The 49,198-nt window shown below is 60.7% G+C and carries 37 protein-coding genes, 1 tRNA gene, 1 other RNA gene and 2 pseudogenes; 9 read left to right on the top strand and 32 right to left on the bottom strand.

The window, feature by feature from the left end; translation table 11 throughout:
* Positions 1 to 220: 220 nt before the first annotated feature.
* The 4 genes from DW211_RS08700 to DW211_RS08685 all read right to left on the bottom strand — a co-directional run bounded on the left by DW211_RS08700 (position 221) and on the right by DW211_RS08685 (position 3,201).
* Complete coding sequence (locus tag DW211_RS08700) at positions 221 to 1,612, bottom strand: PTS ascorbate transporter subunit IIC (RefSeq protein WP_117635569.1); 1,392 nt, start codon at positions 1,610 to 1,612, stop codon at positions 221 to 223.
* A 71-nt stretch (positions 1,613 to 1,683) separates the two neighbouring features.
* Positions 1,684 to 1,959 carry a PTS sugar transporter subunit IIB gene (locus DW211_RS08695; protein WP_022094539.1) on the bottom strand — a complete coding sequence of 92 codons (276 nt, stop codon included), beginning with the start codon at positions 1,957 to 1,959 and terminating at the stop codon, positions 1,684 to 1,686.
* A 75-nt stretch (positions 1,960 to 2,034) separates the two neighbouring features.
* Positions 2,035 to 2,481, bottom strand: a complete 447-nt coding sequence (locus DW211_RS08690; protein ID WP_117564351.1) for a PTS sugar transporter subunit IIA — start codon at positions 2,479 to 2,481, stop codon at positions 2,035 to 2,037.
* Positions 2,482 to 2,490: 9 nt separating this feature from the next.
* Complete coding sequence (locus DW211_RS08685; protein ID WP_117564350.1) at positions 2,491 to 3,201, bottom strand: transaldolase; 711 nt, start codon at positions 3,199 to 3,201, stop codon at positions 2,491 to 2,493.
* Positions 3,202 to 3,550: 349 nt separating this feature from the next.
* On the opposite strand from DW211_RS08685, the gene DW211_RS08680 reads away from it, so the two are divergent.
* Positions 3,551 to 4,339 carry a DeoR/GlpR family DNA-binding transcription regulator gene (locus DW211_RS08680; protein WP_158568518.1) on the top strand — a complete coding sequence of 263 codons (789 nt, stop codon included), beginning with the start codon at positions 3,551 to 3,553 and terminating at the stop codon, positions 4,337 to 4,339.
* Between the two features lie 48 nt (positions 4,340 to 4,387).
* On the opposite strand, the pseudogene DW211_RS08675 reads toward DW211_RS08680, so the two are convergent.
* The 9 genes and pseudogenes from DW211_RS08675 to DW211_RS08635 all read right to left on the bottom strand — a co-directional run.
* Positions 4,388 to 4,639, bottom strand: a pseudogene (locus DW211_RS08675) (HAD family hydrolase); the annotation flags it as partial.
* Between the two features lie 191 nt (positions 4,640 to 4,830).
* The gene (locus DW211_RS08670) at positions 4,831 to 5,910 is read right to left on the bottom strand and encodes an alpha/beta hydrolase (RefSeq protein ID WP_117635571.1); all 1,080 of its coding nucleotides are present in this window, start codon (positions 5,908 to 5,910) and stop codon (positions 4,831 to 4,833) included.
* A gap of 2 nt (positions 5,911 to 5,912) precedes the next feature.
* Entirely contained in the window at positions 5,913 to 6,857 is a 945-nt protein-coding gene (locus DW211_RS08665; protein WP_117635572.1) for an aldo/keto reductase, read from the bottom strand.
* A gap of 97 nt (positions 6,858 to 6,954) precedes the next feature.
* Positions 6,955 to 7,791 carry a PTS system mannose/fructose/sorbose family transporter subunit IID gene (locus DW211_RS08660; RefSeq protein ID WP_117635573.1) on the bottom strand — a complete coding sequence of 279 codons (837 nt, stop codon included), beginning with the start codon at positions 7,789 to 7,791 and terminating at the stop codon, positions 6,955 to 6,957.
* Positions 7,788 to 8,600, bottom strand: a complete 813-nt coding sequence (locus DW211_RS08655) for a PTS sugar transporter subunit IIC (RefSeq protein WP_118260316.1) — start codon at positions 8,598 to 8,600, stop codon at positions 7,788 to 7,790. Before DW211_RS08655 ends, DW211_RS08660 begins: the two co-directional genes overlap by 4 nt.
* Positions 8,601 to 8,646: 46 nt before the next feature.
* Positions 8,647 to 9,150 (bottom strand): PTS sugar transporter subunit IIB, encoded by a 504-nt coding sequence (locus DW211_RS08650; RefSeq protein ID WP_055251944.1) that lies wholly within the window; start codon positions 9,148 to 9,150, stop codon positions 8,647 to 8,649.
* Between the two features lie 29 nt (positions 9,151 to 9,179).
* Complete coding sequence (locus tag DW211_RS08645; RefSeq protein WP_055251942.1) at positions 9,180 to 9,608, bottom strand: PTS sugar transporter subunit IIA; 429 nt, start codon at positions 9,606 to 9,608, stop codon at positions 9,180 to 9,182.
* Between the two features lie 10 nt (positions 9,609 to 9,618).
* On the bottom strand, positions 9,619 to 10,473 hold the full coding sequence (locus DW211_RS08640) for a class II fructose-bisphosphate aldolase (protein ID WP_118260314.1): 855 nt from the start codon (positions 10,471 to 10,473) through the stop codon (positions 9,619 to 9,621).
* Between the two features lie 114 nt (positions 10,474 to 10,587).
* Positions 10,588 to 11,181 carry an MFS transporter gene (locus tag DW211_RS08635; RefSeq protein ID WP_118260313.1) on the bottom strand — a complete coding sequence of 198 codons (594 nt, stop codon included), beginning with the start codon at positions 11,179 to 11,181 and terminating at the stop codon, positions 10,588 to 10,590.
* Positions 11,182 to 11,309: 128 nt separating this feature from the next.
* Here DW211_RS08635 and DW211_RS08630 point away from each other — a divergent pair, with 128 nt between their 5' ends.
* The gene (locus DW211_RS08630) at positions 11,310 to 12,431 is read left to right on the top strand and encodes an IS110 family transposase (protein ID WP_117641087.1); all 1,122 of its coding nucleotides are present in this window, start codon (positions 11,310 to 11,312) and stop codon (positions 12,429 to 12,431) included.
* Positions 12,432 to 12,704: 273 nt separating this feature from the next.
* On the opposite strand, the gene DW211_RS08625 is transcribed toward DW211_RS08630, so the two are convergent.
* Positions 12,705 to 13,322: an MFS transporter gene (locus DW211_RS08625; protein ID WP_118260310.1), complete on the bottom strand. Its 618-nt coding sequence runs from the start codon at positions 13,320 to 13,322 to the stop codon at positions 12,705 to 12,707.
* Positions 13,323 to 13,622: 300 nt separating this feature from the next.
* Here DW211_RS08625 and DW211_RS08620 point away from each other — a divergent pair, with 300 nt between their 5' ends.
* Together DW211_RS08620 and DW211_RS08615 are read left to right on the top strand one after the other, a co-directional pair.
* On the top strand, positions 13,623 to 14,486 hold the full coding sequence (locus tag DW211_RS08620) for a MurR/RpiR family transcriptional regulator (protein WP_055251936.1): 864 nt from the start codon (positions 13,623 to 13,625) through the stop codon (positions 14,484 to 14,486).
* Between the two features lie 49 nt (positions 14,487 to 14,535).
* Entirely contained in the window at positions 14,536 to 15,363 is an 828-nt protein-coding gene (locus DW211_RS08615; RefSeq protein ID WP_118260308.1) for an HAD hydrolase family protein, read from the top strand.
* 52 nt (positions 15,364 to 15,415) lie between these two features.
* Here the strand turns inward: DW211_RS08615 and DW211_RS10150 are convergent, their stop codons facing one another.
* Positions 15,416 to 15,565, bottom strand: coding sequence for a hypothetical protein (locus DW211_RS10150; RefSeq protein ID WP_158568516.1), 150 nt, complete (start codon positions 15,563 to 15,565; stop codon positions 15,416 to 15,418).
* 251 nt (positions 15,566 to 15,816) lie between these two features.
* On the opposite strand from DW211_RS10150, the gene rlmKL reads away from it, so the two are divergent.
* A complete protein-coding gene (gene rlmKL, locus DW211_RS08610) occupies positions 15,817 to 18,384 on the top strand; it encodes a bifunctional 23S rRNA (guanine(2069)-N(7))-methyltransferase RlmK/23S rRNA (guanine(2445)-N(2))-methyltransferase RlmL (protein ID WP_118260307.1) in 2,568 nt (855 codons plus the stop codon).
* 94 nt (positions 18,385 to 18,478) lie between these two features.
* On the opposite strand, the gene DW211_RS08605 is transcribed toward rlmKL, so the two are convergent.
* The 5 genes from DW211_RS08605 to DW211_RS08585 form a co-directional block, all read right to left on the bottom strand.
* Entirely contained in the window at positions 18,479 to 19,192 is a 714-nt protein-coding gene (locus DW211_RS08605) for a response regulator (protein WP_199407905.1), read from the bottom strand.
* 4 nt (positions 19,193 to 19,196) lie between these two features.
* Positions 19,197 to 20,822 carry an ATP-binding protein gene (locus DW211_RS08600; RefSeq protein WP_118260305.1) on the bottom strand — a complete coding sequence of 542 codons (1,626 nt, stop codon included), beginning with the start codon at positions 20,820 to 20,822 and terminating at the stop codon, positions 19,197 to 19,199.
* 113 nt (positions 20,823 to 20,935) lie between these two features.
* Positions 20,936 to 21,130: a hypothetical protein gene (locus DW211_RS08595; RefSeq protein ID WP_147333367.1), complete on the bottom strand. Its 195-nt coding sequence runs from the start codon at positions 21,128 to 21,130 to the stop codon at positions 20,936 to 20,938.
* Positions 21,131 to 21,190: 60 nt separating this feature from the next.
* Positions 21,191 to 23,218: a KUP/HAK/KT family potassium transporter gene (locus tag DW211_RS08590; protein ID WP_118260303.1), complete on the bottom strand. Its 2,028-nt coding sequence runs from the start codon at positions 23,216 to 23,218 to the stop codon at positions 21,191 to 21,193.
* A 159-nt stretch (positions 23,219 to 23,377) separates the two neighbouring features.
* Positions 23,378 to 24,238, bottom strand: coding sequence for a nitroreductase family protein (locus DW211_RS08585; RefSeq protein ID WP_233540985.1), 861 nt, complete (start codon positions 24,236 to 24,238; stop codon positions 23,378 to 23,380).
* A 214-nt stretch (positions 24,239 to 24,452) separates the two neighbouring features.
* Here DW211_RS08585 and DW211_RS08580 point away from each other — a divergent pair, with 214 nt between their 5' ends.
* Positions 24,453 to 26,753 carry an LTA synthase family protein gene (locus tag DW211_RS08580; protein ID WP_118260302.1) on the top strand — a complete coding sequence of 767 codons (2,301 nt, stop codon included), beginning with the start codon at positions 24,453 to 24,455 and terminating at the stop codon, positions 26,751 to 26,753.
* Between the two features lie 686 nt (positions 26,754 to 27,439).
* Here the strand turns inward: DW211_RS08580 and DW211_RS08575 are convergent.
* From DW211_RS08575 to tadA, 6 genes are all read right to left on the bottom strand, one after another.
* Positions 27,440 to 31,528, bottom strand: a complete 4,089-nt coding sequence (locus DW211_RS08575) for a fibronectin type III domain-containing protein (RefSeq protein WP_118260300.1) — start codon at positions 31,526 to 31,528, stop codon at positions 27,440 to 27,442.
* 801 nt (positions 31,529 to 32,329) lie between these two features.
* Positions 32,330 to 32,881 carry a flavodoxin family protein BilS gene (gene bilS / locus DW211_RS08570; protein ID WP_118260298.1) on the bottom strand — a complete coding sequence of 184 codons (552 nt, stop codon included), beginning with the start codon at positions 32,879 to 32,881 and terminating at the stop codon, positions 32,330 to 32,332.
* 323 nt (positions 32,882 to 33,204) lie between these two features.
* On the bottom strand, positions 33,205 to 35,064 hold the full coding sequence (locus tag DW211_RS08565; protein WP_118260297.1) for an ABC transporter ATP-binding protein: 1,860 nt from the start codon (positions 35,062 to 35,064) through the stop codon (positions 33,205 to 33,207).
* The gene (locus tag DW211_RS08560; protein ID WP_118260295.1) at positions 35,065 to 36,918 is read right to left on the bottom strand and encodes an ABC transporter ATP-binding protein; all 1,854 of its coding nucleotides are present in this window, start codon (positions 36,916 to 36,918) and stop codon (positions 35,065 to 35,067) included.
* Positions 36,919 to 37,397: 479 nt separating this feature from the next.
* An RNA gene (gene ffs / locus DW211_RS08555) (signal recognition particle sRNA small type) lies at positions 37,398 to 37,493 on the bottom strand.
* A 442-nt stretch (positions 37,494 to 37,935) separates the two neighbouring features.
* A complete protein-coding gene (gene tadA / locus DW211_RS08550; RefSeq protein WP_118260293.1) occupies positions 37,936 to 39,717 on the bottom strand; it encodes a tRNA adenosine(34) deaminase TadA in 1,782 nt (593 codons plus the stop codon).
* A gap of 51 nt (positions 39,718 to 39,768) precedes the next feature.
* Between tadA and DW211_RS08545 the strand changes: the two genes are divergently transcribed.
* Positions 39,769 to 39,858, top strand: a tRNA-Ser gene (locus DW211_RS08545).
* A 3-nt stretch (positions 39,859 to 39,861) separates the two neighbouring features.
* Here DW211_RS08545 and DW211_RS08540 read toward each other — a convergent pair.
* Entirely contained in the window at positions 39,862 to 40,446 is a 585-nt protein-coding gene (locus tag DW211_RS08540) for a TetR/AcrR family transcriptional regulator (RefSeq protein ID WP_118260291.1), read from the bottom strand.
* A 212-nt stretch (positions 40,447 to 40,658) separates the two neighbouring features.
* Here DW211_RS08540 and DW211_RS08535 point away from each other — a divergent pair, with 212 nt between their 5' ends.
* Positions 40,659 to 41,210: a LemA family protein gene (locus DW211_RS08535; protein ID WP_089573514.1), complete on the top strand. Its 552-nt coding sequence runs from the start codon at positions 40,659 to 40,661 to the stop codon at positions 41,208 to 41,210.
* Positions 41,211 to 41,685: 475 nt separating this feature from the next.
* Here DW211_RS08535 and DW211_RS08530 read toward each other — a convergent pair whose 3' ends face one another.
* On the bottom strand, positions 41,686 to 42,738 hold the full coding sequence (locus tag DW211_RS08530) for a branched-chain amino acid aminotransferase (RefSeq protein ID WP_117840400.1): 1,053 nt from the start codon (positions 42,736 to 42,738) through the stop codon (positions 41,686 to 41,688).
* A gap of 289 nt (positions 42,739 to 43,027) precedes the next feature.
* Positions 43,028 to 43,675: a DedA family protein gene (locus DW211_RS08525; protein WP_118256262.1), complete on the bottom strand. Its 648-nt coding sequence runs from the start codon at positions 43,673 to 43,675 to the stop codon at positions 43,028 to 43,030.
* Positions 43,676 to 43,899: 224 nt separating this feature from the next.
* On the opposite strand from DW211_RS08525, the gene cysE reads away from it, so the two are divergent.
* Positions 43,900 to 44,604: a serine O-acetyltransferase gene (cysE, locus tag DW211_RS08520; protein WP_117635598.1), complete on the top strand. Its 705-nt coding sequence runs from the start codon at positions 43,900 to 43,902 to the stop codon at positions 44,602 to 44,604.
* Between the two features lie 111 nt (positions 44,605 to 44,715).
* Here the strand turns inward: cysE and DW211_RS08515 are convergent, their stop codons facing one another.
* From DW211_RS08515 to DW211_RS08505, 3 genes and pseudogenes are all read right to left on the bottom strand, one after another.
* Positions 44,716 to 46,719: an ABC transporter ATP-binding protein gene (locus DW211_RS08515; RefSeq protein WP_118260289.1), complete on the bottom strand. Its 2,004-nt coding sequence runs from the start codon at positions 46,717 to 46,719 to the stop codon at positions 44,716 to 44,718.
* 1 nt (position 46,720) lies between these two features.
* Positions 46,721 to 48,457: an ABC transporter ATP-binding protein gene (locus DW211_RS08510; protein ID WP_199576756.1), complete on the bottom strand. Its 1,737-nt coding sequence runs from the start codon at positions 48,455 to 48,457 to the stop codon at positions 46,721 to 46,723.
* Positions 48,458 to 48,594: 137 nt separating this feature from the next.
* Positions 48,595 to 48,687, bottom strand: a pseudogene (locus DW211_RS08505) (GTP-binding protein); the annotation flags it as partial.
* Positions 48,688 to 49,198 lie beyond the last annotated feature (511 nt).

Here is a 49,198-nt window from a genome sequence, read left to right as displayed (position 1 = left end):
GTGGGGACACATGTATGTCAATCCTGGTCTAACAGAGCCAAACGTTTTTGCTGATCATCGCGGTTGATTCCGTTCGCGGCGCAGAGACAGCGCTTCACCGGTGCGTTTTCACAACCAGTCCAAAACAAAAAGCGGTGACGCCTCATTTGAGACGCCACCGCTTCCGTGTAGGAGCCGGTTATCGGAGCTCCGCCCGATTAGGGCTTAACGTATGCCTGGATTACTCTTCCTCAACGTGATTGATCACAGCACCCTTGGTGTGGATGAAGTTGGGGACGAAGGCGACGATCAGAAGGACAGCGAGAATCGCGTAGACACCGGTGGTACCGAAGGCCTCGGCAGCGCGGCCAAGCGTAATACCAATGACGGAGAAATCGAAGTCGCCGAACGTAGTGTTCTTGAAGCCAAAGACGTCAAGAACGGGCAGGAGCAGGGCCGGGGCAAAGGTGATGAGCAGGCCGTTGACGAAAGCGCCAAGAGCTGCGCCCTTGCGACCGCCGGTAGCATTGCCGTAGATGCCCGCGGTAGCACCGCAGAAGAAGTGAGGAACCATGCCCGGGATGATGAAGATGCCCAGGGTAGCGCCCACGATGAACATACCGACCACGCCACCGATGAAGGATGCGACAAAGCCGAGGATGACGGCGGTGGGAGCATAGGGGAAGAAGACGGCGCAGTCGACGGCGGGGATGGCACCGGGGATCAGCTTGTTGGAGATGCCCTGGAAAGCCGGGACCAGGTCGGCAAGGATCATACGAACGCCGTTATAGACGATGGTGACACCAACGGCAAAGGACAGGGCACAGGTCAGGGCATAGACAATCACGTTGTCGCCGCCAGCGGTCTTGGTAACGACCGCAGGATCTGCGATGTAAGCGGCGAAAGCGGTAACCAGGTAGAAGAAGGCCATGGTAAGAGCCGTGGAGATGGTAGTGTCGCGCAGGAAGGCGAACTTCTCGGGAACCTCGATCTTCTCGGTGCTGTTCTCCTCGGCGTCCTTAGCAAAAAGCGTACCGACTGCAGCGGAGATGTAATAGGCGAGTGAACCGAAGTGGCCCATGGCGATTTCATCGCCATCGGTAACCTTCTCGGTGAAACGCTGACCAACGGCGGGAAGCATAGCGCTCACGAGGCCCAGGAACATGCCGCCCACGATGACAAGCTGGACATCCTGGAAGCCAGATGCCTGCAGAACGGCAGACAGCAGGCAGGCCATAAACATGCTGTGATGGCCCGTCAGGAAGATGTACTTAAACTTGGTAAAGCGGGCAATGATAATGTTCACGACATAGCCGAGAATCAGGATCATCATGGTCTGAACGCCGAGGACGCTCTGAGCCATCGAAACGACGACCTCGTTGTTGGGCACGACGCCGGTGATGTGGAAACCGGTCTCGATGAAGGTGCCCAGCGGAGCAAGGTTCTCCTGAACAACAGCGGCGCCGGCGGACAGCATGATGTAACCAAGAATGGGCTTCAGGGTGCCCGTCATCACCTTGTGGGCAGGACGCTTAAGCGCGACAAGGCCCACAAAGGCAAATAGACCCATAATCCACGCTGGCTTGGTCAGAATCGATTGGATAAACTCAAGTATGGGAAGGATGGCTTGCATCTGCGCTTCCTTTCTCTCTAACGTGGGCGCGTTTCCCTCTTCCACAGGGAACCGCCCTTTTTTGTGCCGCTTTAGGCGTTAGCGGCGGCCGCCTTGATTGCCTCGAGGGCGTCTTCGCGGATCTTCTTCTTGTTCACATAGCTGCGAACGATCACAACGTTGCCGTGGAGCTCGGGGGCGAGTTCTTTAACGGTGATGAACAGATCCGGATTTGCGGAAGAAGCACCGTTCAGGTCCATAGACTCAACGTCGGCCTTGATGCCCTCCTCCTCGCAAAGCTCCTCGACTTTGCCAGCGAGCATCAGGCTGGACCCGATGCCGTTTCCGCATACGGTGATGATATGCATGGCAACCTTCCTCTCCTACACGTGACGGTTTTCCGTCTATCCAAAAGCGGCGACGCATCGCCGTGCCATTAAGGCCTAAAAGAATGAACGCATGGTCTCCAAAACCTGCTCGGGCGTATCGCATGCGCTGAGCTTGGCAACGCAGTCCTCGTCCTCGAACATCTGCGAAAGCTCCGCCAAGCAGCCAAGATGAGCCTTGGGGTCGGGTGCGCAAATACCCACGAGCACGTGAACCGGATCGAAATCCTCGTGTCCAAACGCAATGGCAGGGTCAAGCGTGACGATACAGATCCCCGCTTCACTCACATTGCCATCTGCCTGAGCGTGGGGCATGGCGATGCCCTCTTCCAAGACCATATAAGGGCCGAATTTGTGAACCGATGAAATCATGGCGTCAACATAGCTCTGGTCGCATTTGCCAGCGTCTACGAGCAACTTACCGCATGCCTTGATCGCTTCCTCCCAGTCGGAGGCCTCGACGTGGCAGGCAACAAGCTCGGGCTTAAGAAGATCGGTCAGCATGCTCGTCCCCTACTCCTCGGGCAGGATATGAAAACCAAGCGCCTGAATGTCGCGGGCAAAGCCCTTGACCGTATCAAGCGAGTACTCAAGCAAATCTTTCCCGAAATTCTTGCGCTTGGCAAGAAGGGCATTGGGGACCGTAATGATCTGACAGCCAACGGACTCCGCCTGGAAGATATTGAGGACCTCGCGCGTAGACGCCCAGAGAACCTCGGCAGCAGGCTTAACGGCAGCCTTCTTTACGGACTCCGCCATGAGGGGCAGCGGATCGACGCCGGTATCGGCAATGCGACCGGCAAAGATGGACAGAATAGAGGGGGTCTCAGCAGAGACGGCATCGACAAACTCGTCGACCTGCTCGGGCGTGAAGATAGTGGTGACATTCACCTTGATGCCGTCGGCAGAAAGGCGCTTGACCAGCGCGGCAGTGGACTCACCCTTGGTGTTGAGCGCCGGGATCTTAACGTAGACGTTGTCTGCCCAGGTTGCGATCTCGCGAGCCTCGGCTTCCATACCCGCCTCGTCGTCGGCGAATACCTCAAAAGAGACCGACACATCAGTAATGTGCTCAAGAACCGTCTTGGCAAAAGCGCGGTAGTCGGTCACGCCGCCGGCCTTCATAAGGGAAGGATTGGTCGTGAAGCCCTGAACGTTGCCATTGTCATGCATGTCAAGCATACCCTCGAGGTTAGCGCCGTCGGCAAACACCTTGATCGCCATGTTCGGTCCTTTCTCATCTAACACTATTGCTATCGAAAGCCTTCTTCTTTGTTTCAAAAGCTTTTCGGTTTTCTTTTATAAACCATTTCAAAAGCTATCGAAAGCTCAATTGTCAGCTTTCCGTGAACGGTCGAATATCGGGCGTGAACGTACTTCTTTTGGGCGGCACCTTCAGAATGAGACTCTTTATAGCCCGTTTACGTGCGAACTATCTGCTACGCATGCATTTATGACATGCCATTCCGTTCTTTTGATTCATTCGAATTTGCCTTGTTCTTTTCATATCGATACGTTATATTTCGATTACGAAAGGCGCATCTTTTTACCTTTTGTTCAAAAGGAGCGGCATATGGCATCTACTTCAGACCTTTCACCGGCCGAGCGTCAGCGATTTATCATGAATTGGCTGGCCGAAAAGCCAAATATCTCGGTATCCGACATCGTTCGCCGTTTTTCGGTTTCGGAAGTCACCGCACGACACGACCTCATCTCGTTGGAATCCGAAGGCAAGCTGCGTCGCGTACGCGGCGGAGCGGTATCGCTTTCTCGCTCCAACGCAATCTCGTATCCCGAGGAGCGCATCAATGTCCAAGTCGAGGCCAAGGAGGCCATCGCCGCAACCGCAGCAACTCTTGTTGATGATGGCGATGTTCTGGTAATTGATATCGGCACCACAGGCTTTTACTTCGCTAAGGCCCTCATGGACAAGCGTGAGATCACCATTATCACCGGCGATCTTGCAATCGCGAACTACGCCAGCTTCAATCTCCCCAATGCTTCGGTAGTGCTGCTGGGCGGCTCCGTGCGCAAGGGCCACCTCTATCTCGCGGGCGCACTAACGCTCGACTGCATGAGCAAACTACATGCCGACAAGGCGTTTGTCAGTGCCGACGGATTCCACCCCGACCACGGTTTTACCGTCGAGCACGACTTCTCGGCCATGATCAAGCATATGTACCTTACCAACTCAAACCAGGGCTACATGATGGTTGACCAGGGAAAGTTCAACAAAACCAGTTTTTATCAGTCCGCGCAGATCGATGACCTCGACGGCATCATCGTTGATGGAGACGACGAGGGCATCATGACGGCGGCGATCGAGAGCAGTCGCAGTCATCCCAAGCTCTATATTGCATAATAGCTCAAATGGCCGGGTCGCCCCCACTGCGGGCGACCCGGCCATTTATTAAATCAACCCAAAATGCTGCATCGCTGTGACGGTACCGTCGTGTGCGACATCGTCGGTCACGTAGTCGGCGAGCGCCTTGACTTCGGGCATGGCGTTGCCCATGGCGACAGCCGTCTCGACAGCGGCGAGCATACCCAGATCGTTGCCGAAATCGCCAAAGCCAAAGGTGCGCGCGTTGCCGGTGCGACCTAGATACGCCAGCGCCCGCGCCAGGCCCACGCCCTTGTCGATGCCCTTGGGGCTCAACTCGCGATTTGTTTGCTGGGCTCACTTGGAAGAGCGGCGGTAAACGCATCTCCCGGTTAATCCGGCACCGCCGAAGCGAACCCCACACACGCCCTCCGGCAAGCGGCACGCGCCCGTCAACGCAAAGGTCCGGCGGGACGCACCTAGCATCCCGCCGGACCGCCACTCGTCCAGGAGGCCGCCGCGACGAGCCCCTAGATCTTCGCAAGCTCCTCGGAGATGACGCGGCAGACGTCCTCAGCCTGAGGCATCACGCCGTACATCTCGAAGAAGCCGTGGTCGCAGCCGCGATAGCGAATCGCGGTGACGTCAACGCCCGCATCCTGCAGCCTCTTCGCGAATAGCTCGTCCTGATAGCGCAGGTAGTCATACTCGGAAGAGATGATGACCGTGCGGGGGAACGCGCTCACGTCCTCCGCGAACAGGGCAGACACCCTCGGGTCGAGCATCTCCTCCGCATTGCCGTTGGTATACATCACTGGCAGGTCGTCGTTGGCGTTGCGGATGCGATCCACCCTGCTCAGAGCCTCGGCCCTCTGGTCGTTCACGATCTCATAGAGGTCATAGGACCATTCCTCCGGAACAGGGCCGCCGTCGACGAGCGGATACAGCTCGGCCACGAGCTTGATCCTGTCCGCATGGGACCCGTCGAGGACGACGGCGTTGGTCAGGCTTCCGCCCGCGGAGTCGCCAGCCACGGCGACCCGCGTCGCGTCGACACCCAGCTCATCCGCATGCTCGACAAGCCAGTCGAGCGTCTTCACGCAGTCCTCGACACCACCGGGGAACATCGTCTCGGGAGACAAGCGGTACTCCGGGTAGATCGCGACGCAGCCCGTTCGCTCCGCGATGTCGCGCAGGCAGTTCTCGTACTGGCCAATGTTGCCCACCATGAAGCCGCCGCCGTGGATGAACACGAGCGCGGCGGAGCCGCACCCGTGGCCCTCGGGCGTGAAGACGTGCAGGGGAATGCCCCTGTCGCCAAAGTTCATGACGACGGTCTTCTTGGCGACGTTCGAGCCCCTCACGACATGGGTCTCCTTGTTGGGAGCGGAGCGCCACGCGATCACGTCCACCGGCCCCGCCGGCGCCGGGCCGGCGGCGAGCTTCGCATGGGCGCGCGCGTAGACGCGCGGATCGAGCACGCGCTCGCGCTCGTCTCCCGGCACGGGCTTCAGCAGGAGCTTCAGCCCGTTGGGCTCCACGACCTCCCTAGATCCACGCTCAAGCACTTCAAGCTCGGAAGTGGGGTACTTCCTCTCCTCGGTGCCCATGGCTAGCCGATCTTCAGCTCGTCAAGCTTGGCGTCAAGCTTGGCCATCTCATCGGCGGAAAGCTCCCACTCGAACGTCTCGCAGTTCTGAATCGCGTGGGCGTCCGTGCGCACGCCAACGAGCGCGGTGCCCACGTACTCCTTCTGGGTGCTCCAGTTCACGGCGACCTGTGCCACGGGCTTGTCATGAGCCTCGGCGATCTCGTCCATGACCTTGAGCAGCTCCTGGACGCGCGAGAACTTGGGCTCCTGGAAGTAGTCGTAGAAGCCGCCACGAACATCGCCCTCCTCGAACTTCGGCAGCTCGCGGAACTTGCCCGACAGGATGCCCGCGCCAAGGGAGCCATAGGTGAAGGAGTCGATGCCACGCTCGTAGCCCCACTTGATAAGGTCCTCGGAGGAGCGGTCGACCATGGAGTAGGGCGGCTGCTGGACGTCGACCTGAGCGACCTTCTCGCACTCCTCGATCATCTCGGTCGTGAAGTTGGAGACGCCGATGTGGCGAATCTTGCCTTGCTCCTTGAGGAGCTGGAGGGCGCACATCGTCTCGGAGAACGGGGTCTTGGCGTCGGGCCAGTGCACGAAGTAGAAGTCGATGTAGTCGGTGCGGAGATTGCGCAGCGAGCTCTCGACCTCCCTCATGATGTTCTTGAACGAAGAGTCGCGGTCATAGCCGGCGGCGCTGGTGATCAGGCCAACCTTGGTCGAGAGCAGGTAGCTCTCTCGGTCGACGCCCCTGAGCGCGTTGCCGACGACCTTCTCGGACGCGCCGTTGCCATAGCACGGCGCGGTGTCAATGAGGTTGACGCCGTGATCGAGCATGGTGCGGATGGCGGACATGCTGGCGGCGTCATCGTTCTCACCAAAGGAGTCGCCGCCGATCGCCCAGGTGCCCACGGCGAGCTGGGAGACGTCAACGTCGGAGTTCTTGAGGTGCGTGTAGCGCATATTCTCTCCTTCTAATGGGGCGGCACGCGTCGAATGTCCTCGATCGCGTGCCGCCAGGAATTGCCTTGAACAGGCTTCGGATGATCCGGAAACCGCCTTACACGATGCCCACGAGGCCGAGGACGAGCGCCAGAACCATGATGCCGACCAGGATGATGTTGACGTTCACGTTCTTCTTGCGCAGGAGCCAGAGGACGACGAGCGTAAGTCCCAGAGGCACGATGCCCTTGAAGATCGAGTCGAGGTAGGTCTGGATCATGACGGGGTCGGAGTCCTGAACCGGAATGGACAGGATCGTGTTGAATTGGACGTTCGCCGCGGTCATGGCGCCGATCATCACCAGGCCGATCGTGGAGGTCGCCTTGGTGATGAGCTTCATGAGACCACCCTCGTACATCTCGGAGATGAAGTTGGTGCCCATGCTGAAGCCGAGGTAGGTCATGAAGTATCGGCAGAGGATCGACGGGATGTTGTAGATCAGCAGGAACATGATCGCGCCGAGGGGCGAGCCGCTCATGGCGAGGTTAATGCCGATGCCGGCGGCGATAACACGCAGGACGCCCCAGAAGATTGCGTCGCCGATGCCGGACATCGGGCCCATCAGGGAGACCTTGATACCGTCGATGGACTCGGTGTCGAAGTCTTCGTGCTGCGAGTTCTCCCTCTCCATGGAGGCGACGAGGCCCATGGCGAACGTGCCGACGTTCTGGGTAATGTTGTACCAAGTCGTGTGACGCTTCATGGCGTCGGCACGAGCCTCGGGGTCATCGGCGTAGTAGCGGTTAAGCGCGGGCTGGACGGAGTACAGCCAGCCGTCGGCGCCAGCCTTGACGGAACCGCCGGCGCAGGAAGCGAACACGGAGAAGGAGCGCAGGAAAATGCTGTTGAGCATCTTCTTGTCTTCAGGGCTCACATTCTTGGTCAGGTTGCTCATGCGAAGAAATCCTCCTCGTCGCTGGTTACAGAGTCGCCGGAAACGGCCTGGGTGGCCACTCCCTTCTTGGTGAGATCGAAGATCTCCTTGTCGCGGAGGGCGGAGGCAACCGCGATGATGACACCGAGAACTGCGATGGCGATCATCGGGAGGCCGAGGTACTGGTAGAGCGTAAAGCCCAAGAAGAAGTAGATGCTGAGCTCGGTGCTCCACAGCATCTGGAGCAGGAGCGCCATACCAACGGCGGGCAGGAGGGCACCCACGGCGTTGAGGCCGCTCATGACATTGGCCGGAATCTGGTTGACAATGGCGGCAACGGGCTCGGCGCCAAGGTAAACGCCGAGGAAGGCGATGAGGCCAAAGGCGGCGTACTTAACGAACCAGAGAACGAAGTGCTGAAGCGCGAGGCCCTTCTCGTTGCCCTCGGCGGCCATCTTGTCAAAGGTGGCTGCGAAGAACGCGAGGAACACGTTGTTCATGAAGATCGAGAGAAATGCGGTGACGACGCCCACGGGAACGGCCAGTGTGATGGCGGCACCCTGGTCGATACCAGCGCCAACGGTGAAGGCGACGGCGAGGGCGGTCGCGGTAACGGGCTCGGCGGAGATGGCGCCACCGATGTTAACCGCGCCCATGAAGATTGCCTCGAGAGAGGCACCGATGATGACACCGGTCTTGACGTCGCCCATCAGAAGGCCCGCAACGAGGCCGACCACGAGAGGACGCTCGATCATACACTGACCGAGAACCCAGTTGCCGCCGTAGCAAATCAGCACGGTCAACCAGGCCATTACTGCTAACCCAATCATTTGACTTCCTTTCTCTCATTTCATTTGACCGCCTGGCCAAATCCCCTTATTTCTCCGCCGCCTCGATCAGACTCTTGAGAGGAGTCTTGGGATTGGACGGGATAAGCTGATGGAAAACCGGAATACCCTGCTCGCAAAGCTCCTTCGCGGCCTCGAGCTCATCCGGGTTGAGCATGATCGTGGAGTTGAGGGCGACCTTGCTATCCGGATCGGACTTGTCGAAGCGGCCGACATTGGCAACGTTCACGCCCTCGATCTTGCCCGGTGCGCCTTTAACGAGCTCAAGCACGTCACGCACGCAGTTGGTGAGCGCGAAGATGCGCATGGAGTCCGCACGCGGATCGTTCGCGATGCGGCAAGCATCCGGAACATCCTTGACGAGGAGCTTCTGGCCCGCCGGCGTACCCATGGAAAGCGTCATGCGAAGGGCATCGCTCTCCACGGCGTGCTTGTTGGCGACGATGATCCTGGTGGTGTTGAGCTCCTTGGTCCACACCAGGGCGACCTGCCCGTGAATCAGACGGTCATCGACTCGAACCTGAACAATCATTGTTTCCTCTCCTTACTTATTAGTGCTCTCTAATCGAAGAAGTCTCCGTCGGACCCCTCGTTGTCCGCGGCCTTGCTCGGAGGCTCGACGACCTGCATCGTCGCCCTCGCCAGCTCGACGCTCTGCTTGATCGAATCTGCCGTGACCGGCTCAGCGCCGAGGAGCGCCTCGATCACGAGGCCGAGGTTCATACCGGTAACATGGACGATCCCGCGCTTCTCCGGCTCCATGAGGACGACCTTCTGGAAGACGGAGCCACCGTAGATGTCGGTGAAGATGATGGCCTCGTCCTCAGGGCCCACCGAGTCAATAAACGCCTGGATGCGAGGGGTGAAATCGGAGTCGTCCACGTAGCAGTCAACTGCTTCCACCATGTCCGCCATACCGGTCAGGATCTCGATCGAGCTCCTGATTCCGCTTGCGAGGTGACCGTGCGACGCGACAAGAACTTTCTTCATCGAGTCTCTCCTAGAGCGAATAGTGGTTGGGGTTCAGAAGCTGGATCTTGCTTGCGACGAACGCGCGCATGTCGGGGGCGGCGCCCATCAGGAGGCCAACGCCGTTGCCGTCGTTCTTGCCGGAGCTGATGTCCTTCTCGAAGGCGCGGTACATGGAGCGGAAGTACTCCGTGGCGATGTTGAACTTGCTCATGCCGAGGTTCACGGCCTCCTGGAGCTGCTCGTCGGGGATGTCGGAGCATCCGTGCATGACGAGGGGGACGCTGACGGCCTCCCTGCAGGCCTTGATGCGCTCCATGTCGAGGTTCGGGACCTTGACGTAGGGGCCGTGGGCGTTGCCGACGGCGATGGCGAGCGAACCACAGCCGGTGCCCTCGACGAACTCCTCGGCGAGGTTCGGGTCGGTATAGTGGTCGCTGTTCACGAAGTCGTTGGCGTCGGAGCCGTTGCCGACGTGGCCGAGCTCGGCCTCGATGTCAACGTCGAAGATCTTGGCGACCTGGACGACGTCCTTCGTGAGCTGGAAGTTCTCCTCATAGGGAAGCGAGGAGCCGTCGACCATGACGGAGGGGAAACCGGCCTTGACGCCCTTGACGGCGATCTCGTAACCAGCGGAGTGATCCTGGTGGACGGCGACGGGCACGCTCGCGCGCTCGGCGTAATAGCGGGCGGCGAAGGCGATGATGTCGAGGGCACAGTGGTCCTCGAAGCCGGGCCAGTACTGGATGATGATAGGCATGTGCTCATCCTCGGCGGCCTGGATCGCATAACGGATGGTCTCCGTGTTGATGACGTTGATCGCGGGCACGCCATAGTGGTGCTCGGTCGCATGTTGAAGAAGCTCGTTGACCTTGATGAGAGACATCTTTGTCTTCCTTTCACTTGGATAACCATTGGATTGGACAGTTCTCAGCTCGTCAGCTGGTTGAACACGAAGAGAAGCGCGAAGCAGGCAGGCGCTTGCAAAACGCGGTGGAACCTATGCGGCCGACTGGCCCTCAGGCTGTGGCGCTGCGCTTCGACGCCACAGTACGTACGCCACAAAAGCAACGACCGCAGCAATCGTTGAAGCGAGGGCGAAGGCCAGAAAACCCGCGTGCGTGCCGAGCGCGTCGCACGCCCAACCGCCAAACAGGTTCGCAACCACGACGGACAGACCGCTCTGAACCATCGCGAAGGCGCTCTGACCTCGAGCGCGACAATCCTCGTAAGTGTGGTTGGCAATGTAGGTAACGCAGGAGTAGTAGACGGTCATGTAACTCACGCTCTGCAGCAGCTGGCCGCAGATCATGACCGGGACGATGCCGGTGCCCACGAGCACGAGCCTGAGCGCCGCCATGAAGCAGGAAAAGATCAGGAGGTTCATCTCGCCGAAGCGCCTGACCAGCTTGGAGGAAACGAGCAGGATGGGGATCTCGCTCGCAGCGGAGACCCCACTCAGGACGCCCACGAGGTTCTGACCCTCGCCAAGCTCGACCGCGTAGCGGCCCAAGAACGCCCCGATGAAGCCAATCGCGGCCGAACTGATGAAGGCGAAGACCAAGACGAAGGCGATCTCATTGCTGGTAAACAGACACTATGACCCAATCCAGGGGCACGGAAACGACAGGAGCCCCCGCTCGTGACCGCGGGTCGGGGCTGCGACAATGTTGTTGAAGTGCCAGAGGCGCAGCCGCGCCGCAACGAGGTTGGGAGGCTCCCGTGCCTAGATATTCTACCGCCTTCGGAATGGACGTACACCTCAGGTCCACCACCGTCTGCGCGCTCGACGCGGAGACGGGCGAGGCCGTGACGAGGAGGTTCCGCGGCAACCCCTGGGGCGAGGTCGCGGAGTGGATGTCGGGCTTCCCCGGCCCGTCGCTCGCCGCCTACGAGAGCGGCTACCTCGGCTTCGCCCCGCAAAGGGAGCTCTCCGGGCTCGGCGTCGACTGCGTCGTCGCGGCCGTCTCCAAGGTCCCGAGGTCGGCTGCCGACCTCTCGTCCAAGAACGACCGCAACGACGCGGCCAGGATGGCCAAGGCGATACTGTCGCACGACGTCACCCCGGTATGGGTGCCGTCCCCCGAGATCGAGGGGCTCAGGGACCTCGCCGCCGCCCACGACGCGGCGACCGCGAGGCTCGCGGCGGCGAAGCAGCGGCTCCTGGCGTTCCTAGCCCGCCGCGGCTATGTCTACGGCGGCACGACGCCGGCCGGCAACCCCCGGAAGTACTGGACGTACGGCTTCCTCAGGTGGCTCGACGGCATACACCCCGCCGACGACGGAGGCATCCGGGCGCTTGCGGCGCTGAGGAACGAGGTCGAGGCGGCCGACGAGACGAGGGAGGCCCTCCTCGCCGAATACAGGGCCGCCGTCGCGGCGGGCCCCCTCTCGGCCGAGGTCGAGGCGCTCCAGTCGATCAAGGGGTGCGGGTTCGCGCTCGCCGCCGCCTTCGCGTCCGAGGTCGGCGACTTCTCGAGGTTCCGCTCCGGCAGGCAGGTGACGGCCTACTTCGGCCTCGCCCCGAAGCAGAGGTCGAGCGCGGACTCCGTGCGCCTCGGCGGAATCAGCGGGGCCGGCAACGCGCTCGTCAGGAAGCTGGCTGTCGAGGGGTCCTGGTGCTATGCCCAGGCCGGCCACCAGCCGAAGCTGATGCCCAAGGGCTCCGGCGTGCCCCTCGAGATAAGGATGCACGGGAGGAAGGGGTCCGAGAGGCTCCTGCGCCGCCGCGAGGAGATGATCGCCCGCGGGATGCCGCAGGCGAAGGCGAACGCGGCCACCGCGGCCGAGCTCGTGAGGTGGCTGTGGGCCCTCGGCACGATGTGCCGGGAGGGCGCGGAATAGACATAAGCCCCCGTCCCGGCGAGCCGGGCAGCCTTCGGGGACACCCCCGTTCTCGCTGTGCGCGCGGCGGCCGCCGCATGCGCGAAGACAGACTAGGGGAACCCCGCCGAAGGAGAGGATTGCGGGCCGCCGGAGCGGTATCCGCGGATATGAGACTGAGCCGAAGGCGTCGATGACATGCCGGGGGCGGACCGGGACGGGTTTAACGGCAGGCCCCGCCGACCGATTGCAAGCGGTCGGCGGGGCCATTGTGGCCCTTGACAGTGGATTGGGTCATATGAGCGAGAGGAGGCCCTTTCCGTGGGAGACCTTGGGATCGTCCGCGGCATTGGCGCGAATTCCCGCCTCGGGGAGGCGCCACATGTGAGCCGCGAAGACCACCAGCGCGGCAGAGACCACCGCGAACTGGATTTGAGGAGCCATGTCGAGCAGCCGACCGACGATCAGGACGACGATGGCATAGCCGATAGTGCCACCCATGCGAATGCGAGAAAAGTCCAGGCCAGAGCGATCCGCGAGCTCGATGACGAGGGAGTCGCTCAGGGGCAGGAGCCCCGAGAAAAACGCCGAGAACGCAAAGGTTACGAGAAGGACCGGGACGAACGTCGACGCCAGGTAATACAGCGGAGCGAGTACCGCCGCCGCAAGGCAGAGGATCACGATGACCGCGCGGCGGCGCCCGAGCTTGTCGGCGATCGTCGACCAGAGCGGCTGGATGGCGAGCGCACACACCGGGGTCGCCGCGAGGAGGATGCCGGTCTGGGCTGCGCTGAGGCCGAGGCTCGTGTAGTGAGCGGAGAGGAACGGCGAGTACACGCCCGCGCAGACCCAGTAGAGGACGTTCGCGAAGAACAGCGAAGTCATGCTTGCGTTTGTCCTGGCGTTGTGCATCGTGCTTCTCCCTTCTTGCTCGCCGGGTGCCTGTCTGGGCTTCGAAGTGATTCGCCATCTAGCGTGAAACAAAGTTGTGAGGCGTTGGAACAATGTTCTGTTGTTTCATCGTTTTCGTGCCGTTGTTTCACGGCTCATAAGATAGCAGCTCAAGATGAGATTGCGCCGGGGAAGCACCGATTTACCGTGAACGGTAGAAAATCAGCGGTGAAACGCTATTTCACCGCTTATGAAACATTTTGCTTTATTTTCACCTCTCTTGACCTAAGATACGAAGCAAACTAGGGCCAAGGAGTAACCATGGATAAGACAGGGGATGTGCTCAGCCACATCTGCGCGGTCATGAACAGCCTATCCCCCTCGGAGAAGGCAATCGCAACGTATGTGCTCGACCACCCGTCGGACGTCGCAACGATGACCGTCCGCGAACTCGCCGCAGGAACCGGTACGTCACCGGCGTCTGTTTCGAGGTTCGCAAGGACGCTTGACTACCGAACCTATTCGGACATGCGTCTGGCGCTCGGCATATCCATCAGCAGGGCCTCCGGCGAGGAAAAGGCCACGGGCGGCAAGGTTACTCTGGACGACGTCGAGGGCTCCATTAAGTACGTCCTGTCTCACAAGGTCAAGGAGCTCTCCCAAACCGCCTCGCTCATTGACTCCGATGACTTTTCGGCAGTCGTCAATCTGCTCCACAACGCCAACCTCGTCCTGATTGCGGGCGTCGGCAACTCGATTAGCATGGGCGTAAACGCGGCGTTCAAGCTCTCACAGGTTGGAGTCAGGGCGTTTTGCCCCAGTACCACCGATGCCATGGTCTCCGCCGCAACCAGCCTCAAGGAGAATGACATCCTGCTCGTCATTTCGACGTCCGGATACTCGAAGCGCCTCGTCAACATATTCGACTCTGCCGAGGATTCGAACACCCCCATCATCATGATCACAGACAACCCAGATACGCCGCTCGCGAAGCGTGCCACGTATATCATCCGAGCCATCTCGCGAGATCAGGCCATCACCGGAACCGAGGTCGCCTTCTCGCACAGCTCGATCAACTTCGTCATCGAGCTGCTGTTCCTCTTCCTGACCTCTTGCTGGGATGACCCGGTAGAGTTTAACAGGATCATCTCGAAGAATCTCTTGGGAGACAGGCAATACAGCTAGGACGACGCACACCGGCGCACCGACGCCCAGACCGAAACGGGAGGACCCCTTGATAAAGCTCATCCTCGCAGACATGGACGGGACCCTGCTGCCGTTTGGCTCAAGGGTCGTATCGGAGCGCACGCACAGCGCGATTCTTTCGGCGCTTGATGCGGGCATCGCGTTCGGCCCCGCAAGCGGCCGCGACTACGCCGACCTGGCCGATGCCTTTGACGGCGACGCGCGCTGTTTCTCGACCGGCATCATGGCCAACGGAAAGAAGGTCTTCTCCAGCGGCGAACTCGTGTTCAAAAAGACGCTCTCGACGGAGGCCCTCGTCAAGCTCAATAGCGCCGTACGCCCCTACGCGGGGACGTCACTCTGGCTAGTCGCCGATGTCGATGAGACAGGCAAACGCTGCGAGCAGTTCCTCTGCGCCGTCGAGCCTGGCGACGAATTCGCCCTGGAAATCGTTAAGGACTCCGGAAGAGACATGGCGCTCGGAGACGTGCCCACGAACCGTGACGTCATCACCGCCGGCATCTTCGTCAACGTCAGCTCCGCCCCGACGGAAGTCGTTCGGAGTCGATGCAAGGAAGCCTGCCCAGAGCTTGATTTCCCCTCGCCCGTCCCATTCTTCCTCGATGTTGTTCCGGCTGGCTGGAGCAAGGTAAACGGACTCGACGCGCTTCTCGGCAGCCTTGGGGTCACGCTGGACGAGGTCGCTTTTATCGGAGACTCGGAAAACGACGTGACGCTCCTCGAAAAGGTGCCGAACTCCTACGCAGTCGCGGGCGCGATGCCAGAGGCGAAGGCCGCGGCCCATCACCTGATCGGGGACGCAGCCGAGGACTCCGTCGCGAAGCTCATCGAACAGATTGTCCAGCAGCGAGGCTAGGGTTCCGCCAGCGTGGCATGCGCCGCGTGCCTCGTCATCCGTTCGTGGCGCGCTACCTCGTGACGATCCAGAGCGTAGGCATCGTCGCGACGCCGATGCCTACGATGAGCGCGACCCACAGGACGCGGACCACAAGGTTCATGTCGCCCGCCACCACCATGTCGTTCGCGTGCCAGAACCAGCTCTCGTTTCCCTCGCACATGATGCCCTCCCTTGGCCTCGATTACGCCATCTATGGCCGAGCAATCGCAGGTCACGTGCCATGGATTTGCCCTACGCCCAGCTTTCAGTTCTGTAAGGCGGCGGGAGCCTGTGCGAGGCCCCGAGTCCTGAGGCTGTTGCAATGAAAATGGGAATCAAGGAGCACGCATCAATCATATGGGTTCCTTTCGAGGATAAGGGCAAACGAAGCATCCATCATATAATGGAGCGACGCAACCAGAGAGGTCACCCATGGAATTTTACGCAAGCTGCCCCGAGGGCTTTGAGTCCGCACTCGCCGATGAGCTTAAACGCCTCGGGCTTTCGCATGTCCGCCGCCTGAAAGGCCGCGCTACGTTTGAGGGCGAGCTCGAAGAAGGCTACCGCGCCTGCCTGTGGTCGCGCCTGGCCAGCCGCGTGTTTGTGGTGCTCGGGCGCTTTGGGGCGCAGGATGCCGATGAACTGTACGATAGCGTTTACGACATCGCCTGGGAGAGCATCGTCCGCCCCGGCGCCACCATCGCCATCACCGCCCGCGGCGTGACCGAGCAGTTGCGCAACACGCGCTTCTCGGCCCTGCGCGCCAAGGACGCGCTGTGCGACCGTCTGGCCGAGACCACGGGCCGTCGCGCCGATGTCGACGCCGCCGATCCCGATGTTCACCTGCTGCTTTCGCTGCGTCAGCGCCGCGCGAGCATCAGCCTGGACCTTTCGGGCGACCCGCTGTTCAAACGCCTACCGCCCGCAGCGACCCGCGCCGGCGAGGGCGCGCACGTGCTGCGCCCCGACTACGCCGCCCTGGTGCTGGCGCAGGTCGGCTGGACCGCACTATGCGAGCGCGAGCTGACGGCCGACGATTACGAGAACGAAGCCCTTCCCACGCTGATCGATGCCTCGTGCGCCGGCGGCGGTCTGCTGCTGGAGGCCGTGAACATTCTGACCGACCGCGCCCCGGGCGCCGCACGCGAGCGCTGGGGCTTTGAGGGCTGGCAGCTGCACGATGCCGCCCTGTGGGAGCAGCTGCTTGCCGAGGCGCGCGAGCGCGAGGCGGCAGCGCGCGAGCGCCAGGCGCGCATCGTGGCCGTGGATGTTGACCCCGCCGCCCGCAAGACCGCTGAGCGCATGGTTAAATGTGCCGGCTACAAGCGCTTTGTCGATTTTTGCGCCGCCAAGTCCGCCACCGTACTGGACCACGCGGGCGCTGTCGCCGGCGCCGCCGTGGTCGCGGATACGACCGAGACACCGCTTTCGCTCATGCATGACACCATGACGCTCATCGGCGAGTTGCGCCGCGCGCCCGAGCTTGCCGCGGCGCCGGTCGCCGCGCTCACCCGCGACGGATTGCTGGCCCGCGCGCTCCACACCGAGCCCGAGCGCTCGATCGCCGTCATGCCCAACAACGAAGAGGCGACCGTCGAAGTCTGGCCTTCGCTCGACCACGCCGCCGCAGCGTTTGAGGCTGCGACCAGTGCGGATGCCGAGGCCGAGGCTGCGGATGCCAACGAAGTCAACGATGAAGCCGCCGCTTCCGCCATGCCCGAGCCTGCCGCCATGCTCGACCTGGGCGACGGCAAGCCGCTGCCCGTGCTCATCCCCGAGTCCGAGCAGTTCGCCAACCGCCTGCGCAAGAATGCCCGTCTGCGCCGCAAGTGGGCCAGGCGCGAGGGCGTGAGCTGCTACCGCGTCTACGATGCCGACCTGCCCGACTACTCCGCCGCTATCGACCTGTACGAGGGTTGCCCGCAGACGCCGGGCCGCTGGCTCGTCATCGCCGAATACGCCGCGCCCAAGACCATCGACCCCGCACTGGCCCAGGCCCGTATGCTCGACATTCTGGCCATCGCGCCGCGCATCCTAGATGTTCCCGCCGAGCATGTGCACGCCAAGGCCCGCATGCGTTCGCGCGGCGGCTCGCAGTACGGCAAGCAGGGCGCCGGCAAGGGCGGCTCGGGCGAGCGCGGCAATATCGCGCGTCGTCGCCTGCCGCTCATCGAAGAGGGCGGCCTCACCTTTGCCGTCAACTTTGACGACTACCTGGACGTCGGCATCTTCTTGGACCACCGCGTCACCCGCAACCTGGTGCGCGAGCACGCCAAGCAGGCGCGCCGCTTCCTCAACCTGTTCGCCTACACCGGCACCGCCACCTGCTACGCGGCCGATGGCGGCGTCGAGGAGACCGTGACGGTCGACCTCTCCAACACCTATCTGGACTGGGCCGAGCGCAACATGCGCCAGAACGGCTTTGTGGGGCCTCAGCATCATTTTGTGCGCGACGACGTGCTCGCCTGGATTCGCGACCAGCGCCAGACGCGCAACCGCTGGGACCTGATCTTTGTCGACCCGCCCACGTTTTCGAACTCGTCCAAGATGGGCCGTCGCACCTGGGATGTCCAGCGCGACCATGTTGAGCTTTTGGCCGGCGTATCGCGCCTGCTCGCGCAGGGCGGCCATGCCATCTTTAGCTGCAACCTGCGCGGCTTCCGCCCCGAAACGCGCAAGCTCGCCCGCGCGGGCGTGGTGCTGGAGGACATTACGGCGCAGACCATCCCCGAGGACTTCGCGCGCAACCAGAAGGTGCACCACTGCTACATCGTGCGCCGCCTGCCCATCGAGGACGCCATGGCCGAGGTCGGCTTTAGCGCCGAGGAAATTGCCGAGCGCGTCGAGGAACTGCGCAACCCCGAGGCCCGCAAGACACGTGCGGCAGTACCCGCGCACGCGCAGGCCGGCAACGGCAAGTCCAACTTTGCCGGCAAGCCCTTCCCCGCCGGCAAGCCCAAAAAGAAGAAGTTCTACGCCAGCAAGCCCAAGGGCAAATAACAAAGTTGCGGTGGAATACGGACTGTTTTGCCTGGAGTTAGGCAAATTTAGACCGTATTTCACCGCAACTCATATTGGGATGGTGGTTGGCGATCTAGCCTTGGATGACCAATCGGTAGCCGATGCCCACATGCGTCTGGATATAGCGCGGATGCGCGGGGTCGGACTCGATTTTCTTGCGCAGCGTGCCCATAAAGACGCGCAGGCTCGCCAGGTCGCTCTTGGTCGCCGTGCCCCAAATCTCGTGCAGGATAAACTGGTGCGTCAACACCTTGTCGGCGTTGTGCGCCAGCAGACACAGGAGCTTGTACTCGATCGGCGTCAGGTGCAGTTCCTCGCCATCCATCATGGCGATGCCAGCATCAAAATCGATATGCAGCTCACCGGTATCGAACGAGCCCTCGGAGGCAACGCCGCCCGTTTGCGCATACGAAAGGCGCCTGAGCGTCGTGCGAATGCGCGCGAGCAGTTCCTCGACCGAAAACGGCTTGGTCAGGTAGTCGTCGGCACCAGCATCGAGCGCGCGGATCTTGTCCGCGTCCTCGCTGCGCGCCGAGACCACGATGATCGGCATGCCCGACCACGTGCGCACCGACTCCACCACCTTGACGCCGTCCATATCGGGCAGGCCCAGATCGAGCAGCACAATGCTCGGCGCCTGCGACGAGGCGGCGGCGATGGCAGCATGTGCGGTCTCCACGGCCATATGGCGCAAGCCGTGCGCCTCGAGCGCGGCGACGATAAGGTTGCGGACGGCGGGATCGTCCTCAACGACCAAGATGAGCGGTTTCACGGCAGAGTTCGGCACAGCGCTACTCCTTATCAAACGAAACGTCGGCGGCGGGAAGCTCGATCATAAAGACCGAGCCGTGCGGGTCCGCCGCGGCAACCTCTATGCTACCGCCATGCGCCAGCGCAATGGAGCGGCAAAGCGAAAGCCCCAGGCCCACACTGCGTCGGCTATCGGCCAAACCATGGTTGGCGGTGTAGAACGACTCAAAGATACGCTCGCGGTCCTCGGGAGCAATGCCCGGGCCGTCATCGGCCACCGAGCACGCCACGCGTCCATCGCCGGCGTCAATCGAGATCACGATATGCGAGCCTGCGGGCGTGTAGGTAATGGCATTGTTCACCAGGTTTACCACCAGCTGCACCATCAGGCGCGCATCGACATTGACGAGCGCCGGCTCGTCGCACGCCACCACCTTAAGATCGTGCTCGCGCACGGCCGGGTTCACGTGGCGCAGCGCCTCCTCGACGATATCGTCCATGAGCTCGAGCGTAGTCGCCAGATGCATGCCGCCGCCCTCGAGTTTGGTGATGGCGAGCAGGTTCTCGACGGTGGCGTTGAGCCACAGCGCATCCGAGCGAATGGATAGCAGCAGGCCGCGGCGCGTCTGGGCATCGAGCACCGCGGTGCCGGTCGAACCCTGATCGAGCAGCACGTCGGCATTACCCGAAATACTGGTAAGCGGCGTGCGCAGATCGTGCGAGATGGAGCGCAGCAGATTGGCGCGCAGCTGCTCATTTTTGGCAAGCACCGCCGCCTCCTCGCGGGCCTCCATGGCGCGGGCGCGATCGAGTGCCAGCTCGCCTTCGCTCACGATGGCATCGGCAAGTGTCCGCTCTTCGTGCGTCAGCACGTCGGGCTCGGCAACGATAGCCAGCACGCCCACCACCGAGGCGGGATCGCCCGCGCGCACCATGGTGTCGCCCGAGCGCACGGTCAGGTAGATGCCGTAGAACGCCGAGCCGCCGTAGGTGGCATCGAGCGGCGTTCCCACATAGGCGGACGCCGAGAGCCGCGGCGGCATCTGCGGCGCCAGTTCATGCACCGGCGCGACATCGCCCACGGCCGTGTATGTCGCACGCGGCAGCAGGTCATCGCCCTCGGCGTCGGCGCTGTACCACACGACAGGACAGCCCGAAAGACGCGCCAGCTGCGTTGCCATAGCATGGACAATCTGCTGCTGATCGGCGCAGCGCTGCAGCATGCGGTTGGTCTCGAGCACCATCTGCGTGCGGCGGTCGCTAGCGGCGGCCTGCGCCAAGGCACGGCGCAGGGCCAACGCAATCGAGCTCGACACGAGCGAGACCGCAAACATGATGAATAACATGCCGGGATAAACACGGTCGATAAACGACAGCGAGTAGCGCGGGTCGACAAACAAGAAGTTGTAGAGCGCCACGGCGGCAGCCGAGCTCAGCAAGCAATACAGGCGGCTCCAGGTAAAGAACGCGCACAGCTGCACGGCGAACACATAGACGATCATGATGCTCGGCGCGAGACCCGGATGGTCGAGCAGCACGCTCGTAATCGTCGCGGCGACCAGCAGCCCCGCCGATACGCAGGCGTCATACAGAGGGCTGCGACGCGTCAGCGTTGTGCGCCGCCACCAAAAGTTCTCGGCAATATCGCCGTCCGCATGGACGTCCATCAGCGCCCCGCCCCTCTCTCAAAAACAAAAACCACCACAAAGGGGACAGGCACCTTTGTGGTGGTTTCCCCTTGTGGTGGTTCCAAGTGTATAGCCTTTACAGCCTGCGGTCGCTAGACAAACAGCACGTGCGCGAGCAGGGCACACACGCACACCGCTCCAAATACCAGTGCCACGATCGAAATTACGCGATCGGCCATATCCATGTTGGCACGATTCGTAAAGAACCGATCTTCGGCGGCGTCGACGCGCGCCTCACGCACCATTTCGACCACCGCCTCATGGCCATCGAGCGCCTTTGTATCCATGTTTACCTCCCCGGCCTCATGCTTATCCATCAAAAACCAACTCCGTGTAGCCGCCGACGTCTACGGCCGCTCGTCGGGAGCCAGGCGCTGCATCTTGCTCACGGCCTTAAACTTGGTGAACAGCGGCACGTACTCAAAGCTCACGTTGGAGTTCTCCAGGCCGTACCAGCGCGCGGGAGTGCCGGCAGCGCGGCGGATGATGTACTTGAGCGTGATGGCCGTACGCTCGCTGGGCTCCACGTCGCTTTCGGGCGCCAGAAGCTTGCGGATCATGACGAACTTAAACGTGCCGATGTTGCCCGGATCCTTGTAGACCGAGTAGTCATGCGTCTGTGCCGGCAGCTCGCCGCTGGCAGCCAGATCCTGAACAACCTGACGCAGATAGGCATTGACGCGCTGGTTGATCTTGTAGCCCAGATACAGATGCACGCGGAACACGTAGTCGGTGCCGAACGTCTCGACCGAGTAGGCAAAGGTATGCGGCTCCTCCATGGTCTCGACATTCACGAACCACCAGGCGCGAGCGCGCTTGGGGTGCTTGTCCAAGATCGAGTAGACGATATCGCGGTCGATGTAGTCGGTATTGGTGTCCTTGGTCAGGTACACGATGTTGTCACTCATAAGCTCGTAGCGATCGTCGTCGCGCAGGCGCTTGAGCTGCGGCAGGTAGCTGCGCAGCGGCAGCAGCGTAAACTGGCGCTGCTCAACAGCCGTACCGTTGTACCAGCACACCATGATGCCCATGATGAGCGCGGCCATGAGGATGGTGAAATAGCCACCGTGGAAGAACTTGGTGAGCGAGCTCACAAAGAAGAAACCCTCGAGCATGAGGAAGAAGACGGCAAAGATCCACGGCGCGATCTTGAGCTTGCGCTCCACGTGCAGATAGAAGAAGAGCAGCAGCGTCGTGCACATCATGGTCAGGGTAATAGCCAAGCCGTACGCAGCCTCCATGTGCGCCGAGTTCTGGAACAACAGCACCACGATGACGCAGCCCACGAGCATGACGTTGTTGACCATGGGGATGTAGAGCTGACCCTTGGTCTCGGCAGGATAGAAGACCTGCATATGCGGCATGAGGTCCAGGCGGCTGGCCTCGGACACCAGCGAGAATGCGCCGGTGATGAGCGCCTGCGAAGCGATGATGGCCGCGACGGTGGAAAGGCCGACGGCAAAGGGACGCAGGCCCGGGGTGAGCATCTGGTAGAAGGGGTTGAGGTCGGCGATGCCCATGAGCTCCGGGTCGCCGGCGTTGTTGATAAGCCACGCACCCTGACCCATGTAGGACAGCAGCAGGCAGCACTTAACGAACGGCCAGGTGGCGTAGATGTTGCCGCGGCCCACATGGCCCATGTCGGAATAGAGCGCCTCGGCACCGGTGGTGGCCAGGAAGCAGCTGCCCAAGATCATGATGCCCGCATGGTTGTTGGGGCTCAGCAAAAAGCCGATGCCACGCAGCGGGTTGAGGCACAAAAGCACCGCGGGATACTGGAAGACAAAGAACAGACCCGTACCGCCCAGGAACAAAAACCACAGCGTCATGATGGGGCCAAAGGCGTGGCCAATCTTGGCCGTGCCGATGCGCTGCACCAAGAAGAGCGCGATGATGATGGCGAGCGTGATGGCGACAACGCGGCCCTGGTCGTCACCGAGCACGGCGTGGACCGCCGGAATGGTGCGCAGGCCCTCGATAGCCGTGGTAACGGTAACGGCCGGCGTCAGGATGCCGTCGGCGAGGAGCGCCGCCCCACCCAGCATGGCGGGGATGATAAGCCACTTGCCGCAGCGCTTGACCAGGCTGTACAGGGCAAAGATGCCGCCCTCGCCGTGGTTGTCGGCGCGCAGCGAGATCAGCACGTACTTGACGGTCGTCAGCAGCGTGACCGTCCACACGACAAGGGAGAGCGCGCCGAGCACGAACTCCTGCGTGACGCTTCCGATGCCGCCGTTGCCGGCAACGAGCGCCTTGGTTACATACATGGGGCTGGTGCCGATATCGCCGTACACCACGCCCAGCGTGACGAGCATCGCCGAGATGCTCACAGGAATCGCAGCGTGCGAGGCTACTTCCTTTGCCTTTTGTTCCATAAGCCAGTTTCCTCCCAATTTTAACGTTCGACGGGATTATAGGTAATCAGCCCATGTTTGAATGGTACTGTTTTCCCAGCTAAATAAACATTTATGCGGCCTTTAGGCCACCGCGGCGATATGGAATGTGACAAAGGGACAGTCCCTTTGTCACATTCGTCATTTTCCGAGCCAGTTCTTGAACCACCACTCCATGGAGCGGCTCATCTCGGCCATAAAGGGACTGGCGTGCTTGCGTGTGTAGATATCCACCACGCGCTCGCCCACCTCGCGGGCGTGCGGGCGAAACATCGCATCCATCTCGGCCACCTGCGCATCCATGGTCGCGGCGTCCGCGCGGCGGTAGCGCTCTTCGTGCACCAGGTTCACCACGGGATGCGCGATCGCCGGACGCTCCTTGCGGGGCGTGCCGATGATGAGCATCGACAGCGGCATGGTATAGGGAGGCAGATCGAGCAGCTCGGCGACTTCCTCGGCATTCTCGACAATATCACCGATGTAGCAGCTCCCCAGCCCCAAGGCCTCGGCGGCAACCACGGCGTTTTGCGCAGCGATCACGGCGTCCTGGGCCGCGATGGCAAAGTCGCCCAGGCCCGGCGCACGACGGGGCGACTTGCCCGTGCGCTCGACAAACTCGGGCTCAAAGCAACCCACATGCTCAAACAGATCGATCCACTTGGCATAGTCGACTACAAATATGAGTGCCCAGGGCGCCTTGGCGATCATGGGCTGATGATCGCACAGGTCGGCCAGGCGGTCCAATGTGGCCTGCTCACGAATGCTCACGATGGAATACATCATCATGGCGCCTGCCGACGGCGCACGGCTCGCCGCATGCAGAATCGCCGCCCGCTGTTCGTCGGTCACCGCCACGGGACGGTCATCGTCATCACGCGCGAAGGCACGCGTAGACGAGCGATGCTCCAAGATGTCCAGCACCGCGTTGCCCGTAGTCTCGACCGGATAGCCGCACACATCCACAGCCGTCGCACAAACCTGCTCGCTCATCTGCTCGCTCATAGCCCCATCCCTGCCATTTCTTTAAGAAGCCTTTACGTTTCCGTGTAATTCCCGTCCATTATCGCGCAGGTCGACACTACATTGCGCCACACCGCCACACATGCGCGTTAATATGGCTGGTTGTTGTGCGCAGCCACCAATTGCAGCGCATATTTAAGTAACAATCGGGTAAACCCCCGCTTTCGTAGGTTTTAAGTTTGTGAGGAGTCTCAGCATGTTCGCTGCCGCCATCTCGCTCGTCGGTCTTGCGGCGACCGTCTACCTTGTCTTGCGCGAGGCCAAGGCCATTCGCGCTCAGTCGGGCACCGTTGCCAAAAGCGCTCTTGGGTGGAGCGTCGTCTTCGGCCTGTTCCAGGTCTTTTTGACTATTTGGGGCGCCGTGGGCCTCGTCGCTCAAAACGAGCCGCTCGCCTTTGTGATGCTCATCCTGACCAATGCCATCCTCACCGGCTGCGCTTGGGCCAGCATCGCACGCGACCGCATCGCCCCGCGCGTCTTTGCGTTCGCCGCGCCCGACGCCCCCGCCCCCACCGGCAAGCTCGCCCGCCTGCGCGGCGCCTTTGTGGGCAAACCGCTCGTCGCCGCTGTCTTGTGCCTGCTGCTCGCCGGCGTCTTTGCGCTGCTTGGCATGGAGGTCTCGTCCAACCACGACTTTACCTGGGTCTACCCCCTGTGCATCCTGCTCGAGTGGGCCATCATCACCACGCTCATGGTCGGCTTGTCCTTCCTATTCCAGCGCCACGGCGCAGCTCCCGCCGTCCTGGCCTTTGCCCTCTTTGTCCTGGGCATTGCCGAGTTCTTCGTCATCACGTTTAAATCCATGCCCATCCAGCCGGGCGACCTTTCGGCCATCTCCACCGCCGCCGCGGTCGCCGGCACCGGCTACACCTTCTCCATCTCGCTGTTCTGCGTGCTGTCCATGGGCTTTACCGCCATCGCCATGCTGCTGTGCGAGTACGCCGGCCTGGTGGCACCGCACCGTCAGAAGGGTGCCGCCAACGCCAAGCGCATGCTGCTCACCAACCTGCTCGTGGCCGTGCTATGCCTGGGCGGCGTGACCGCGCACGTCACGCTTATCGACTACTACAACACCCTCGGCATCACCGTCTACACCTGGCGCCCGCTCGAGAGCTACTGGCGCGAGGGCTATCTGCCTGCCTTTATTAGTGCAGCGCAGTCCATTAAGCCGCCCAAACCCGCCGACTATTCTGTCGATGACGCCAAGGCCACGCTCAAAAAGTACGCCAAGGCCTACGACAAGTCCGACGCCGCCAAGAGCGACGAGCGCACCGCCGCAAAGGAGCAATTCGACAGCGAGAAGCCCACGGTTATCGCCATCATGAACGAGACCTTCTCGGACCTGTCCATCTACCAGAACATGCGCGCCGGCTACGAGGGCCCGCAGTACTTTAAGAACCTGTCCAACTGCCTCAGCCGCGGCAAGCTCTATGTGAGCGCCTACGGCGGCGGTACCGCCAATACCGAGTTTGAGTTTATGACCGGCAACTCCATGGCCAACCTGGGCTCAGGCGTGTACCCCTACACCATCTACAACATGGAAACGACTGGGAACCTGGCAGAGCAGTTCAAGTCGCTCGGATATTCCACCACGGCCATGCACCCCAACCACGCGACCAACTGGAACCGCGAGAACGTCTACAAGGACTTTGGCTTTGACCAGTTCCTGTCCATCAACGATTTCCAGGGCGCCGATACCCTGCGCGGCATGGTGACCGACCAGGCGACCTACGACAAGATTCTTGAGCTGCTCGACCAGAACGCCGATCCGCAGTTTATTTTCGACGTGACCATGCAGAACCACTCGGGCTACGACACGGGCCTGCTGCCGGTCGACAAGCAGATGCACCTGAACATCGACACGACCGACCTGGACGCCAAGACCGTCGAGGACGGCACGCTCTCCGATGTCGACGAGTATGTCTCGTGCATCGAGCAGTCCGATCAGGCGCTGCGCTACTTCCTCAACGCCCTGAGCAAGCTCGACCGTAAGGTGGTCGTGGTGTTCTGGGGCGACCACCAGCCGTTCTTCCCGTCCAAGTTCAATGACAAGTGGTTTACCGGCGAGGACGACGCTACGCATCAGGAGCGTCTGTGGCAGACCGACTACATCATCTGGGCCAACTACGACGTTGCCGGCTGCGACCAGACGAGCGAGGTTGACGACTTGTCTACCAACTACCTGTCCACCCAGCTTATGCAGCTGATCGGCGCACCGCTGACCGACTACCAGAAGGCGCACATGACGCTGCGCGAGTCGCTACCCGCCATCAACTCCGTGGGCTACGAGGACGCCAGCCTGCGCTGGGCGCTCTCCTCCAACGTCACCGGTGACGACGCCGCTGCCGCAGCCGCCACCAAGGCACGCGAGGATTACGCCAAGATGCAGTATTACGAGATGTTCCGCGACGGCAAGAACGTGTACACCGAGCACTTCCAGACCGAGGCCAACGAGACCGACCCCAACCTGGCGCCGGGCACGACCAAGATCAAGTAGCGACTAGCTGCGAGTTCATAACTGAAACGTCTGTCCGGGCGGAGGCATATAAGGTTCCCTGCTCGGACAGTCCTGCGCAAGACGGAGGCCACATTAAGTGGCCTCCTTTGCGTGCGGAACTCGCGATGAACCTTATATGCCTCCGCCTGGACAGACGCCCTGTTGTTGGAGCGCAGCTTGTCATAGGAGTATCCGCTGAACATAGATAAGTCGAAGGCCACGTCTTGTGGCCTTTTTTGCATCCGGAAACCGTGTCCCAGAATTCACGTCCGGAATGGGATGCAGTTTCCGCTTGGGACCCGATTGGGAAAGTGTGTCCCACTATTCAGCTGGATTCCGGGATGTATTTTCCGGTTGAGGCTCGTTGGGAAAGTGCGTCCCACTTTGGGGGCTGATTCTGGGACGTGGTTTCCGGTTGGCTCTCATTGGGAAAGTTCATCCCATTTCTCGGCCTAATTATGGGACGCAGTTTCCCGTTGAGGACCCTTTGGGAAAGTGCGTCCCGGTCTGGGCGCTCAAACTGGGATGGATTTTCCGGATGAGGGCTTGACGGAAAATGTGTCTCGTTCCGGGCGCTAATTGTGGGATGCAGTTTCCGCTTGCGGAGTCTCCACTCAACAGAAAACCCGGGTGGCCTGTTTTTTGGCTACCCGGGTTTTTGGGTTGTCGATATGTTCGACTGGCTACTAGTGGGTCTTGCGGCGCTTGATCAGCATGATGAGGGCTATCACTACGAGCGTTGCTCCCGCTGCTGCTGCGGTGGCGACTAGGGCGAATGTTTGGTCGCCGGTGTTTGCGAGGTTCTTCGCTGTGGTCGTAGTCTTGACCTTGGTGTCGGTCTTAGCTCCGTTGTCGGACTTGGGCTTGTCCGGGTTCGTCGGGGTCTCAGGAGTCTCGGGGTCCTTTGAGCCTTCGGAATCGGTTGGGCCGGCGGTGTTTACCAGCGTATGGTCCAGGAACTTCTTGGCGCCCGCACTTGCCTGTGAGAACAGGCGGCGCGTGCGGATCGGGGTGGCGTTCACCGTTGTGGGCGCCGTCTCCTCGGCCTCGATATTCACGAGCGTCGTGCCGGTGTCGAGGCCCACGTCGTTGTATCCCACGTGGCAGTAATACTGCGCACCGTCATCGTCTGCGGTCAGGTCAATCTCGAGCTTTGAGGCCGTTCCAGCCGCGAGGTTGCCATCGGCACCCACGAGCTTAAACTCTGTCTCGCCGCGGCCCTTGCGGTACCACATATAGGTCGGTGCCAGCCCTGTTTCGCTATCGTCGGCACCGAGTTGCTTCACATGGCCAATCGCCGAGAGCGTCAGGTGGCTTCCCGCCGTGCGCTCAACCGAAGAGTCGTATCCAAGATCCGACCCCTCCGCAGCATCCGCCGCAGGTCCGCTCACGGTCATCGTCATGCCATCGGGCATGGTCTTGACTGTGATGATTGCCGAGCGAATACCTGTTTCGGTCGTGGATCCATTCTTAACGGCGGCGATGGCGAATCGATACTCCGTATTGGGCTGCAGCCCATCCCACTTGAGCGAGGTCTGCGTGTTGTCGGCAATCTTCCAGCTATTGACGACCGCATCCGCCGCATTGCTCTGCAGCATGCCCACGCCGTAGCTAAAGCCACTCTTGTTTGCGAGTACATCGTCCCAGCTAAACGTAACGCTGGTCGAATCGACGGCGTTTGCCGTAAAGCCCGTCACGGCCGGCGCTTCGGGCATCTCGACGTCCTTAACGTCATAGCCCACGATCCAGAACTGGTCGGTGTCCTTGGTGCCGAGCTTGTCGCCCGAGTCTGCCTCGAACTTGTCGACATCCACCGCGTTGACGCCCAGACGCCACACAAAACCGTACTTGCCCTGCGCGGCCTCGGGCAGGTTGTCGACGGTGCCGCCGTATTCGGTCGATTCACTCGAGGAGTTACCCGTAGTAAAGCCGGCGTTGGCACCAAAGCACAGGCCGCCAAACAACTCGTGCTTTGCGAGCTTCGCGCCCATGACAACGCTGCCGTTCAGCGTCAAGCCGAGCTCGAGCTCCTGCTCCTTGCCCTCCTCGACTTCGATGGTCTGCTCAATGCTCGCCCCCGACTGCGCGGCGGCGCCGTTAAACCCATCGTGCGTGTAGGCGCGCGTTACGCCAGGCTTGCCCAGGCCAAAGGAATCCCCAATGGGAGTCTCGCCGTTGAGCGTCGTTTGATAGGTTCCGGGTTCTCCCGACCGGTTGGTCAAAAAGTAGCTGAGCGGCGTCATATTGTGCTGTTTGGCAATGCGGTCATAGGCCTCGACATTAACGACCGAGGTCTGCGCGCCGAGCGACACGGGCGCCGCCATCACGCCCTTGCCACCAGTTTCCTCATTTTCGATCTCATACTCGTAATAGACCATCGGAATCGTGTAGAGCACGGCCTTGTCACCCTCGCCGGCATGCGACTCATAGCTTACGCTTGCGCTGACCGTGCGCTCGCTCCGGTAGTCATAGCATCCCTCGGCGGCAAAATCGACTGAAGCATTCATCGCGACCAGGGGCGGACCGGTCTGCACCTCGACGGCAACGCCCAACTCGGCGCCAATGGTATAGCCCTGGGATGTCCCCGTGCCCTTTTCCTCTCCGTATGACGTGCCGCCCAACACCAGATAGCCGTATGCCTGCTCCAGATCCTCAACATAGGGCGCATCCTGCAGCACGGCAAGCACGCGCGGGTTGGTATAGACCTTGTAGCGGTCCTTGTACGTGATCTTGACGCTGTCGTTGTCGACATCGGGCAGCGCGAGCGAGATAAATGTGCCATAGGTAGTGCCGCGACGGTTGCTCTCGCTAATCACCTGCTCCTCGCCGCGGCGCACCTTTCCGTTCTCGTCGAGCGAAAAATGCGAGGCGGTCATCCAATAGTAGTCATCGTTCTTGCGCAGGTCCTCGTCGCGGTGCTTGCCCACCACGGCGATAAAGCTCTCGTTATAGCGGTCCGAACCCGAGACGCTGCCCGCCTTGACGTCGCTGATCCACACCTGCTCTATACCCTTGTGGTCATGCTTGTTGCTGCTGTTGTATTGCTGACCGCTCATGCTCATGGTTCCGACCATGGACCCCAAGCCCTGAGCCCCGCTCTGTGCCGTGTTGCAGGCAAAGTCGCGGAACACATCGCCGCCCACGAGCACCTCGTCGACCGCCAGCTGCTCGGACAGGCCGTCAAGGTTGGCAGTGGCAAGGGCAATAGGCGCCAAGGTGCACGGATAGCGCTTATCCTGAGCGCTATCCTTCCATGCGCTGTTGGGCACATGCATCAGCCCATAGGAGGCGAGGAGCCCGTCTCTGCATTCCTTGCAATCGGAAAGCTTGAACTCGCCAGACTCCGAGTCATAATACGCGTAGCGGTACAGCGCGCCGTACAGCCCCTTGCTGCCGTCAGAAGCGCCGTAATCAAAAGCGCTGCGTTGCCAGTCATAGCCCGCAAGAATAAGGCCCGTGACGGTTTCACCCGTCTTCTTTCCTTCTTCATCGTAGGCGGCAAACGTGCCGAACGTCGCATTCGCAGCGACCATGGTCTTGCCGTTCGCGGAGAGGGAGATTGCGCCCGCGTCGCCCAGAGCATCGACATGGACGAGCGCACCCTTGGATGCATCCCACGAAAACAGCTCGCAATGCGTCGACTTATCAATATTCTTCTTGCCGTAGGGTGCCGAGACCACGATGGCGAGGTCATCGCAAAAATCGCGATCGAGGTCGCCGGCCGCTAGCGAAACGACAGGAGCTGACTGAAGCTGCGTCCAGGAGTCGTTCCCGCCCTTGTTGTGCGTGGTGTAGTCCGCGGCGTTACCGGCATCGATCTTGACGACGCTTTGCTTCCAGTTGCCGCCCTCCAAGTCATACATGTCGACTACAGCCTTGCGCACGCCGTTCTCGTCGACATAGCAGCCCGCGTAGACAAAAAGCTCGTCGACGCCGTCGCCATCGACATCGCCCGCCTCGACATCAAAGACGGCGTCGTGCTCTTGCAGGTAACCGGCATCCAGGTACTTAAAACGGCCTTCGTACATCATATTAGTGTTGACCGTCACCGGCAGGTGTGTGTCGAGAGTGCGCGTACGCCCGTTGCTAAACGAGTAGAGGACCAGCTCAACCTTTCCGGCGTATGACTTGCCGTCAATCGTCGTGGAGGAACTGTCGCCGTAGGCACGGAGCTCGGCAACGCGGCTCTTTTTGCCCATGCTGGCGTCGCTGCAGAACTCAACACTCGTGGCGTGAATGCCCGAGAAACCGTTGTTGTCGTTGGCGAGTACTGTTGAGGACTCATTGTTGCTTAGGTACGACCAGGTGCCGCCACCGTAGTCGCTATGCTTGTAGAGATCGCTGTTCGTATCGAAGTTGTTGACGTTTTGCCAGAACTTTGCGGCGCCCCACACACTTCCATAGCCATCGGTGAGTTTGCTGCTGCCGCCAATGTCACCGCGCTCGACGTTCTCGAGCTTGTCGCGCAGAGTGTAGCGATTGCCATGGCTACCGTTAGCTGCCATATAGACCTCGCTGCGCGTGGCAAACGTCGTGGGGGTATCAGTGGAATAGGGGCCAACGGTATCGGCCGGAATGTCCTCGCTCGTGCCCAGACCCAGGGCTTGATAATCCTGCTCGGTCATATCGGTGATTGCGGGCGCGTCTGCCGCCTGGGCAACCTGGGGCGTGGCCGTGAAGCAGGCGACGCTCGTGGCGATCAACGCAGCAAGCGCCGCCGTCCCAACAAGCGGGATTTTCGACAGCCTACGGATACGGGGGTGTGGAACGTACATGAGGGACCTCGCTTTACTCGAGTGGAGTGGACTCATTTTTGCAAATGATACGTCCGATGCCCGATATCACGTGTCTCATTTTCGCCAACGGCGTGTCTCATTTTTGAGAATCCGAGATGCCGCGGAAATCTTATCCCAGCTCAAAGGCCATTTCTGGGATGTATTTTCCGTCGAGTGCCTCATCGGGAAACTGCATCCCATTTCAAGCGTCGATTCTGGGACGCACTTTCCCCTTAGACCCTCAACCGGAAACCGCATCCCACTTTGAGCGCAAATTCCGGGATGCATTTTCCGCTTGAGCCTCATTGGGAAACGGCGTCCCACTTTGAGGGCTGATTGTGGGATGCATTTTCCGGTTTTGCTCTCATTGGGAAAATGCATCCCGTTTCTTGACCGAATAATGGGACGCAATTTCCCGTTGGAGCGCCTTTGGGAAAGTGTGTCCCACTTCGACCGCCCAGAGTGGGATGCACTTTCCGCAAAGCACCTCAACGGGAAACTACGTCCCATTCCAAAGGCAAATTCCGGGACGCATTTTTCGAAAGCCTGCCCATCCGGAAAGCCCGTCCCACTTTGGACGCATCCGGGCACGGAACCATCGACCTATCAGGCCTCCCATCAATAAAGAGGCGTCCTCCCGGACGGCGGGGCACGAAGTTCATCGCGAGTTCCGCACGCAAAGAAGGCCACTTAATGTGGCCTTCGTCTTGCGCAGGACTGTAGAGCAGGGAACTTCGTGCCCCGACGCCCGGGAGGACGTTTCATTTAGAAAGATGGACCGACCGCCGTCAGCGATGGGAGCTACTCCCCCAGCACGGCCTTCTTGGCGGCTGCGGTCATGTTGTCCAGGTCCTCCTTGGTGGGGTGATCCTTTGCGGCAACCCAGTTGTCGAGCAGCATCTTAAATCGGGCGTTTTCGGGATCTTGCTCGAGCATGGCCTCGTAGCGCTGCTTAACCGCGGGACCCATCTTGCCCTGGCACATCGCCCAGCCCGCAAGCTCGGCATCCTCGGCCAGATTGGAAGTTACGCGGTCGACAATCTGCTGGTAATAGCTCTGGTCGGCCCCAAAGCCGCAGGTGCCAAACAGGAACACGCGCTTGCCGTGCAAGGCGGAGAGCAACGCCGCGACCGACGGCGTGCACGCGCCCTTGTCGCACCAAAAACCGACGAGCACCGTGTCGGCCGCGCAGGCGCCCTGCGCCTCGAGCGCAACCTGATCTGCGTCCGCATCGTCGCTCAACGCCGCGGCGTGGACAAACTCAACGCCCGCAGTCTGCAGAGTGCGCTTGATCGCACCCGAAACCATCCTGGTATTACCGCTCTTGCTGTTAACCACCAAAGAGCACGTCATAGTCACGTTGCCTCGTTTCCCCCAAAACTAAATCCACTAATGCAATTTATTAGATGAATATCTTAGTACTAACGTGACAGATGTAAACCACCGTCTGTCGATTGGCGACGCAGACGACATCTTTGGACAGATTTCGAACAGTATGTACTTCGGATTGAAACCGCCGCAGAACGTTTCACGAATGGCCGAAAAACTGTTTCACAAAACGCCGTCAAATTGTGTCACGGAGTATCGTCAAAATGTTTCACGCGCTGGTAGAACGCTATATAACAAGATCGCTCTATGGGACAAACAAACCTGATTAATTTGCCCCACGGGCTTGCTCACTGGGCGAACTGGCTGCGGTAGAGTTCGGCGTAGAAGCCGTCTGCCGCCAGCAGCTCGTCGTGTGTGCCCCGCTCGATAACCTGGCCGTCGCGCATCACCAGAATGCAATCGGCGTTGCGGATGGTGCTCAGGCGGTGCGCCACGACAAAGCTTGTGCGACCTGCCATAAGCTCGTCGAATGCCGCCTGAACCTGCAGCTCGGTACGCGTATCGATGCTCGAGGTCGCCTCGTCCAGCAGCAAGATAGCTGGGTCGGTGAGCATGACGCGCGCGATGCACAGCAGCTGTTTTTGACCTTGGCTAAACGTGCCGCCGTCCTCGCCGATCACCGTATCGTAGCCGCCTGGCAGCTGCACGATAAACTTGTGCGCGTGCGCGCGCTTGGCGGCCTCGACAATCTGCTCGCGCGTGGCATCGGGGCAACCGTAGGCAATGTTTTCGGCCACCGTGCCCTCGAACAGCCAGGTGTCCTGCAGCACCATGCCAAAGGCGCGGCGCAGGCTCGCGCGCGTGTAGTCACGCGAGGAGCGACCATCGACCGCGATGCGCCCAGCATCGATATCGTAAAAGCGCAGCAGCAGATTGATGAGCGTCGTCTTGCCACAGCCCGTGGGACCGACGAGGGCAAAGCGCATACCGGGTTTGGCCTCGATGCAGATATCCTGCAGCAGCTTGCGGTCGGGCACATAGCTAAAGTCCACGTGCTCAAAGGTCACCTCACCCTGCGGGGCGGCAAGTTCAACGGCATCCGCCGCATCAGGCTCCTGCTCGCGGGCATCGAGCAGCGCAAACATGCGGCGCGCCGAGGCGTACGCGGTCTGAATCTGCGTAATAACGTTGGTAACCTCGTTGAACGGCTTGGTGTACTGGTTGGCGTAGGACAGGAAGATCTGCACGCCGCCCACCGTGAGCGCCGCAGGCACGCCCGTGATCACGCCCACGCAGCCGATCACAGCAACCACGGCATAGATGATGTTGTTGATAAAGCGCGTACCGGGATTGGAAAGCGAGCCCATAAACTGCGCGCGCTCACCTGCCGTATAGAGCTCGGCGTTAAGGGCATCGAAGCGCTGCTGAGCGTGCGGGCCGTAGGCGAAGGCGTCCACGAGCTTTTGCTCACCCACATACTCCTCGATATGACCGCCCAGTTGACCCTGAATACGCTGCTGGGCCGTAAAACTCTTGTTGGAAAGCTTGGCGATGGCGCCGGCTGCAAAAATGGAAAGCGGCGTGACGAGCACCACCACGAGCGTCATGGTCAGGTTAATGGAGAGCATAAACGCGAGCGTGCCAACGATGGTGATGACACCGGTGAAAAGCTGGGTAAAGCCCTGCAGCAGACCGTCGCCCACTTGGTCGACATCGTTGACCACACGGCTCATAAGGTCGCCGTGGGCGTGGCTGTCGATAAAGCTGAGCGGCATGCGGCTGAGCTTGTCGCTCGCCTCCACGCGCATGTCACGCACCGTCTCGTAGGACAGGCGGTTGACGCAGTAGCCCTGCAGCCACTGGAAGGCCGCCGCGCCCACCACGACAATCGCGAGCTTGGTAACGAGCGGCAGCAGCGCGTCAAAGTCCACCTGCCCGGCGGCAACGATGAGGTCGATGCCCTCGCCGATGAGGATGGGCGTGTAGAGCTGCAGAATCACCGAGATGGCGGCGCTCACAAACGACGCTGTAAACGAGACGCGGTGCGGACGAACATAGCCCAGTAGGCGGCGGGTCACCGCACCCACGGGATAGCGCTCGGGATCGCCGGGCTGGCGCGGACCGTCACCCAAGTCGTTGAGGTTATCGTTGCCGGACACGTTGGCCGTCATCGTAGCGACCGAGCCGGAAGAAGTGTACGGGTTCATTTAGCAGCCCTCCTTTGCGCAGGCGGATGTGGAGGCGATCGGGGCGCTTGGGACGGACGCGGGCGCCGCACTCCCCTGCTGACCCTCGAGCTCCTCGCGGCGAAGCTGCGACTGGCAAATCTCGCGATAGAGTTGGCAGCTTACGTACAGCTCGTCGTGCGTACCCAGGCCCGCGACCGAGCCGTGGTCGAGCACGCAGATCATGTCGGCATCGCGAACGGTCGAGACGCGCTGGCTCACGATGACGGTCGTCAGCGGCAGCCCGCCCTCGGCGGCACCGCGCACGCTGCGCTCGCGAATGGCATGGCGAAGCGCCGCATCGGTCTTAAAGTCGAGCGCCGAGGCAGAGTCATCCATAATCAGAACCTGAGGCGAACCCACCAGGGCACGCGCGATGGTCAGGCGCTGGCGCTGGCCGCCGCTAAAGTTCTTGCCGCCCGCCTCGACCGGGGCGTCGAGCCTCTGCGGCTTGTTGCGCACGAACTCGCTGGCCTGCGCCATATCGAGCGCCGCCCAAAGCTCCTCGTCGGTCGCCGACTCGTCGCGCCAGGTTAGGTTGCTACGGATCGTGCCGCTCACGAGCGACGCGCGCTGCGGTACGGTCGCGACCACATGGCGCAGCTGATCGAGCGGCCAGGCGCGCACGTCGGCACCCATTACACTCACGCTGCCGGCGCCCGTGTCGTACAGGCGCGGGATAAGCGAGACGAGCGTCGACTTACCGCTGCCCGTACCGCCGATAATGCCGAGCGTTTTGCCCACCGGCAGCTCCAGCGTCACATCGCTCACGGCATTTGCCGCGCCCACGCCAAACGAAAAGCTCGCATGGTCAAAGCTCAACGCAGGAACGGGAGCGACATTGCCCGGCTCGGGCAGTGCGACCGGCTGGTTGCCCTCATCGGTAATGCTCGGCACGCAATTGAGCACCTCGTTGATACGCGACGCGCTGGCGCTCGCCTTGGTAAAGACCACGACCAGGTTGGCGACGTACACGATGGAGGTCAGGGTCTGCGTCATGTAGTTCACAAACGCCATGACCTGACCCTGCGTGAGCTCGCCCACGTTGACCTGGATGCCGCCGACCCACAGGATGGCGCACACGCCCAGGTTCATCACAAGAAACGTGACGGGGTTGAGAATCGACGAGAGCTTGCCCACCGCGATGGCAGTATTGGCCTGGTCATCGGCGGCTTGGGCAAAGCGCTCACGCTCGTGATCTTCACGCACAAACGCACGGACCACGCGAGCGCCCGAAAGGCCTTCGCGGCAGATAAGCGCGATGCGGTCGAGCTTTGCCTGCAGCTGCTTGTAGTACGGAATACAGCGCGCCATGACAACCCAGAACACCAGGCCAATGGCGGGCGTGCAAATCAAAAAGATGATGCCGAGCTTAAGGTCGATGGCAAGGGCCGCGACCATGGAGCCCACCGCCAGGAAAGGCCAGCGGATGAGCATACGCACGCCCAGCGCCACGGCGAGCTGCACCTGGTTGACGTCGTTGGTAATGCGCGTGATGAGCGACGGCGTGCCAAAACGGTCGAGTTCGGCATAGCTCAACTTGTTGATGTGCTCGTAGAGCGCACCACGGATATCGGTGCCCATGCCCTGCGAGGTGAGCGCCGCCATCTTTTGGCAGACGAGCGTAAACGAGATGCCGATCACAGCCATGGCGGCGAGCACCACGCCGTAACGGACGACGGCGTTCACATCGTGCGCGCCGATGCCCTTATCAATCATCTGGGCAATCACCAGCGGCGTCAGCAAGTCAAAGATCACTTCAATCAACTTGCACGCAGGGCCAATCACCATATATCGGTGAAACTTGCCACCAAAACGCCTGAGCAGCTCAATCATAAAAAGGCGCTCCCTATCATCATCTCTCTTCAATCTGATTCATGATAGTACGGCGAACCCTGAAGATGCGTAAGCAACTCGTTACAGAAGAGTCTTGAGCGGTGGTAAAAACCGTCACTGTTTTGGCGCAGTTAGCAAGCGACATAACGCCAGGGATTCAATTATCAGATAAATGTGACCCTTCAGGCGGTTTTGGTCGGCTACCCGCGAGTGCCGGCAGGGCGTTTGGTAGTCGAGCGATTCCGCAGGCAAAGCCGAGGACCAGCGAGACACCACTCCATCACGCCCGGACCACGTGGCCGCCTATGTTTTGGCAAAGCCGGCGAGCGCCACCCAGAGCGAACAAGTTGGCATGAAAAAGGCAAGGCATAGACCTTCTGGTCATGCCTTGCCTTTTGAATGACAAATTGTCGCTCTGGGTGGCGCGCAGCGTCGAGCATTGCGCGGTTTGGTAAAACCGCGCAAAAAGAAAGCCCGTGCGCTCGATGGATTCGGATGCCCGACAGAGGCTCCTTATGGCTGCTTCCTTCCGGACCTGACCAGATTCGGAACATGTCGTCATCCGAACCCATCGAACGCGCTAGGCGCTCGATATATCTTACCCGCTCCCGCCCGATGGGGCAAGGTAGCTAATTTGGGACGAGGCTTTTTTGACTACTCGGGCAATCGGATCGGCAAGTAGTCAAAATCGCCCCGTTCCAAAAAGACTGGTCTGACGCTGTGCCACGAAAGTGGCCTATCTACTACGTTTAGGCCGCAGGGGTCAACCATAGCCGGCTTTTTCGAAAACCGGCAAGCTCTCTACCTGCGGTTTCATTTTTGCAAATTCCGAGATGGTCGAGGGCGGCCGGTTAAACGTAGTAGATGGCCGCATTTTGTGGCGGACGGTCCGACCCAAGGCACAAGGCGGCCAGCCTCGGATGACCATTCACGAAGTTGCGGTGGAATACGGACTGAATTGGCCCCTTAAAGGCAAAAACACTCCGTATTTCACCGCAACTTATAGAGAGATAGGTTTTAGACACGGCCGAGGTCGTAGGCTTGGGCGGCTGCTTCACCGGCGCAGATGAGGTTGGTTGTGGCCTCTTGCACGCCGAGCGCCTGGTCGAGGGGCATGGGCTTGCGGCAGATCAGAAGCACCAAGTCGATGCCCTGCCCATACACCGCATCCAGGTTGTCGGCACGACCACCTACGACGGCAACAACCGGCTTGCCATAGCGCTTGGCACGGCGGGCCACGCCCACCGGCGCCTTGCCGGCGGCAGACTGCTCATCCATGTTGCCCTCGCCCGTTATGACCAGGTCGACATCGCGCACGTGCTCGTCAAACCCAATCAGATCAAGCACCGTCTCAACGCCCGAACGCAACTCGGCACCAAGCGCCAGCAACGCGGCGCCCAGACCGCCAGCGGCACCGGCGCCGGGCACGCCGAGCACCGAGCCAAACGTCCGCGCGCCCTCGGGCACGCGCAGTAACCCCTGGGCCCGCGCCTCGGCAATCGCCGTATCGAGTAGGCGACCGTAACCGACCATCCAGCCGTCGTACCCGCCCAGCGCTTCGACATCGTCTGTCGGCAGGCCCTTTTGCCCGCCAAACACCGCAAGTGCCCCGCGACGTCCCACGAGCGGATTCTCGACATCGGAAAGCACGACGATGCGTGCGCCGCCCAAAGCCTGCAGCGCTGGCGCCAAATCAACGCTCGCCACCTGCTCAAGGCCCACAAGACCGGGGGCGATATTGCAGCCACACTCATCGACAAGGCGCGCGCCCAGCGCCTGCAGCATACCGGCGCCACCATCGTTGGTGGCGCTGCCGCCCAAGCCAATATAGATAGTCTTTGCCCCGGCACGAACCGCACGGAGCATCAGCTCGCCCACGCCATAGGTCGAAGCCGCAAGCGCCGACGACTCCGTGCAAGGCGAGTACCCGATGCCCGCGGCTTCGGCCATCTCAATAACAGCCGACTCGTGCTCGACATCAACCAGCATCCGAGCAGGCACACGCTCGCCAAAGGGCCCTGCAACCTCGCAGGTCACAATCTCACCGCCGCGCGCGGCAACGGCATCGAGCGTTCCCTCACCACCATCTGCCAGCGGCAACGTGGCCACTTGGGCATCGGGCCATACACGGCGCACGCCTTCGACAACGGCCTCCTCCGCCTGCGCGCTCGACACGCTGCCCTTAAAGGAGTCAATCGCCAGCAGCACACGGCGGGGCCGGCGGCACGCAGGACCAAAGTCAACTGCCGCGCCAGCATCCTCACCGGCACCTGCAAGCGCTGCGGCGTGAGCGGCGTGTGCTTCAAGATCGGCCCCACAACCGCAATCAGCGCCGCCCGCTCCGCGCAGACCGCCAAAATAGCTACTCAGCAGCTCGCGGCATTCATCCGCCAAGACCCCAGCCGTCGCATTAAACCGATGATTCAGGCGCGAATCGGCATTGAGGTCGTATAGCGACCCCAGAGCGCCCGCCTTAGCATCGGCCGCGCCGTACACGCAGCGCCCCACGCGCGCATTAACCATAAGCCCCGCGCACATGCAGCAGGGCTCGAGCGTCACGTAGACCGTACAATCGGAAAGGCGCCAGCGTCCAAGCGACTGAGCGGCGGCGCATAGGGCCGCAAACTCGGCATGCGCCGAAGGATCCTGGTCGAGCTCGCGGCGATTATGCGCCCGCGCGACAATCTCACCCGCGCGCACCACTACGGCACCGATCGGCACCTCGCCCACCGCCGCGGCGGCACGCGCCTCCGACAGCGCCTCACGCATGAACTTCTCATCGATTCCGGTGCTCGTCATCGTTCGCCTCCCCTGTTGCAAATCCAAAACGATGCTATCATTACGACTCACGGAGAGATGGCAGAGCGGTTGAATGCGGCGGTCTTGAAAACCGTTGAGCGCGAGAGCGTTCCGGGGGTTCGAATCCCCCTCTCTCCGCCACTCTTAGTGACTCACCGGCGTCATGGTCCGCTCGAACAGCGCATCGACCACGTCGGCGATTTCGGATCGGCGCTCCAGTACGTGGCCCGATTCCCACCACATGGTAAAGAGCCGAATAATGCCGCCGGCGACAAACTCAGACGTCGTCTCGAGCGATACGGGCGCAAGCGCATCCTCGTCAAGCGCGCTCATCACGCGCCCGCGTATGGAGCGCGCGATGCGGTCGCAAATCATGCTGGTCAGCATGCCCGACATACTGCTCGCCAAAATGTTATCCATGAGCTGCTCATGCGCCAGAATCAGATCCATGGCATCGGCGAACACTTCGTGGCGAAGCGCGCGCACGTCCTCGGCGCCCTCCGAGCCATCCGCATCGGCCCGCTTTTGCGGCAGGCCCGACATGAGTTCATCGATGTAGAAGGCAAAGTAATCGTTTTTGTCGCGGAAGTGCTTGTAGAACGTCGTCCGACGAATCATAGCGCGGTCGCACAGCATGGCAACCGTCACGTCCTCAAACCGATGCTCTTCGAGCAGCTCAGTAAAGGCCTCGAACAGGGCCCGATAGGTTTTCTTGATGCGAAGGTCCATACGTATCGCCCTCCTCAAGGAAAAGACAGCGTTCACTAATCTGTCGCATATCTTACACCTGTATCGCCCACTCCCTGGCGAACGGCCTCACCTTGGTGGAAACATAACGCTTACCGGAAAGTTCGGTATCGCCAAGGGTTGCGGGTATACTAGTAGCGTTACACCAACGGCAGCCGGCGGAAGACGCCGCGGCCATTCGAAACGGAGACACCATGATTCCCGTCATCATCGGTATCGTTGTTGTCGTTGTGATTGTCTGCGCCATCGCCGGCATCTACAACAACATGGTCACCAAGCGCAATCGCATTGATAACGCCTGGCAGAACATCGACACGCAGCTGCAGCGCCGCAACGACCTGATCCCTAACCTAGTCGAGACCGTCAAGGGCTATGCCAAACACGAGCAGGACACGCTTGCCGCCGTGGTCAACGCGCGCAACGCCGCCGTGAGCGCTACCACGCCCGAAGCCAAGATGGAAGCCGACAACGTGCTGACCGGCGCCCTGCGCCAGCTCTTCGCCGTGGCCGAGGCTTACCCCGATCTTAAGGCGAACACCAACTTTACGCAGCTCCAAGCCACGCTCGAAGACACCGAGAACAAGGTAAGCTACGCGCGCCAGAGCTACAACGACTGCGTGCTTAGCTACAACAACGCCATCCAGACGTTCCCTGCCGTTATCTTTGCCGGCATCTTCCAGTTTAAGGAGCGCCAGGGCTTTGAGGCAGCCGAGGCCGCCCGCCAGGCACCGACCGTCAAGTTCTAACAAGTTGGCAACGCATCCTGAATCGGCTATATGCATAAACCGCTCCGTCGAATGCATACTTCGACGGAGCGGTTTCCTTTTTCGCGTAGGTCCCCCTCTAAGCGCCGTGCATTTTTGGGAGTATTCAACATAACCAAGAGCATCGGGTGCCACGACAAAGGCCAAAGACCGCGAAAATCCCTGCAAATCAAGTGCTGTCGGCCCATAACCCCGCCAATTATTCGCGAAAAGCATCGACGAGCACGGATTTTTGCCCGAACATCGGTATGCAGGGGCCTTCGATTGCAGAATACTCGCAAAAATGCACGTCGCCACCGCCCCCACATGGCACGAAGCAAAACAAAAGCGCGGCCTAAAAGGCCGCGCGCCATCTTTTTTCAGATCTATTTTGCCCGTAACGGCAGCGCCGAGGTAACGCAGGCCCGAGGACGCGCCGGAAAGGAAGGTCGCCCTCGGCCCGGACAGCTAAGACAGCTTACGCGACGGTGTAAACCCAGTTGTGCTTATCCTCAACAGCACCAGACTGGATGCCCGTCAGGGTCTCGCGGAGTTTCTTCATCACAGGACCGATCTCGGTGTAGCCAGCCGGGAAGGTCACAGTCTCGTCGGCACCGTAGACCTTGTTGTCGATCTCGCCGACCGGGGAGATAACGGCAGCGGTGCCGCACAGACCGCACTCAACAAAGGTGCCGGCCTTAACCTCGGCCCACTCGACGGGACGCTGGTCGACGGTCATGCCCAGGTCCTGAGCAACCTGAACGAGCGAACGGCGGGTGATGGAGGGAAGAATGGAGTCGGTGTGCGACTGCGGGACAACAAGCGTGCCATCTTCCTTCACGAACAGGATGTTGGCGCCACCGGTCTCCTCGACATAGGTGCGGGACTCGGAGTCGAGATACAGGTTCTCGGCATAGCCCTCGCGGTGAGCCTCCATCGTGGGCTTCAGGGACATGGCGTAGTTGAGGCCGGCCTTGATGTTGCCGGTGCCGTGCGGTGCGGCGCGGTCGTACTCGGAAACGCGCAGCTTGACGGGCTTAAGGCCGCCCTTAAAGTACGGACCGACCGGGGTCACGAGAATGCGGAACGTGTACTCAGGAGCGGGAGCCACGCCGATTACGTCACCGGAGCCGATCATAAACGGACGCACATACAGGGTTGCGCCAGAGCCGAAGGGCGGAACCCATGCGGCATTGGCAGAGACGACCTGCTTGACGGCCTCGACAAACTTGTCCTTGGGGAACGGGGGCATCTCGAGGCGCTGCGCAGAGTTGTACATACGCTCAGCGTTCATGTCGGGACGGAAACAGACGATGCTGCCGTCCTCGGCGGTGTAGGCCTTCAGGCCCTCAAAGACCTCCTGGCAGTAGTGGAAGATACCACCGCACTCGGAGACATGCAGGGTGTGGTCGGTGGTCAGGCCACCCTCGTCCCACTCGCCATCCTTCCAATGAGCCTCGTAGCTGTAATCGGTCTTCATGTAGCCAAAGCCGAGGCTACCCCAATCGATATCCTTCTTCTCGACAGTCATATGTCGCTCCTTACATACACAGTTGCATACTCGCGAACCCGCACGCAAGGACCGAAGCAGGCCGCGTCGCAACGTCGCATACCCGGAGCGTAGAGCCGGGCAGGACACGCGGGCAGCATCAAAGCCGATGGCGCGTCGATTCGCATGCAGGTGATTGTACTCCCCGCACGCCTTGGATAAAACGCTTTTCTTTAACTAAGTAAAGTATTTTCATTTGCCTTCAACACAAAAGGCCCGCCATCGAATCCGATGACGGGCCTTGGAATTAACATCCGAAAACAAGCTCGGACTAGGCGTTCTGTTTGCCCAGCTTTGCCTTAACCAGGCCGACCACGGTCGGGATAATCGACACGGCGACGATGCCGATAATCAGCAGCTCAAAGTGCTCCTGCACAAAGGGGATGCCGCCAAAGAAATAGCCCAGCAGCGTAAAGACCGTCGACCAGGTGATACCGCCCAGCACGTTATAGATGACAAAGTTGCGCCAGTGCATGCCGCCCATACCGGCGATGAAGGGCACAAAGGTGCGGATAAACGGGAAGAAGCGACCCAGGAAGATGGCCAGGTGACCCCACTTGTCCAGGAAGTCCTCGGACTTTTTGATGCGCTCGGGCGTCATGGCCTTGACCTTGCCCGAGGCGATGATCTTTCGGCCAAAGAAATGGCCGATCATAAAGTTGCACTGGTCGCCCAAGATGGCGGCCGTCCATGCGACGGCCAACAGGGCCACGATGTTAAAGCCGCCGTTGTGGGCAAAGAAGCCCGAAGCGAACAGCAGCGAATCGCCGGGAAGGAACGGGAAGAACACCACGCCCGTCTCGATAAAGATAATTAGGAACACGCAGCCGTAGGCCATAAGCGGGCCGGCGGCGATCCAACTGGCGATCGCAGTGCGCGGATCCTTAAGCAGCTCGGCGATAAAATTGATGAAACCCATGAAGTAAAACCTCTCAGTTGTGGGCGCGGACACGTCCAAGTTGACCAGTATACGGTTGCGGCGCGAGGACGGGCCAAACCCCTCAAAAGTCTTACTTCATTACCAGCAAGTTTGCATAACTGACACCTGTCGCCTAAAGCAAAGCAAGATTGCCCTTCCTAATCCCTAGCGAATCGCTATACTTTATTGAATCGCATTGTCGTGGCGCTAAGGGAGGGCGGCCGGTGAGCTTTATCAACACCATTCGCGAGGACATCAAGACCGTCCAGGCGCAGGACCCTGCCGCGCAAAATGGCCTGGTCATCTTCCTGTCCTACCCCGGCCTGCATGCCAAGTGGAATCATGTGCCCGAGCACTGGCTGTGGGAACACGGCCATCGATCGCTTGCCCGCGTGCTCTCGCAGTTAACCCGCCACATCACCGGCGTCGAAATTCATCCCGCCGCGCAGATCGGCAAGCACTTCTTTATCGACCACGCCATGGGCGTCGTTATTGGCGAGACTACCATCGTGGGCGACAACTGCGTGCTCTACCAGGGCGTCACGCTCGGCGGCACCGGCAACGAGACCGGCAAACGCCACCCCACCCTGGGCAACAATGTCACCGTGGGCACGGGCGCCAAGGTGCTTGGCAACATCCACATCGGCAACAACGTCAAGATCGGCGGCAACTCGGTCGTCGTCAAGGACGTGCCCGACAACTGCACCGTCGTGGGCGTGCCCGGGCGCATCATCAAGCGCAACGGCTGCCGCGTGTTCGAGGAGAGCTTCGACGCCAAGCAGCATCGCGAGTACATGCCCGACGATGCCGCCGAGCAGAGCGCCCTCAACCGTCAGGGCATCACCGAAAACGCCCGTCGCGTCAAGGAACTCGAGCAAGAGGTGGCCGAGCTCAAAGCCCTCGTCGCCAAGCTCGTGGACGAGCGCTAGGGCCGCGGGCAACCGCCACAGCATGAACGCCAACACAAAAGGCGCGCCAGGGAATCCGCCCCCGGCGCGCTTTCTTTTCGATGTGACATGCGGGACTGACCCTTTGTCACCTTATGCGAACTGGCTTAGGTAGAGGTCGGCATAAGCGCCCTCGGCAGCCAGCAGCTCCTTGTGCGTACCCTGCTCGATGATATTGCCGTGATCCATGACCAGGATGAGGTCGGCATCGACGATCGTCGACAGACGGTGCGCGATCACAAAGCTCGTGCGCCCGCGCATGAGCGCATCCATAGCACGGCCGATGGCGAGCTCGGTGCGCGTGTCCACGCTCGACGTCGCCTCGTCCAGGATGAGGATCGCCGGGTTGTTGAGCAGCACGCGCGCGATGGTCAGCAGCTGACGTTGGCCCTGGCTGATGCTCTCGGCATCGTTAGCCACACGCGTGTCGTAGCCCTGCGGCATAGTGCGCACAAAGAAGTCGACCCGTGCGGCACGTGCGGCCGCGACAATCTCCTCGCGCGTCGCCTCGGGACAGCCGTAGGCGATGTTCTCGGCAATGGTGCCATCAAATAGCCAAGCGTCCTGCAACACCATGCCAAACTGCTGGCGTAGCTCGCCGCGGTTCATGCGGCTCGTGTCCACGCCGTCGAGGGTAATGCGGCCGCCGTCGATCTCGTAAAAGCGCATGAGCAGGTTGATGAGCGTGGTCTTACCCGCGCCCGTGGTTCCCACCACGGCGATCTTCTGACCCGGCTCGGCGGTAAACGACACGTCTCGCATAAGCGGCTTGTCGGGCGCATAGCCAAAGCGCACATGCTCAAAAGCGACACGGCCTTCCACTTTGCCCGGCAGCTTGGCGGCGGCCACCGGCAACGGATCGGCCTCCATCTCGGGCTCGTCGAGCAGGTCGAACACGCGCTCGGCGCTCGCCAGCGCACTCTGCAGCGAGTTAAAGGTAAACGACAGCTCCGTCATGGGCTCGGACGCCTCGTAGATGAACTGGAGGAACGCCTGGAACACGCCGACGGTCATATGCCCGGCAACCAGCATGCTGCAGCCCACCAGCGCGATCACGATCTGCGCCAAACGGCCGATAAAGCGCACCGCGGGGCCGACGGCGTTAATCATAAAGTCGGCCTTGGTGCTCACGCGCGCCAGCTCCTTCGAAGCCTCGTGTACCTCGGCAGAGCTCTGGCGCTCGCGGTTAAACGCACGGATCACCAGACGGCCCGAGTAGCCCTCCTCGACCGCGCTCGTAATCTTGGACACCCACTCCTGGCGCTCGCCCGTCACATCGTGCGTGCGGCGCGACACGACCTTCGTCACCAGCAGCGAAAGCGCCGTAAAGAACAAAAAGACGAGCGTGAGCGGCACGCTAAACACGAACATCACGCTCACGGCGCCCACCACGGTACCGATCGACACCAGCAACTGCAGCAAGCCGCGTTGCATGCTCTCGGACATCTTGTCCAAGTCGTTGGTCGCACGGCTGACGACCTCGCCGGGACGATGCGCGTCAAAGTAGGCAAGCGGCAGACGGTTGAGCTTTTGTGCGATGCGGTTGCGCAGGCGCAGGTTGAGGCGCTCGGCAACGCTCGACATCAAAAAGCTCTGGAGTGCGTAGAACGAGGCGGCGGCGGTCCAGATCATAAAGTAGATAAAGATGGTCCTGCCGCAGTTCTCCCAGGTAATGCTGAAGGTAGTGTTGTTGGCAAACGCCAGCTTCATGTGCCCCCACAGCTCATCGATCACGCGGGCGCTGTAAGCCGGCGCCGCGGTGTTAAAGATGGCATAGAACACGATACTCGCGAACACGATATAGAAGCGCCAATGGTCGCCGGCGGCCTCGCTCCACAGGCGGCGCACCGTCGCCCAGGTGTCGCGGGGCGTCTCGTCCTCGTCCTCGTCGTCAACGTCGCGCATGCGCTCCGCCTCGGCGCGGGCGCGCTCGTCCTCGGCGCGCTCGTTTTCCTCGTAGAGTGCCTGGCGGCGAGCCTCGCGCTCCGCCGCTGCCTTGGCGTTTTCGTCCAGGTCGGACGTGGCGCCCGTCTCCTCGACTGTTTCTGCAGCCGCGGCGTCATCGGCGATGCCTTGCTTCTTGAGCTCCTCGGTCATGCTACTCACCTCCCTTCATCTGCGATTCCGCGATAGCGCGGTACACCTCACAGGTTTTCATGAGCTCGTCGTGCGTGCCTAGGCCCACGACCTCACCGTCCTTGAGCACCACAATCTGATCGGCATGCAAAATAGTCGAGATGCGCTGGGCGATGATGAGCACCGCGGCATCGCGCGTCTCGTCCTGTAGCGCATGGCGCAGTGCCGCATCGGTCTTAAAGTCCAGGGCCGAAAAGCTATCGTCGAAGATATACAGGTCGGCGTGCTTCATGAGTGCGCGGGCAATCGCCAGGCGCTGGCGCTGACCACCCGAGAAGTTCGTGCCGCCCTGGGCCACCGGCGTATCGAGCCCCTGGGGCTGGTCGAGCACAAAGGTGCTCTGGGCAACCTCCAGCGCATGGAGCATGTCAGCCTCGGTCGCGCCCTCGTTGCCAAAGCGCAGGTTGCTCGCCACCGTACCCGAGAACAGCCATGCCTTCTGCGGCACATAGGCGATACGCCCGCGGATATCGTCTTGCGAAAGGTCGCGCAGATCGATGCCGTTTAGGCGAATGGCGCCCTTCGTGGCATCGTGGAAGCGAAGCAAGAGCTTGGCCACCATTGACTTGCCCGAGCCCGTCGAGCCCACGATCGCGGTCGTCTGTCCGCGGCGGCAGGCAAAACTCAGGTTGTACAGGGTGTCCTCGTCGGCATCGTCAAAGCGAAACGACATGTGGTCGAACACGGCCACCGTGTCGGCCCCATCTGCGGACTCAGGTGTCCCGTCGCCCAGCGTAGCCTTACCGTCCACGATGCTCGGCTCGATTTCGAGCACCTGCTGTGCACGGCTGAGGCACGCCGCGGCGCGCGGAAGCGTCAGCACCACCATCTGCGCCATCATCACAAAGAACAGGATCAGGATCGCGTACTCCAGCACGGCCGAGATGCTGCCGATTTGCATGGCATGGACGCCCACGCGGTTGCCGCCCACCCACAGCACCGCCACCTCGGCGATATTCATCAAAAAGAAGCTGGAGCTATCGAGACCCACAAACAGGTGGTTGACCTTGATGGCATTGGCTGCATAATCGCTAAACACCTCGTCCAGGCGCTGCTCCTCGTGGCGCTCCTTGTTAAATGCGCGGATGACGCGCACGCCCACGATGTTCTCGCGCAGCACCACGTTCATGCGGTCGATAAAGCTCTGCAGGCGCATAAAGATCGGCGCGGCGTTGGCAACGGTAAAGACCGCCGCCACCAGCACGATCGCAACGACCACGCCCAGCAGCGTACCCATGGCAGGATCGATAAACCAGGCAAAGATGATGCCCGCCACGGCCAAGAACGGTACCGGTAACACCAGCTGAATCGTCTGCAGGATCGCTTGCTGGATCACGTTGATGTCGTTGAGCGAGCGCGTGATCATCGAACCCGTACCAAAGCGCTCAAAGTCGCTGGCGGACAGCTCGAGCGACTTATCGTAGACGGCGTTGCGAATGTCGCAGGCCACATTGGCCGCCAGACGGGCCGAAAGATAGCAGCCCAGCACCGCGCCGCCACTGGCCATGCCGGTCGCGATGAGCATATACACGCCGTTGCGCAAGATGTAGTCGATATCACCCGTCGTGATACCAGTATTGACCATATTCGCCAACATTGTAGGCACCAGCAGCGTGCCGACGTTATCTATCAGCAGTACAAACAGCGTCACCGCAATCAGCCCGCGATACGGCCTCATAAATCTCATTAAGAGTCGCATGTCTCCCCTTCGCCCTTATCGTCAGCCTCGTTCTCGGCGGCCACTTGCCGTTTAAATGCCTCGCACTCTTCGTTAAGAACATGGGAGAACTTACCGACCAAGCGCATGATCTCGCGCTGTTCCCACGGCTCGAGCGCCTCGATTGCTCCGCTGGTATATAACAGGCTCTCCGTCAAGGTCGTCTTACCTGCGTCTACATGAGCAAGAATGCCAATATTGATGATTTTCATATGATTGTCCTCCATACAAGGCCCAGAAGGGCGCAAAAATCCCCAGCGACAAATACTTTTACCGCTGGGGATGATAGGTAGGACACACATGAAAACTGCGGCCAAGGCTGGCCGTTGTCTATCACGATATGAAATGAAAAGGCAAAAGTATTCTTAAATTGGGTACAAAAACCAAGCCCTCTCCTTGAGGACGTTTGTCTTTGTTCCCATTATCAAATTTTATTTAAGAATACCTTGCCGCATATTGATAAACTCCTTTGCTTTGATTTTTATAGTATAGCATATCAAATTCCCAAAAGCAACCCTGTTAAGATAAATTTTTTCTGTCACTGCACCTCCATATCTCTCCCTTGATTCTCATTTTCATTGCAACAGCCTCAGGACTCATTTTTTATAGTATAGCATATCAAATTCCCAAAAGCAACCCTGCGACGTGCCTCACGTTTTTTGAGCGCGAAATGCCCTTGATTCTCATTTTCATTGCAACAGCCTCAGGACTCAGCGCAACGCG

This window comes from Collinsella sp. AM18-10 (genome assembly GCF_003471585.1).
GTDB lineage: Bacteria > Actinomycetota > Coriobacteriia > Coriobacteriales > Coriobacteriaceae > Collinsella.
This window is presented reverse-complemented; position numbering and strand designations above follow the sequence as displayed.

Bases quoted from the DNA above. Each gene is read 5' to 3' on its own strand.
- DW211_RS08700 (WP_117635569.1), bottom strand. From the start codon at position 1,612: ATGCAAGCCATCCTTCCCATACTTGAGTTTATCCAATCGATTCTGACC.
- DW211_RS08695 (WP_022094539.1), bottom strand. From the start codon at position 1,959: ATGCATATCATCACCGTATGCGGAAACGGCATCGGGTCCAGCCTGATG.
- DW211_RS08690 (WP_117564351.1), bottom strand. From the start codon at position 2,481: ATGCTGACCGATCTTCTTAAGCCCGAGCTTGTTGCCTGCCACGTCGAG.
- DW211_RS08685 (WP_117564350.1), bottom strand. From the start codon at position 3,201: ATGGCGATCAAGGTGTTTGCCGACGGCGCTAACCTCGAGGGTATGCTT.
- DW211_RS08680 (WP_158568518.1), top strand. From the start codon at position 3,551: ATGGCATCTACTTCAGACCTTTCACCGGCCGAGCGTCAGCGATTTATC.
- DW211_RS08670 (WP_117635571.1), bottom strand. From the start codon at position 5,910: ATGGGCACCGAGGAGAGGAAGTACCCCACTTCCGAGCTTGAAGTGCTT.
- DW211_RS08665 (WP_117635572.1), bottom strand. From the start codon at position 6,857: ATGCGCTACACGCACCTCAAGAACTCCGACGTTGACGTCTCCCAGCTC.
- DW211_RS08660 (WP_117635573.1), bottom strand. From the start codon at position 7,791: ATGAGCAACCTGACCAAGAATGTGAGCCCTGAAGACAAGAAGATGCTC.
- DW211_RS08655 (WP_118260316.1), bottom strand. From the start codon at position 8,600: ATGATTGGGTTAGCAGTAATGGCCTGGTTGACCGTGCTGATTTGCTAC.
- DW211_RS08650 (WP_055251944.1), bottom strand. From the start codon at position 9,150: ATGATTGTTCAGGTTCGAGTCGATGACCGTCTGATTCACGGGCAGGTC.
- DW211_RS08645 (WP_055251942.1), bottom strand. From the start codon at position 9,608: ATGAAGAAAGTTCTTGTCGCGTCGCACGGTCACCTCGCAAGCGGAATC.
- DW211_RS08640 (WP_118260314.1), bottom strand. From the start codon at position 10,473: ATGTCTCTCATCAAGGTCAACGAGCTTCTTCAACATGCGACCGAGCAC.
- DW211_RS08625 (WP_118260310.1), bottom strand. From the start codon at position 13,322: ATGCACAACGCCAGGACAAACGCAAGCATGACTTCGCTGTTCTTCGCG.
- DW211_RS08620 (WP_055251936.1), top strand. From the start codon at position 13,623: ATGGATAAGACAGGGGATGTGCTCAGCCACATCTGCGCGGTCATGAAC.
- DW211_RS10150 (WP_158568516.1), bottom strand. From the start codon at position 15,565: ATGTGCGAGGGAAACGAGAGCTGGTTCTGGCACGCGAACGACATGGTG.
- rlmKL (WP_118260307.1), top strand. From the start codon at position 15,817: ATGGAATTTTACGCAAGCTGCCCCGAGGGCTTTGAGTCCGCACTCGCC.
- DW211_RS08600 (WP_118260305.1), bottom strand. From the start codon at position 20,822: ATGGACGTCCATGCGGACGGCGATATTGCCGAGAACTTTTGGTGGCGG.
- DW211_RS08595 (WP_147333367.1), bottom strand. From the start codon at position 21,130: ATGGATACAAAGGCGCTCGATGGCCATGAGGCGGTGGTCGAAATGGTG.
- DW211_RS08590 (WP_118260303.1), bottom strand. From the start codon at position 23,218: ATGGAACAAAAGGCAAAGGAAGTAGCCTCGCACGCTGCGATTCCTGTG.
- DW211_RS08585 (WP_233540985.1), bottom strand. From the start codon at position 24,238: ATGAGCGAGCAGATGAGCGAGCAGGTTTGTGCGACGGCTGTGGATGTG.
- DW211_RS08580 (WP_118260302.1), top strand. From the start codon at position 24,453: ATGTTCGCTGCCGCCATCTCGCTCGTCGGTCTTGCGGCGACCGTCTAC.
- DW211_RS08575 (WP_118260300.1), bottom strand. From the start codon at position 31,528: ATGTACGTTCCACACCCCCGTATCCGTAGGCTGTCGAAAATCCCGCTT.
- bilS (WP_118260298.1), bottom strand. From the start codon at position 32,881: ATGACGTGCTCTTTGGTGGTTAACAGCAAGAGCGGTAATACCAGGATG.
- DW211_RS08565 (WP_118260297.1), bottom strand. From the start codon at position 35,064: ATGAACCCGTACACTTCTTCCGGCTCGGTCGCTACGATGACGGCCAAC.
- DW211_RS08560 (WP_118260295.1), bottom strand. From the start codon at position 36,918: ATGATTGAGCTGCTCAGGCGTTTTGGTGGCAAGTTTCACCGATATATG.
- tadA (WP_118260293.1), bottom strand. From the start codon at position 39,717: ATGACGAGCACCGGAATCGATGAGAAGTTCATGCGTGAGGCGCTGTCG.
- DW211_RS08540 (WP_118260291.1), bottom strand. From the start codon at position 40,446: ATGGACCTTCGCATCAAGAAAACCTATCGGGCCCTGTTCGAGGCCTTT.
- DW211_RS08535 (WP_089573514.1), top strand. From the start codon at position 40,659: ATGATTCCCGTCATCATCGGTATCGTTGTTGTCGTTGTGATTGTCTGC.
- DW211_RS08530 (WP_117840400.1), bottom strand. From the start codon at position 42,738: ATGACTGTCGAGAAGAAGGATATCGATTGGGGTAGCCTCGGCTTTGGC.
- DW211_RS08525 (WP_118256262.1), bottom strand. From the start codon at position 43,675: ATGGGTTTCATCAATTTTATCGCCGAGCTGCTTAAGGATCCGCGCACT.
- DW211_RS08515 (WP_118260289.1), bottom strand. From the start codon at position 46,719: ATGACCGAGGAGCTCAAGAAGCAAGGCATCGCCGATGACGCCGCGGCT.
- DW211_RS08510 (WP_199576756.1), bottom strand. From the start codon at position 48,457: ATGCGACTCTTAATGAGATTTATGAGGCCGTATCGCGGGCTGATTGCG.